This window comes from Micromonospora sp. NPDC049047, assembly GCF_040649135.1.
Classification (GTDB): Bacteria; Actinomycetota; Actinomycetes; order Mycobacteriales; family Micromonosporaceae; genus Micromonospora.
In genome coordinates this window covers 131,253-187,314 of record NZ_JBEZEY010000007.1, presented here as the reverse complement: position 1 = coordinate 187,314, position 56,062 = coordinate 131,253, and the positions used below count along the sequence as shown (strand labels likewise).

56 protein-coding genes (2 of these 56 only partly in view) are annotated in these 56,062 nt (G+C 72.0%); 16 read left to right on the top strand and 40 right to left on the bottom strand.

The window, feature by feature from the left end; all coding sequences use genetic code 11:
- From AB0B86_RS14185 to AB0B86_RS14135, 11 genes are all read right to left on the bottom strand, one after another.
- Positions 1 to 820, bottom strand: the 5' portion of a protein-coding gene (locus tag AB0B86_RS14185) for a DUF58 domain-containing protein (protein ID WP_357403527.1). It extends 620 nt beyond the left edge of the window; the window shows 820 of its 1,440 coding nt (coding positions 1-820); the start codon lies at positions 818 to 820; its stop codon lies beyond the left edge, outside the window.
- Positions 820 to 1,827, bottom strand: a complete 1,008-nt coding sequence (locus AB0B86_RS14180) for a MoxR family ATPase (RefSeq protein WP_357403529.1) — start codon at positions 1,825 to 1,827, stop codon at positions 820 to 822. The genes AB0B86_RS14185 and AB0B86_RS14180 overlap by 1 nt, the downstream gene beginning before the upstream one ends.
- Positions 1,827 to 2,408: a hypothetical protein gene (locus AB0B86_RS14175; protein ID WP_357403531.1), complete on the bottom strand. Its 582-nt coding sequence runs from the start codon at positions 2,406 to 2,408 to the stop codon at positions 1,827 to 1,829. The genes AB0B86_RS14180 and AB0B86_RS14175 overlap by 1 nt, the downstream gene beginning before the upstream one ends.
- Entirely contained in the window at positions 2,405 to 3,187 is a 783-nt protein-coding gene (locus AB0B86_RS14170) for a DUF4129 domain-containing protein (RefSeq protein ID WP_357403533.1), read from the bottom strand. Before AB0B86_RS14170 ends, AB0B86_RS14175 begins: the two co-directional genes overlap by 4 nt.
- A gap of 21 nt (positions 3,188 to 3,208) precedes the next feature.
- Positions 3,209 to 3,922 (bottom strand): uracil-DNA glycosylase, encoded by a 714-nt coding sequence (locus tag AB0B86_RS14165; protein WP_357403535.1) that lies wholly within the window; start codon positions 3,920 to 3,922, stop codon positions 3,209 to 3,211.
- 19 nt (positions 3,923 to 3,941) lie between these two features.
- Positions 3,942 to 4,628, bottom strand: coding sequence for a dienelactone hydrolase family protein (locus AB0B86_RS14160; protein ID WP_357403537.1), 687 nt, complete (start codon positions 4,626 to 4,628; stop codon positions 3,942 to 3,944).
- Positions 4,629 to 4,825: 197 nt separating this feature from the next.
- Complete coding sequence (locus AB0B86_RS14155) at positions 4,826 to 5,566, bottom strand: hypothetical protein (RefSeq protein ID WP_357418063.1); 741 nt, start codon at positions 5,564 to 5,566, stop codon at positions 4,826 to 4,828.
- Positions 5,567 to 5,697: 131 nt separating this feature from the next.
- Positions 5,698 to 6,747, bottom strand: coding sequence for a hypothetical protein (locus AB0B86_RS14150; RefSeq protein WP_357403541.1), 1,050 nt, complete (start codon positions 6,745 to 6,747; stop codon positions 5,698 to 5,700).
- A complete protein-coding gene (locus AB0B86_RS14145; protein WP_030328782.1) occupies positions 6,744 to 7,076 on the bottom strand; it encodes a PadR family transcriptional regulator in 333 nt (110 codons plus the stop codon). The genes AB0B86_RS14150 and AB0B86_RS14145 overlap by 4 nt, the downstream gene beginning before the upstream one ends.
- A 160-nt stretch (positions 7,077 to 7,236) precedes the next feature.
- Positions 7,237 to 8,178 carry a Ppx/GppA phosphatase family protein gene (locus tag AB0B86_RS14140; RefSeq protein ID WP_357403755.1) on the bottom strand — a complete coding sequence of 314 codons (942 nt, stop codon included), beginning with the start codon at positions 8,176 to 8,178 and terminating at the stop codon, positions 7,237 to 7,239.
- 22 nt (positions 8,179 to 8,200) lie between these two features.
- Positions 8,201 to 9,238 (bottom strand): helix-turn-helix domain-containing protein, encoded by a 1,038-nt coding sequence (locus AB0B86_RS14135; protein WP_357403543.1) that lies wholly within the window; start codon positions 9,236 to 9,238, stop codon positions 8,201 to 8,203.
- Positions 9,239 to 9,335: 97 nt separating this feature from the next.
- Between AB0B86_RS14135 and AB0B86_RS14130 the strand changes: the two genes are divergently transcribed.
- Positions 9,336 to 10,226 (top strand): PHB depolymerase family esterase, encoded by an 891-nt coding sequence (locus AB0B86_RS14130; RefSeq protein WP_357403545.1) that lies wholly within the window; start codon positions 9,336 to 9,338, stop codon positions 10,224 to 10,226.
- On the opposite strand, the gene AB0B86_RS14125 is transcribed toward AB0B86_RS14130, so the two are convergent.
- From AB0B86_RS14125 to eno, 4 genes are read right to left on the bottom strand one after another with little or no spacing between them, the layout of a single operon-like run.
- Complete coding sequence (locus AB0B86_RS14125) at positions 10,227 to 10,748, bottom strand: amino-acid N-acetyltransferase (protein ID WP_357403547.1); 522 nt, start codon at positions 10,746 to 10,748, stop codon at positions 10,227 to 10,229. It lies immediately after the preceding gene.
- Entirely contained in the window at positions 10,745 to 11,302 is a 558-nt protein-coding gene (locus AB0B86_RS14120) for a DUF501 domain-containing protein (protein ID WP_357403549.1), read from the bottom strand. Before AB0B86_RS14120 ends, AB0B86_RS14125 begins: the two co-directional genes overlap by 4 nt.
- Positions 11,303 to 11,336: 34 nt before the next feature.
- Positions 11,337 to 11,975 (bottom strand): septum formation initiator family protein, encoded by a 639-nt coding sequence (locus tag AB0B86_RS14115; protein WP_357418061.1) that lies wholly within the window; start codon positions 11,973 to 11,975, stop codon positions 11,337 to 11,339.
- Positions 11,976 to 12,006: 31 nt separating this feature from the next.
- The gene (gene eno / locus AB0B86_RS14110; protein WP_357403553.1) at positions 12,007 to 13,290 is read right to left on the bottom strand and encodes a phosphopyruvate hydratase; all 1,284 of its coding nucleotides are present in this window, start codon (positions 13,288 to 13,290) and stop codon (positions 12,007 to 12,009) included.
- 213 nt (positions 13,291 to 13,503) lie between these two features.
- On the opposite strand from eno, the gene AB0B86_RS14105 reads away from it, so the two are divergent.
- Together AB0B86_RS14105 and AB0B86_RS14100 are read left to right on the top strand one after the other, a co-directional pair.
- Positions 13,504 to 14,199: a hypothetical protein gene (locus AB0B86_RS14105; protein WP_357403555.1), complete on the top strand. Its 696-nt coding sequence runs from the start codon at positions 13,504 to 13,506 to the stop codon at positions 14,197 to 14,199.
- Positions 14,196 to 15,116 carry an NUDIX domain-containing protein gene (locus tag AB0B86_RS14100; RefSeq protein ID WP_357418058.1) on the top strand — a complete coding sequence of 307 codons (921 nt, stop codon included), beginning with the start codon at positions 14,196 to 14,198 and terminating at the stop codon, positions 15,114 to 15,116. Before AB0B86_RS14105 ends, AB0B86_RS14100 begins: the two co-directional genes overlap by 4 nt.
- A gap of 53 nt (positions 15,117 to 15,169) precedes the next feature.
- Here the strand turns inward: AB0B86_RS14100 and AB0B86_RS14095 are convergent, their stop codons facing one another.
- Positions 15,170 to 16,789 (bottom strand): DUF885 domain-containing protein, encoded by a 1,620-nt coding sequence (locus AB0B86_RS14095; RefSeq protein WP_357418055.1) that lies wholly within the window; start codon positions 16,787 to 16,789, stop codon positions 15,170 to 15,172.
- 216 nt (positions 16,790 to 17,005) lie between these two features.
- Between AB0B86_RS14095 and AB0B86_RS14090 the strand changes: the two genes are divergently transcribed.
- Entirely contained in the window at positions 17,006 to 17,449 is a 444-nt protein-coding gene (locus tag AB0B86_RS14090) for an SUKH-3 domain-containing protein (RefSeq protein ID WP_357418053.1), read from the top strand.
- Between the two features lie 16 nt (positions 17,450 to 17,465).
- Here AB0B86_RS14090 and AB0B86_RS14085 read toward each other — a convergent pair whose 3' ends face one another.
- From AB0B86_RS14085 to mfd, 3 genes are all read right to left on the bottom strand, one after another.
- Entirely contained in the window at positions 17,466 to 18,464 is a 999-nt protein-coding gene (locus tag AB0B86_RS14085; RefSeq protein WP_357403563.1) for a nucleoside triphosphate pyrophosphohydrolase, read from the bottom strand.
- 2 nt (positions 18,465 to 18,466) lie between these two features.
- Positions 18,467 to 19,273, bottom strand: a complete 807-nt coding sequence (locus AB0B86_RS14080; RefSeq protein ID WP_357403565.1) for a hypothetical protein — start codon at positions 19,271 to 19,273, stop codon at positions 18,467 to 18,469.
- An 80-nt stretch (positions 19,274 to 19,353) separates the two neighbouring features.
- On the bottom strand, positions 19,354 to 22,995 hold the full coding sequence (gene mfd, locus AB0B86_RS14075; RefSeq protein ID WP_357418051.1) for a transcription-repair coupling factor: 3,642 nt from the start codon (positions 22,993 to 22,995) through the stop codon (positions 19,354 to 19,356).
- 431 nt (positions 22,996 to 23,426) lie between these two features.
- Here mfd and AB0B86_RS14070 point away from each other — a divergent pair, with 431 nt between their 5' ends.
- Together AB0B86_RS14070 and AB0B86_RS14065 are read left to right on the top strand one after the other, a co-directional pair.
- A complete protein-coding gene (locus AB0B86_RS14070; protein ID WP_357418049.1) occupies positions 23,427 to 24,341 on the top strand; it encodes a cyclase family protein in 915 nt (304 codons plus the stop codon).
- 32 nt (positions 24,342 to 24,373) lie between these two features.
- Positions 24,374 to 25,309, top strand: a complete 936-nt coding sequence (locus tag AB0B86_RS14065; RefSeq protein ID WP_357403571.1) for an AraC family transcriptional regulator — start codon at positions 24,374 to 24,376, stop codon at positions 25,307 to 25,309.
- Between the two features lie 220 nt (positions 25,310 to 25,529).
- On the opposite strand, the gene AB0B86_RS14060 is transcribed toward AB0B86_RS14065, so the two are convergent.
- Positions 25,530 to 26,570, bottom strand: coding sequence for a S66 peptidase family protein (locus AB0B86_RS14060; RefSeq protein WP_357403573.1), 1,041 nt, complete (start codon positions 26,568 to 26,570; stop codon positions 25,530 to 25,532).
- A gap of 71 nt (positions 26,571 to 26,641) precedes the next feature.
- Here AB0B86_RS14060 and AB0B86_RS14055 point away from each other — a divergent pair, with 71 nt between their 5' ends.
- Positions 26,642 to 27,691, top strand: a complete 1,050-nt coding sequence (locus AB0B86_RS14055; protein ID WP_357403576.1) for a hypothetical protein — start codon at positions 26,642 to 26,644, stop codon at positions 27,689 to 27,691.
- Positions 27,692 to 27,820: 129 nt separating this feature from the next.
- Entirely contained in the window at positions 27,821 to 30,607 is a 2,787-nt protein-coding gene (gene ppc / locus AB0B86_RS14050) for a phosphoenolpyruvate carboxylase (RefSeq protein WP_357403578.1), read from the top strand.
- A gap of 112 nt (positions 30,608 to 30,719) precedes the next feature.
- Here the strand turns inward: ppc and AB0B86_RS14045 are convergent, their stop codons facing one another.
- A complete protein-coding gene (locus AB0B86_RS14045; protein ID WP_357403580.1) occupies positions 30,720 to 31,553 on the bottom strand; it encodes a hypothetical protein in 834 nt (277 codons plus the stop codon).
- 54 nt (positions 31,554 to 31,607) lie between these two features.
- On the opposite strand from AB0B86_RS14045, the gene AB0B86_RS14040 reads away from it, so the two are divergent.
- Positions 31,608 to 32,771, top strand: coding sequence for a DNA recombination protein RmuC (locus tag AB0B86_RS14040; RefSeq protein WP_357403582.1), 1,164 nt, complete (start codon positions 31,608 to 31,610; stop codon positions 32,769 to 32,771).
- A 10-nt stretch (positions 32,772 to 32,781) separates the two neighbouring features.
- Here AB0B86_RS14040 and AB0B86_RS14035 read toward each other — a convergent pair whose 3' ends face one another.
- Positions 32,782 to 33,276, bottom strand: coding sequence for a hypothetical protein (locus tag AB0B86_RS14035; protein WP_357403584.1), 495 nt, complete (start codon positions 33,274 to 33,276; stop codon positions 32,782 to 32,784).
- 40 nt (positions 33,277 to 33,316) lie between these two features.
- Positions 33,317 to 34,303: a 4-hydroxy-3-methylbut-2-enyl diphosphate reductase gene (locus tag AB0B86_RS14030; RefSeq protein WP_357403586.1), complete on the bottom strand. Its 987-nt coding sequence runs from the start codon at positions 34,301 to 34,303 to the stop codon at positions 33,317 to 33,319.
- A gap of 183 nt (positions 34,304 to 34,486) precedes the next feature.
- Here AB0B86_RS14030 and xseA point away from each other — a divergent pair, with 183 nt between their 5' ends.
- Entirely contained in the window at positions 34,487 to 35,713 is a 1,227-nt protein-coding gene (gene xseA / locus AB0B86_RS14025) for an exodeoxyribonuclease VII large subunit (protein ID WP_357418121.1), read from the top strand.
- Positions 35,714 to 35,734: 21 nt separating this feature from the next.
- Here xseA and AB0B86_RS14020 read toward each other — a convergent pair whose 3' ends face one another.
- The gene (locus AB0B86_RS14020; protein WP_357403590.1) at positions 35,735 to 36,010 is read right to left on the bottom strand and encodes a DUF3349 domain-containing protein; all 276 of its coding nucleotides are present in this window, start codon (positions 36,008 to 36,010) and stop codon (positions 35,735 to 35,737) included.
- A 196-nt stretch (positions 36,011 to 36,206) separates the two neighbouring features.
- On the opposite strand from AB0B86_RS14020, the gene AB0B86_RS14015 reads away from it, so the two are divergent.
- Positions 36,207 to 36,428 carry an exodeoxyribonuclease VII small subunit gene (locus AB0B86_RS14015; RefSeq protein WP_357403592.1) on the top strand — a complete coding sequence of 74 codons (222 nt, stop codon included), beginning with the start codon at positions 36,207 to 36,209 and terminating at the stop codon, positions 36,426 to 36,428.
- A 43-nt stretch (positions 36,429 to 36,471) separates the two neighbouring features.
- On the opposite strand, the gene AB0B86_RS14010 is transcribed toward AB0B86_RS14015, so the two are convergent.
- From AB0B86_RS14010 to AB0B86_RS14000, 3 genes are all read right to left on the bottom strand, one after another.
- Positions 36,472 to 37,323, bottom strand: coding sequence for a hypothetical protein (locus AB0B86_RS14010; RefSeq protein ID WP_357403594.1), 852 nt, complete (start codon positions 37,321 to 37,323; stop codon positions 36,472 to 36,474).
- Between the two features lie 234 nt (positions 37,324 to 37,557).
- Positions 37,558 to 38,370, bottom strand: a complete 813-nt coding sequence (locus AB0B86_RS14005) for a hypothetical protein (protein WP_357403596.1) — start codon at positions 38,368 to 38,370, stop codon at positions 37,558 to 37,560.
- 116 nt (positions 38,371 to 38,486) lie between these two features.
- Positions 38,487 to 39,350, bottom strand: coding sequence for a DUF4245 family protein (locus AB0B86_RS14000; protein WP_357403598.1), 864 nt, complete (start codon positions 39,348 to 39,350; stop codon positions 38,487 to 38,489).
- Between the two features lie 158 nt (positions 39,351 to 39,508).
- Between AB0B86_RS14000 and glpX the strand changes: the two genes are divergently transcribed.
- Positions 39,509 to 40,540, top strand: a complete 1,032-nt coding sequence (gene glpX / locus AB0B86_RS13995; RefSeq protein ID WP_355027794.1) for a class II fructose-bisphosphatase — start codon at positions 39,509 to 39,511, stop codon at positions 40,538 to 40,540.
- Between the two features lie 29 nt (positions 40,541 to 40,569).
- On the top strand, positions 40,570 to 41,508 hold the full coding sequence (locus tag AB0B86_RS13990; RefSeq protein WP_357403757.1) for a DMT family transporter: 939 nt from the start codon (positions 40,570 to 40,572) through the stop codon (positions 41,506 to 41,508).
- A gap of 19 nt (positions 41,509 to 41,527) precedes the next feature.
- On the opposite strand, the gene AB0B86_RS13985 is transcribed toward AB0B86_RS13990, so the two are convergent.
- The 7 genes from AB0B86_RS13985 to AB0B86_RS13955 form a co-directional block, all read right to left on the bottom strand.
- The gene (locus AB0B86_RS13985; protein WP_357403601.1) at positions 41,528 to 43,315 is read right to left on the bottom strand and encodes a hypothetical protein; all 1,788 of its coding nucleotides are present in this window, start codon (positions 43,313 to 43,315) and stop codon (positions 41,528 to 41,530) included.
- Between the two features lie 65 nt (positions 43,316 to 43,380).
- On the bottom strand, positions 43,381 to 44,349 hold the full coding sequence (locus AB0B86_RS13980) for an NAD(P)/FAD-dependent oxidoreductase (RefSeq protein WP_357403603.1): 969 nt from the start codon (positions 44,347 to 44,349) through the stop codon (positions 43,381 to 43,383).
- Positions 44,350 to 44,455: 106 nt separating this feature from the next.
- Positions 44,456 to 45,109 (bottom strand): rhomboid family intramembrane serine protease, encoded by a 654-nt coding sequence (locus AB0B86_RS13975; protein ID WP_357403605.1) that lies wholly within the window; start codon positions 45,107 to 45,109, stop codon positions 44,456 to 44,458.
- A 116-nt stretch (positions 45,110 to 45,225) separates the two neighbouring features.
- The gene (locus AB0B86_RS13970) at positions 45,226 to 45,903 is read right to left on the bottom strand and encodes a lytic transglycosylase domain-containing protein (protein WP_357418045.1); all 678 of its coding nucleotides are present in this window, start codon (positions 45,901 to 45,903) and stop codon (positions 45,226 to 45,228) included.
- 276 nt (positions 45,904 to 46,179) lie between these two features.
- On the bottom strand, positions 46,180 to 47,595 hold the full coding sequence (locus AB0B86_RS13965; RefSeq protein ID WP_357403609.1) for a PhoH family protein: 1,416 nt from the start codon (positions 47,593 to 47,595) through the stop codon (positions 46,180 to 46,182).
- A gap of 399 nt (positions 47,596 to 47,994) precedes the next feature.
- Positions 47,995 to 48,330 carry a hypothetical protein gene (locus AB0B86_RS13960; RefSeq protein ID WP_357076516.1) on the bottom strand — a complete coding sequence of 112 codons (336 nt, stop codon included), beginning with the start codon at positions 48,328 to 48,330 and terminating at the stop codon, positions 47,995 to 47,997.
- Between the two features lie 31 nt (positions 48,331 to 48,361).
- Positions 48,362 to 48,706: a hypothetical protein gene (locus AB0B86_RS13955; protein WP_354995764.1), complete on the bottom strand. Its 345-nt coding sequence runs from the start codon at positions 48,704 to 48,706 to the stop codon at positions 48,362 to 48,364.
- 264 nt (positions 48,707 to 48,970) lie between these two features.
- Here AB0B86_RS13955 and AB0B86_RS13950 point away from each other — a divergent pair, with 264 nt between their 5' ends.
- The 3 genes from AB0B86_RS13950 to otsB all read left to right on the top strand — a co-directional run bounded on the left by AB0B86_RS13950 (position 48,971) and on the right by otsB (position 50,822).
- Positions 48,971 to 49,414, top strand: coding sequence for an XRE family transcriptional regulator (locus AB0B86_RS13950; RefSeq protein ID WP_357403611.1), 444 nt, complete (start codon positions 48,971 to 48,973; stop codon positions 49,412 to 49,414).
- Between the two features lie 162 nt (positions 49,415 to 49,576).
- Complete coding sequence (locus AB0B86_RS13945) at positions 49,577 to 49,930, top strand: hypothetical protein (protein ID WP_357403613.1); 354 nt, start codon at positions 49,577 to 49,579, stop codon at positions 49,928 to 49,930.
- Positions 49,931 to 49,997: 67 nt separating this feature from the next.
- The gene (gene otsB, locus AB0B86_RS13940) at positions 49,998 to 50,822 is read left to right on the top strand and encodes a trehalose-phosphatase (RefSeq protein WP_357403615.1); all 825 of its coding nucleotides are present in this window, start codon (positions 49,998 to 50,000) and stop codon (positions 50,820 to 50,822) included.
- A gap of 40 nt (positions 50,823 to 50,862) precedes the next feature.
- Here the strand turns inward: otsB and AB0B86_RS13935 are convergent, their stop codons facing one another.
- The 6 genes from AB0B86_RS13935 to AB0B86_RS13910 all read right to left on the bottom strand — a co-directional run.
- Positions 50,863 to 51,633 carry an isoprenyl transferase gene (locus AB0B86_RS13935; protein ID WP_357403617.1) on the bottom strand — a complete coding sequence of 257 codons (771 nt, stop codon included), beginning with the start codon at positions 51,631 to 51,633 and terminating at the stop codon, positions 50,863 to 50,865.
- Between the two features lie 31 nt (positions 51,634 to 51,664).
- Complete coding sequence (locus AB0B86_RS13930) at positions 51,665 to 52,807, bottom strand: geranylgeranyl reductase family protein (RefSeq protein ID WP_357418043.1); 1,143 nt, start codon at positions 52,805 to 52,807, stop codon at positions 51,665 to 51,667.
- A gap of 280 nt (positions 52,808 to 53,087) precedes the next feature.
- Entirely contained in the window at positions 53,088 to 53,693 is a 606-nt protein-coding gene (locus tag AB0B86_RS13925; RefSeq protein ID WP_357403621.1) for a response regulator transcription factor, read from the bottom strand.
- Complete coding sequence (locus tag AB0B86_RS13920) at positions 53,690 to 54,862, bottom strand: sensor histidine kinase (RefSeq protein WP_357418040.1); 1,173 nt, start codon at positions 54,860 to 54,862, stop codon at positions 53,690 to 53,692. Before AB0B86_RS13920 ends, AB0B86_RS13925 begins: the two co-directional genes overlap by 4 nt.
- A 20-nt stretch (positions 54,863 to 54,882) precedes the next feature.
- The gene (locus AB0B86_RS13915; RefSeq protein ID WP_357418038.1) at positions 54,883 to 55,614 is read right to left on the bottom strand and encodes an ABC transporter permease; all 732 of its coding nucleotides are present in this window, start codon (positions 55,612 to 55,614) and stop codon (positions 54,883 to 54,885) included.
- 1 nt (position 55,615) lies between these two features.
- Positions 55,616 to 56,062 carry the 3' portion of an ABC transporter ATP-binding protein gene (locus AB0B86_RS13910; RefSeq protein WP_357418036.1) on the bottom strand. The gene runs 444 nt beyond the window's last position, so the window shows 447 of its 891 coding nt (coding positions 445-891); its start codon lies off the right edge, out of view — the gene reads right to left on this strand; its stop codon occupies positions 55,616 to 55,618.

Below are 56,062 nucleotides of genomic sequence, written 5' to 3'. Positions count from 1 at the left end.
TGGCTGCCACGTGCAACTGCCGGGCGCGCAACGACACCCGCCAGTCGATGCGGCGCAGCCGGTCCCCCGGCGCGAAGATCCGTACCCCGGCCAGCTCGCCACCCTCGCCGGGTCGGCGGGAGTGGTGCGCCCCGACCAGCCCGGCGGCGCGGGGCATGGCCTCGACGGCCTCGAACGGCTCGGTACGCGGGTACACCCGCACCCGGACCGGCTCGGTCAGCACCGCCCGGGAGACCAGCAGGCCGCCGGCCGTGGCGACCCGGGCACCGGCCGGTCCCACCGGATGCCGGCCCCAGCGCGTGGCCTGGCCGGCGAGTTCCAGATCCGCCACCGTCGCGGTGGGCACCGTCGTCACGAACGGTCGGTCGGCGAGGGAACGGCCCCTGCCGGCCGGGGCCCCACCGGCGGCCGCCGTGGTGGCGGCCGGTGGCACGTCGTCGGCGACGCCGTCCTGGGCGAAGCCGGCCCGGTCGATGCGCAGCCACGGCGACACCCGGGAACGCACCACCACCAGGTCGTAGTCGACAGTGTCCGGATTGCCGACGCTCACCAACGCCGTCACGTCGCCGCCCTCGACAAGCGGCCCGTCCGCACCCTGGGTGATCCACACCTGCGGCAGCGCCGTGGGCCGCCGACGCAGCGCGTACGCGGTGCCCAGCGCGAACGGGGCGGCCAGCACGATCAGGTCGACCCGCCCCAGCAGCACCCCCGCCACCAGCAGCAGACCGGCGAGCAGCACCGCCCGGCCGAGCGCACGGGTGGGCGCCCAGCCGGCAGCCGGTTCCGGCTCGGTGGCCGTCGGCACTGTCGGTACGGTCATCAGAGCCGAGGCCCGCCAGCGGCGTAGCTGGGCAGCGCGCCGCTCGCCGGAGCGGGGGTTGACTCCAGCACCTCGCCGACCACGAACGCCGGGTCTACCCGGCGCAACCACATCTCCGGGCGCAGGGTGATCCGGTGGGCCAGGGCGGGCGCCGCCACCTCCTTGACGTCCTCCGGCACCACGTAGTCCCGGCCGCCGAACACCGCGCGGACCCGGGCCAGCAGCAGCAGCGCCAACGATCCACGCGGGGAGGCGCCGACAAGCACCGACGGGTGCTCCCGGGTGGCCGCGGTGAGGGCGACGATGTAGCGGCCGATGGAGTCCTCCACCACCACGTCTTCCAGGGCGGCCTGCATGGCCCGCAGGGTGGCGGCGTCGACCACCGCCTTGATGTCGGCCTCCTCACGGCGGCGGCTCATCCGGCGGCGGAGCACCTCCCACTCCTCCTCGTGCTGCGGATAGCCGAAGGAGACCCGCAGCAGGAACCGGTCCAGCTGGGCTTCGGGCAGCGGGTACGTGCCCTCGTACTCGATCGGGTTGGCGGTGGCCAGCACGTGGAACGGCTCGTCCAGCTTGTAGGTCACCCCCTCCACCGAGACCTGCTTCTCCTGCATCGCCTCCAGCAGCGCGGACTGCGTCTTCGGTGGCGTCCGGTTGATCTCGTCGGCGAGCAGCAGGTTGGTGAAGACCGGCCCGGCCCGGAAGGTGAAGTCGCCGTTGCGCTGGTCGTAGAGGAACGAACCGGTGACGTCGGCGGGGAGCAGGTCGGGAGTGAACTGCAACCGGCGGAAGTCCAGGCCCAGCGCCTGGGCGAACGAACGTGCGGTGAGCGTCTTGCCCAGCCCCGGCAGATCTTCGAGCAGCACGTGACCGCCCGCCAGGATGCCGGCGAGGACCAACTCCAACGCGTCCCGCTTGCCGACCACGACGGTGCCGACCGCGTCCAGCACCGCCCGAGCCAGGTGGCCTACCTCGGCGGGGGCAATGCTCCGGTCCACGTCGTTCATCAGATCTTCTCCAGTTCGGCGACGATCACCGCGAGGTCGCGTGGCGACGGGGTGCGGCGAGGCGGGGTCTCCAGGAACGTCCACAGCAGGTCACCCAGCAGGACACGGGCGCGGGCCGGGTCCGACTCGCGGGTGACGCCGTGCTTCAGGCGCATCCGTTCGTCGGCCAGTTCAGCGATGCGGGGCAGGACCACCCCGGTGAAACGTTCGGGTCGGCTCGTGGACCAGTCCAGCGGCCATTCCCAGCGATTGATCGCGGCGCGCACCGCGTCCCGGGCACCCCAGTTGTAGCTGCCGTCCTCCTCACCCGTCCCGCTCCGGCCAGCCACCGGCAACGGCGGCGGCGCGAGCAGGGCGCTGACCCGGCGGACCGCCAGCACGGCGAGCACCCCGGCGATGAGGACGGGCAGCGAGACCTGGAGGCCAACCGCGCGGAGGCCGACGAGCAACACCGCGACGACAGCGGCGGCCCACGCGAGGGCGCGCACCACCGGGCCGATCCGGGAGCGGGGCGGCTCCGGCCCTCTCGGCGCCGGCTCCTCCTCGAACGTGAGCAGGTCGTCGATGCTTGTGCTGCTCATGCCGTCACCGCCGTGAGCTCTCCGCGCAGCCGACGAAGCGCGGCGCGGGCCTGGTCGCGGGTGCGTTCGTCGACCGGGCGGGTGGCGTAGCGGGCCTCCCGGTAGACGTGTGCGAACTCGGCGAGCACGTCGGCGCTGACGATGGCCGGGACGCCGGCCGCCGGGTCACCCTGCAGCAGCCGGCTGACCAGGTCGGTGGGGGTGTCCCCGGCGAGCCGTGGCACGCCGGCCGCGGCGGCGGCCTCCTCCAGGCGCACCCAGCACGCGATCACCGCCACCCGGGGATCGGTGTCCCGGTCGTCGAGCTCCACCAGGCCGGCGTCGAGGGCAGCCACCACCTCACGGGCGGTGCCCTCGGCGGTACGTCGGGCCCGCTGCGCCGGCAGGGCCCGGGTGCCGCGGCGCAGTGCGCCCCGGATCAGAATCCAGGACAGGTAACCGAGGGCGGCGAGGATGGCCAGCCCCAGCAGCACCAGTGCCACTGTGGCGACCCACTGCGGGATGTGCGCCTGAGTGGCCTCACCGGCGGTACGCGGCTCGACCGGAATGGACGGCGACGGCTCGGCGGTCGGGTACTCGGGCACCCACGGGACGTTCTCCGCGGCCGGCGGGATGCGGCTGGCCCCGATCGACGAGTGCGCGGACGCCAGCGCGGCACCGGCGAGCAGCGCGGCGACCGTGACGACCGGCCACCACCGGCGCAGCAGACCGAGCGCCGGGCGCACCACCCCAGGCTCGGCGGCCCGCACCGGGGTGGCGGGGCGTGTTCCGTCTGTCATCGCCACCACCCCACGCGCGTCTCAGTCCACCCCGGCCAGCTGCTTAGCCTGGTCGAAGACATCGTCCAGCATCTCTGGTGTCAGCCGCCCGGTGAAGGTGTTCTGCTGGCTGACGTGATAGCAGCCCAGCACGTCCGGAGCGGCTGTGCCGGACCAGTGTGCCCCATGACCGAACGCCGGTCGCGGGCTGGGCGGGCGCTGCCCGTACACCTGGCGAAGCACCGGCCACCACGCGGCCCAGGCGAACGCACCGAGCGCGACGACGACACGCAGCGTGGGCTGGATCAGCGTGACCTCGCGGTGCAGCCAGGGCGCGCAATTGTCCCGCTCCGACGGGGTCGGCTTGTTGTCCGGCGGCGCACACCGGACAGCCGAGAAGATCCGCAGGTCCCGCAGGGTGAGCCCGTCGTCGGCGGCGACGCTTGTCGGCTGGTTGGCCAGCCCGGCCCGGTGCAGCGCGGCGAACAGCACGTCACCGGACCGGTCACCGGTGAAGATCCGGCCGGTGCGGTTGCCGCCGTGCGCGGCGGGGGCCAACCCGAGGATGGCGATCCGCGCGTCGCCGGTGCCGAAGCCCGGCACCGGGCGGCCCCAGTATTCCTGGTCACGGAAGGCCGCCCGGCGGGTGCGAGCGACCTCTTCCCGCCACCGGACCAGCCGGGGGCAGGCGAAACAGTCGCTCACCGCTGCGTCCAGGTCGGCCAGGTCGGTCGCCCGCGCTGCGCGGGCGACCACCTGCTCGGGGGTACGCGACTCAGCCAAGCTTGGCCCGGAAGAGTTCGAGGGTGCGGGCCCAGGCACTGGCGGCGGCGCGCTGGTCGAACGCCTCCGGTCGGTCGTCGTTGAAGAAGGCGTGCGAGGTGCCCGGATAGTCGTAGAGGTGGCAGTCGCCGCCGGCTTCCTCGATGGCCCGGCGGGCCGTCTGGATGCCCTCGGCGGTCGAGGTGCCGTCCTCTTCGGAGCAGTGGATGACCGCGGCCTTGCCGGCGTAGTCGGCCCAGTCGGGGCGCATCGACTCCCACGGCAGCACCGGATAGAAACCGGCGGTAGCGACGATCCGCTCGGAGACGGTGGCCGACCACAGCGCGAGGCTGCCACCGGCGCAGAAGCCCACCGCACCGACCTTACCGGTGACCTCGGGCCGCCCGGCGAGATAGTCGGCAGCGCCGGCGATGTCCTTCGCCGCCTCGTCCATCCGCATCGCCATCAGCAGCCGCTGCGCCTCGTCCGGCTCGCTTGTCGTCTCCCCGTGGTAGAAGTCCGGGGCGAGAGCGACGAAGCCGGCCTCGGCGAACCGCTCCGCAACCGACCGGATGTGCGGAACCAGGCCCCACCATTCCTGGATGACGATGACGGCGGGGCTGGCCATGCCACTGGCGGGTATCGCGAGATACCCCTCGCTCGTACCCCCGTTGCTGCGGTAGGTCACCATTTCGCCCATGGGCCGTCCTCCTAGCGGTCAGTCATCGTTGGCTGGTCGCCCAGTGGTCCTAGTGCCGAAAGCCTGCCATGCCGCGCCGCCGCCGGGAAGACGCCGGAACAGTGGCATTCACCTCCCGTTTGCCCGCCGGTGACGTCGGGTACGCCGACGGCGGCGGGGTAGGCCCCCGCCGCCGTCGATGTCGAGTTGCCCCTTGGTCAGGCCTTCTTGGTCAGGCAGAGCACGTAGCCCGTCTTGCCGGGCAAGATGCTTGAGTAGATGTAGCCCTCTTCTTCCGGCTTGAAGTACTGCTCGCACGCGGTGTCGGCTCGGGCCTGGGCCTCGGTCTGGTCGTTGACCCGACCAACCACGTTGTACGCCGCCTCGGTGGAGCTGCACTCGACGATCCGGGCGTCGGTGACCTTCTCCTGCTTCGTGCCGGTGACCTCGGGCAGCTCGGCGATGCAGTCTCCGGCCTTGGCGGCAGCCGTCTCGTCCTTGTTGACGACGTTGGCGATCGCCGAGACGACACCGAACTTCAGGCCGGCGACGACGACGACCGCGAGGACCGCGCCGACGATGCCGAGGATCTTCGTCGCACCGGACTTCTTCACCTCCGGCTCAGCCGACTGCAGCTCAGCCGACTGCAGCTCAGCGGACTCCGGCTCGGCCGACTTCGCCTCAGCGGACTCCGGCTCAGCGGACTCCGCCTCAGCCGACTTCGGCTCAGCCGACTTCGACTCAGCCGACTCGGGCTCAACGGACTTCGACTCAGCGGACTTCGACTCAGCCGACTCCGACTCAGCCGACTTCGACTCAGCCGACTTCGGCTCGGCCGGGCGCGGCTCCGACTCGGCCGGACGTGACACCGCCGCCTGCGGCTCGGTCGGCTGCGTCTCGACGGCCGGCTCAGCCGGTGCGGCGTCGGACGCGGGTGGCGATGCGACCTGCTCTGGCACGGGGGGTTCCTTCCGAGGGGTTGATGAGCAGACGACACCGTAACGATCATTGATTTCCGGTGCCGTCCCGCTCGCCTCGTCCGTTCAGTTATTTTCCAGCCTCGCCCGCATGATCCAATTCACACCGTAAATCAACTCGTCGGGGTGGGGCTCGGCGTGCCGGCCGGCGTCGCGGTCGGCTCCCCCGAGGGTCGGTCGGTCGCCGTTCCGCTCGGCGTCGGCGTGCTGGTGGGCTCGGCCGTCGGCGTGCTTGTCGGCTCCGCCGTTGGCGTGCTGGTCGGCTCCGCCGTCGGCGTGCTGGGCAGCGTCGCGGCGGGGTCGGACCCGGCCGGCCCGCGGGGGCCGAAGGGCGCCCGGTCCACGCAGTACGGGTACGGCCGCAGCAGCGGATTGCCGTCCTCGCTGACCGGACCACAGTCCGGGTAGCCCAGGCGGATCGGGTTGCCGTCCTGGTCGAAGAGCCGGGCATTCTCCACCAGCCGGCCCTCACTGTCGTAGACGAAGACGTCCCGGACCCGGACGTACTGGCTGTCGGTTGAGGTCTGGTCGTAGTAGTAGTCGTTGGCGTGCTGACCCTCGGCGTTGACGAGCCCGACGAGCGCGAAGATCACAAGCACCGCGCTGGCCACCTGCACCGCCGAGCGCGGCCAGCGGGTCAGCTGGGCGGACCGGCGACCGAGCCAGATCGAGGCGAGGACGAAGCCGACCAGCATGATCAGGCCCGCCAGCAGCTCGCCACCGAAGCGGGGCAGCAGACCGAAACTGTCGCCGGTGCTCATCACGGTGACCAGCATCGCCGCCAGGTAGCCGCGCAGCACCCACCAGCCCGGGCGCAACAGACGGAGGAAGTCGCTGGCCGTCGCGTACCCCAGGGGTGGGCCGAACTGGGTGTCGATCGCGTTCAGGCGGCGGCGGAGTCGGACCATCGCGGTAGCGACCCGCTGGTCGAGATTGCGCCCGCCACTGCCCGGCGCGGCACCGGCCGCGGCGCGCAGCTCGGCCGCGTACGTCTCGGGCTCGCCCAGCCGCTCGACGAGGGTGCCCTCGGCCTCGGCGGCGACCTCGCTGAGGTGGTCGGCGAGGTCCTCGGTCAGCTCGTCGCGTTGGGTGGCCGGCAGGTCGGCCAGGGCGGCCCGGACCCGCGCCACATAGTCGGTGATTTCCTGCTGCACGACGGTCATGCCGCCATCCCCCGATCGTCGAGCAGACTGTCCATTGTGGTGGCGAACGAGCGCCAGAGCTTGCCGGAGCGGGTCAACTGGTCCCGCCCCGCGGCGTTCAGTGAGTAGTACTTGCGGTGCGGCCCGGATTCGCTCGGCACGACGTAGGTGGTGAGCAGACCGGCGGCGAAGAGGCGGCGCAGCGTCCCGTAGACCGAGGCGTCGCCGACCTCCTCCAGGCCGGCCTCACGCAACCGGCGCAGGATGTCGTAACCGTAGCCGTCCTCCTCCCGGAGGACGGCCAGGACGGCCATGTCGAGCACGCCCTTCAGCAACTGTGTGGTGTCCACGCATTGCACACTACTGTGCAATGCGAAGTAGCGTCAACGATGTCGCCCCGACACGCGCCGGCACGGGCGCTGGCGTGATCCACTCGGGTTCCTGGAAGTCGGGGCGTCAACCCGACCCGGACACCCCGACGTTACGAAACCGAGTCGATCACGCGCTCGGCTAGCGCCCGGAGGGCTGGAGACTCCAGGCGATGCCGTCGAGGATGTCGTGCTCCGAGGCCACCACCGACGGCATCCCGGCCCGCTCCATGATCACGCGGAGCACCAGCGCGCCCGCGCCGATCACATCGGCCCGGCCGGGGTGCATCACCGGGTTCGCCAACCGTTGCGCACGGGTCTGACCCAGCAGGTCCGCTGTCACCTGGGCAACCGCCTCGTACGACACCCGGGCGTGGTGGATGCGCTCCGGTTCGTACCCCCGCAGGCCCTGCGCGATGGCCACCACAGTGGTGACCGACCCGGCGAGGCCGACCAGGGTGGCCGCCGCGCGGCCGGGCACCACGGCGAGCGCCCGGTCCACCGCAGCCGCGATGTCGGCCTCTGCCGCCTTGACCTGGTCGGACGTCGGCGGGTCGGCGGGCAGGTGCCGCTCGGTCATCCGGACACAGCCGATGTCCACCGAGATCGCCGCCTGCACCCCCGCGCCCCGGTCACCGACCACGAACTCGGTGGAGCCACCGCCGATGTCGACGACCAGGAACGGCTCCTTCGCGTCGGCTGGCAGGCCGCGCACCGCGCCGGTGAACGACAGTCGGGCCTCCTCGTCGCCGGTGACGACCTCGGGTGTGACGCCGAGCGTGCCCCGCACCATCTCGGTGAAGTCGTCGGCGTTCGTGGCATCCCGGGAGGCCGAGGTGGCGCACATGCGCACCCGCTGCGCACCCAGCTTCTCGATGTCCGCCGCGTACGACGCCAGCGCCACCCGGGTCCGTTCGATCGCCTCCGGGGCCAACCGGCCGGTGCTGTCGACGCCCTGCCCCAGCCGGACGATCTCCATCCGCCGGGTCAGGTCGACAAGCGGCGCCTGCGGCCCGGCCGACGCGTCGGGCAGGTCGGCCACCAGCAGCCGGATCGAGTTGGTCCCGCAGTCGATGGCCGCCACACGCGTTGTCACGGCAGCAACCTTACGGCAGGACGGGCGCGCACTCCGCTGCCTGGCCGGGTGGCTGCCGGTCGGGTGATTCGGCGGACGAGCAGTTCGCCAACGCCGCGCCGAGCGCGGTCAGGTGATGCCGAACCGCCCCGCCCTCGCGCTCGCTGGCCACCAGACCGGCGGACCGCAGCGCGGAGGCGTGCTCCGAGGCCGAGGAGAGACTGATCCCGACGGCCCGGGACAGCACGGTGGTGGTCAACGCGCCGTCGACCGCCAGCCGACGAAGCACGAGCGCCCGGGTGGCGCCGAGCAGCCGACCGAGGGAATCACCCTCGGTGGTTGCCCCGAGCGTGGGCAGCACCGTCGGATAGACAAGCAGGATCGGGTGACCGGGCTGCACCAGCACCCGTGGGCGGGGTCCGGCCAACGGGGAGGGCAGCAGGGTCAGCCCGTGGCCGGTGCCGGGCAGATTTCCGCTCCACCACGTCCGCACCTCGAGCACCGGCTCCCGCCACCGGATCATCGGGTGCAACCCCGCGAAGAGCCCGTCCAGGCCATGCTGCGCCAGCCGCTGGCCGGCACAGGTCACCTGCTGGCGGTACGCGCCGGTCAGCTCGGGCCAGAGCGGGGCCAGGACCGCGTCGAACCAGGTCCGGACGGCTCCGCCGAACAGGTCAAGCACCTCCTGGTCGGCAGCCGCGAACCGTCGCCGTAGCGGGGTGACCGCCGTGTGCGCGTACGCGGCGGTGGCCTCGGCACGGATCCGCCGTGCCGGTGTGGCCCGGATCGCCGCCAGGCCCGCCTCGACCGACTCCCGGCCGGACAACGGGGTGACGAAATCCGGCAGGCGCCCCCGGGCCGGCAGCAGGTGCCGCAGCGTCGCGGTGGCGGCCCGCGCGGCGCCGGTGCCCTCGACCGCCGCCGCCCGGTCGGCAAGTGCCGGTGCCAACGCCGCAACCGTCGGGTCCCGTAACCACTGACCGGCCAGCAGCGCGGTGCCGACCGGGTGCAGCCGGTCGGCGAACCGCACCCGGCAGAGGTCGGCAGACCCGAGCTGGAGACGAAGCATGAGTCACAGCCTGCCTCCCTTCGCCCAGGGCCGAAAGGGTTGATCCGCCAGCGGGCCGCCCCCAGTGTGGATTCGGGTCGAACGGGGGGTGGTCGACGTGCGGCGGACGGCGGCGGTGTTGACGGCGGTCTGCGTGACTGTCATGGCTACGGCCTGTGGTGAGCGGGGGCGGCCCGCGCCGGCCCCGCCAACCGCATCCCCGCCGCCGAGTGAACGGCCCGCCCCGGGCGACCACGACCTCACCCTCAGCCACAACGGCCTGGACCGCACCTACCTGCTGCACGCGCCACCCGGGTACGAGCCGAGCCGGTCGCCCGCGCTGGTCATCGCGTTGCACTTCTATCCCGGAAGCGCCTCCTCGATGCGGGAGCTGGCCGGTCTGGACGCCAAGGCCGACAAGGACGACGTGCTGGTGGCCTACCCCGACGGGGTGGACGGCGGCTTCAACGCGCTGGTCTGCTGCGGCAAGGCCGACGACGTCGGCTTTCTCACCGCCCTCACCGAGCACCTGGTGCAGACCTGGCACGCCGACCCCAACCGGGTCTTCCTCACCGGCATCTCGAACGGCGGCGACATGAGCTTCCGGGCGGCGGTGGAGAGCACCGGCACGTTCGCCGCGATCGGGGTGGTGAGCGGTGGTTACAGCGGACAGCTGACCACGGCCGCGGACTACGTGCCGAAGCGCCCGGTCTCCGTGATCACCTTCATCGGCGGCCAGGACCGGTACGCCTCGACGTTCCAGACCGGCATGCAGACCTGGCAGCAGCGGCTCACCTGCCGGCCGAGCCCGAAGGCGTCCGGGGTGGCGGGCGTGACGCACACGGTGGCGGGCTGCGCGGACGGCAGCGAGGTGAGCGTCTACACCCTGCCCGAGATGGGCCACAGCTGGCCGGGGGCGAAGACCGGTTCGCTCGCCGCATCGTCCGCGGGCTTGTCGGCCACCGACCTGATGTGGCAGTTCTTCGCGGCGCACCCGCGCAGGGCCTGACTACAGCCGCAGCAGCATCCGGGTGTTGCCGAGGGTGTTCGGCTTCACCCGCTCCAGATCCAGGAACTCCGCGACACCCTCGTCGTACGAGCGCAGCAGCTGCTCGTACACCGGTTGCGGCACCGGTGCGCCGTCGATCTCCCGAAAACCGAACGCGCCGAAGAACTGCGTCTCGAAGGTGAGCACGAAGATCCGCGCCACGCCCAACTCCCGGGCCGCGTCGATCAGCTCGCCGACCAGCCGGTGCCCGATGCGCCGGCCCCGACAGGACGGGTCCACGGCCACCGTGCGGATCTCGGCCAGGTCCTCCCACATGACGTGCACCGCGCCGCAGCCCACCACGACGTCGTCCTCGGCCCGGACCGCGACCCGGAACTCCTGCACCTGCTCGTAGAGGGTGACTGTCGCCTTGCTCAACAGTCGCCGGTCGTTCGTGTAGGTGTCGACGAGCCGCCGAATGCCGCGCACGTCGCCGGTGCGAGCCCGCCGTACCGTGATTTGATCCGCCGTCTGCGCGTTCACTCGCCCGCCGGGACGTCCACGCACGGGCCCGCCGTCCACCAGGGCTCGACCAGTTCCAACGTCTCGTCCCCGAACGGGTTGACCCCGGGGCCGGCGCCCAGCGCGTGCCCCAGGTGCACGTGCAGGCACTTGACCCGGCCCGGCATGCCGCCCGCCGAGATGCCGGCGATCTCCGCCACCTCGCCGATCGCCTCGCGGCGGGCGAGGTAGTCCTCGTGCGCGGCCCGGTAGTGGGCGGCCAACTCGGGGTCCGTCGTCAGCCGGTCCGCCATCTCCTTCATCAGCCCCGCCGACTCCAGCCGGCTGCACGCAGCTGTGGCCCGGGGGCAGGTCAGGTAGTAGAGCGTGGGAAACGGCGTGCCGTCGGCGAGGCGGGGGGTCGTCTCCACCACGTCCGGGAGTCCACACGGGCAGCGGTGCGCCACCGCCCGGGTGCCCCGGGGCGTGCGGCCGAGCTGCGCGGCCACGGCGGCCAGGTCGGCCTCGGTGGCCGGCTCACGCTGCGGCAGGGGTACGGAATCCGCCGCCGGCTCCGACGGTGGTACGACAGTCACGGTGCCCATCTCTCCTGGTGTGCTGATCGGTGGATCACTTGCCCGGCTGTTGGCTGTCCGCCGCCTGCACGCTCGACCAGAGCGTGTCGTACCAGGTCGATGGCCCGGCCGGGGCGGCCGAACCGGCCAATTTCCCGGCGTCCCGGGCGGCGCCCTCCGGGTCGTGCAGCACCACCATCATCTTCTCGCCCGGCGGGCCCAGGAAGAACCGCTCCCGGGCCTGCGTCTTGATGTACGCCGGGTCCTTCCAGTTGGCGGCCTCGGCGGCCAGCTTGGCGATCTCCGCCTCCTGCACCGCCTGGGCCGCCTCCATCCGCTCGATGTCGGCCTGCTGGTCGAGGTAGACCCGGACCGGATAGGTGTAGGCCAGCGCGAGCGCGATCAGGACCGCGAACAGCACTGTGGCCCGACCGGTGAAGCGACGGGGGTGGGGTGCGGTGAGCCGTTTGACGGCACCACCGGCGGCAGTACGCCGAGCGGCGCCCGGACGATTCGCGGAGCGCACGCCCTCGGCGCCCCGGGCAGCACCCGGTGCGCGACCGCCCGCGCGCGGCTCGGCGCGGACGCCGGTCTCGCGGACCGATCCACGGGTGGCCCGGCCACCGCCCGGCCGGCCGGACTGACCCGGCCGGCGGGCGGGACGTTGACCACCCGGTGTGCGGCGCTGCTGCATCGTCACACCCCTCCCCCGAGGCTTCGCGCGCTCAGGCCGAACGGTAGCGCGGGAACGCGCCGGCGCCGGCGTAGCGCGCCGCGTCGGCCAGCTCCTCCTCGATCCGGAGCAGCTGGTTGTACTTCGCGACGCGGTCCGAGCGGGCCGGTGCGCCGGTCTTGATCTGGCCGCAGCCGGTGGCCACCGCCAGGTCGGCGATCGTGGTGTCCTCGGTCTCGCCGGAACGGTGGCTCATCATGCACTTGAAGCCGGCCCGGTGGGCCAGGTCCACCGCGTCCAGGGTCTCGGTGAGCGAACCGATCTGGTTGACCTTGACCAGGACCGCGTTCGCGGACTTCTCCGCGATGCCGCGGGCGATGCGCTGCGGGTTGGTCACGAACAGGTCGTCGCCGACGATCTGCACCCGGTCACCGATCGAGGCGGTGAGCGTCTGCCAGCCACTCCAGTCGTCCTCCGCCAGCGGGTCCTCGATCGACACGATCGGGTAGTCGCCGGCCAGCTTCGTGTAGTAGTTGCTCATGTCCTCGGCGGACTTCGCGGCACCCTCGAAGGTGTACGTGCCGTTGTCGAAGAACTCGGTCGCCGCCACGTCGAGCGCGAACACGATGTCGGTGCCGAGCCGGTAACCGGCCTTCTCGACCGCCTCGGCGATCAGGTCCAGGGCTGCCGCGTTGGTCGGCAGGTTCGGCGCGAAACCACCCTCGTCGCCGAGCCCGGTCGACAGGCCCTTCTTCTTCAGGACCGACTTCAGCGCGTGGTAGACCTCCGCGCCCGAGCGCAGCGCCTCCCGGAAGGTCGGAGCGCCGATCGGCGCGATCATGAACTCCTGGATGTCGACGTTCGAGTCGGCGTGCGCGCCACCGTTGAGGATGTTCATCATCGGCACCGGCAGGAGGTGGGCGTTCGGGCCGCCCAGGTAACGGAAGAGGCTCAGCTCGGCGCTGCCGGCAGCGGCCTTCGCCACCGCCAGGGAGACCCCGAGGATGGCGTTCGCGCCCAGCTCCGACTTGCTGTCCGTGCCGTCGATGTCGAGCATCTTCTGGTCGATCAGCCGCTGCTCGCTGGCCTCGTACCCGATGATCTGGTCGACGATCTTGTCTTCGACGTTGGAGACCGCCTTCTCCACGCCCTTGCCCTGGTAGCGGTCGGCGTCACCGTCGCGCAGCTCGATCGCCTCGAAGGCGCCGGTGGAGGCGCCGGAGGGCACGGCGGCGCGGGCGACCGTGCCGTCGTCCAGGCCGACCTCGACCTCGACCGTCGGGTTGCCCCGCGAGTCGAGGATCTCCCGGGCGACGATTCCCTCGATGGTTGCCACTAAGTCGCTCCTCGTTGTTGTGATCCGGTCCGTGGGTGGGCCGCGACGGTGCGGCTGAGGCAGGTGTTGAACGCAGCGTATCGGGCCGCGCGAACGGGCACGGCGTCGCCCGCGCACCCGACTCGCCCCACGCTGCCGGACATTCCCGGATTTCCGGGCGTCAACCGGCAACGGGTTTGCGCTGCGCGGACCAGATCCACCAGGCTGGTCGGCATGCCCGCCGCCTCGACCACCCTCCGCATGCTCGCCGTGTCGGTCATCGCGTCGCTCACGGTCACCGGCTGTCAGACATTCGAGGACGCCGGAGTCGCCATGGGCCGCTCGGAACTCGTCAACGACCTCGCCGCCCGGCTGGACCGGGCGCTGGAGCTGACCTACTCGGCCGACTACCAACTCCCGGGCGGCCAGAGCGCCGCGATCGTGCAGGCGCAGGATCCGGCCCGGTCCGCGTACACCTATCCGGGCGGGCGACTCACCGTCACCCCGGAGGCGATCACCCGGTGTACGACGACCGGCGCCCGCCCCGAGTGCACGCTCGTCGCCCCGCCGACCCCGGGAAGCAAGCCCACCGTGACGCTCTTCGGTGAGGCCAACCAGCAGGGCCTCGCCACCCCACCGGTGGTGGTCGGGCTGCTGACCGCCGCCGCCCTCGACCCGCAGGCGGTCATCAAGCAGAGCGACAGCACTGTCGCCGGGCACCACGCCGCCTGCGTCGAGGTGCAGGGCTCGTCGTCCGGCGACTTCACCGCCTGCGTGACCACCGAGGGCGTGCTCGGCAGCTTCACCGGCCCGATCGACGGCAAGCCCATGGAGCTCGCGCTGAGCCGCTACACCGAAAGTGTGGACAACAGCGCGTTCGACGTGCCGGCCGGGGCCGGTGTGGTCGACCGCCGGCCGGGCGGCGCGTGACCGGGCCGGCCCTCGGGTCCGCGTCCGCCGCAGCACACGGCGGGCCCGCGTCCGCCACGCCACCCGGCGGGTTCCTGCCCGCCACGCCACCCGGCGGGTTCCTGCCGGGGGCAGACCGGAGCCGGCCGCCGGCCGCCGGTGATCTGGCCCTGCCGGTGACCGGCGCGAAGGTGCTGACCAGCTCCGCCGGCGGGCTGCTGCGGGTCGCTGACCTGCCCGCCGACACCGACTGGGTGCCGCTGGGCACCCTCGAAGGAACACCCGCGTGGGCCACCGACGTGTCCACCGCCGACGAGCTGCCCGGCCGGGCGCGGGGCTGGGCCGCGCTCGCCGGCGAGGTGCCGGAGCCACACGCCACGCTCGCCGGCCGGGCGTTGGCCGTGGTCACCTGGCGGCGTACCCACAGGTGGTGCGGGGCCTGCCGGGCCGAGCTGGCCGACGTCCCCGGCGAGTCGTCCCGGCGCTGCCCCGACTGCGGCCTGTACGTGCCGATGCAGCTCTCCGCAGCGGTGCTTGTCGCGATCACCCGGCCCGGTCCGGCCGGCCAACCCGACGAGCTGCTGCTGGTGCGGCACGCCACCGGACCGACCGGGCTGTGGGCGCTGGTCGCCGGTTTCGTCGAGGCCGGCGAGGCGCTGGAGGCCGCCGCGCACCGCGAGGTCCGCGAGGAAGTCGGGCTGAGCCTCGACCCACCGACCTACTTCGGCAGCCAGCCGTGGGCCCTCTCCGGCCCCGGCGTGCTGCTCGCCGGTTTCACCGCCACCGCCGCCGACCCGCACGCCGAGCCGGTGGTAGACGGGCGGGAGCTGACCGAGGCCCGCTGGTTCGGCCTGGATGCGCTGCCGGCGGAACTGCCGCCCGCGTACTCCATCTCGCGCTGGCTGATCGACGCGACGGTGACCGCCCGGCGGCATTGACCCCGCCGGGCGCGGCGATGTCCGCGCCCGGCGGGCCGATCGGGGCGGGGCGCTCAGAGACCGAGCAGCGTGCGCAGGTGGCGCGGGGGCGGGCAGTCGTGGGCCAGCATCGCGTCGTGCCAGTCGCGGACCGACACCCCGTCCGGGCGGGCCGCGGCGATCTCGGCCATCTCGCTGTACCCGACGAAGTAGGTGGAGAGCTGGGTGGAGGTGAGCAGCGCCCGACGCCACTTGCCGGCCGCCTCGCCCTCCTCCTGGAAACCGCGTTGGGTCATCAGCGCCATCGCCTCGGCCTCGGGCAGGTCCTCGGCGTGCACCAACTGGTCGAGCAACGCGTTGATGGTCATCCGGAGCTGCATCTTGAGTTGCTGCAACCGGACCGGGAGGCCGCCGAAGCCGAGCCCGGCCATCACCTCCTCCGCGTACACCGCCCAGCCCTCGATGAACGGCCCGGACTCGGCCAGGGCCCGGACCCGGGTGGCACCGACGTAGCGGCGGGCGTGGGCGAGCTGGAGGAAGTGCCCCGGCATCGCCTCGTGCACGGTCAGGTTGCGGATCATGTGGTCGTTGTACTCCCGGTAGAACGACTCGACCCGCTGCGCCGACCAGTCCGAGGGGGTCGGCGCGATGCAGTAGAAGGTGGGCACGGGGGCGGTCTCCAGCGGACCTGGCGAGTCGCAGTAGGCCACCGCGACGCCCCTGGCGAACTCCGGCATCTCCTGGATCACGCACCGGTCGTCGACGAGGGTGACCAGGTCGTGCGCGCGGACGAAGTCGGTGGCCTCGTCGAGCGTGCTGCTGGCCAGGTCGACGATGGTCCCGTCGTCCGGGTGCTCGGCGGCGAGCAGGTCGAGTGCCCGGCGGACGGCCGCGTCGTCGGCGGGGCCGCCGACCAGCTCGACGGCCGCCTCCCGGATCTCGGTGGTGACCCGGTCCAGGTTGGCCCAGGCGCGGCGCTGGATCTCGGCGGCGCCCAACTCGGTGTCGAGGGTGTGCCAGAGGCGGGCCTCCCAGCGGCGGCGGCCCAGACGCGGATCACGGCCCGGGGCGGCGTCGGCGGCCAGGCCGGCCCGCAGCCAGGCGACGAACTCCTCAAGCGCGGCGATCGCCGCGGTCGCCGCCGGCTCGACCCGGTCGAGGGTGTGCGGCGCCTGGGCGAGCAGCGCCGGCACCTCGTCGCGGATCAGCGCCGCCGTGCCGGTGAACTGCCCGACCGCCGTCTCGGCGTGGATCCGCGGCATGTCCCGCAGCGTCGCGCGGGCGGTGGCGAGAGCGTCCGGTACGGCGGCGAGTCGACCGGCGAGGCTGGTCAGCCGGACCTCCACCGGCGCGAACGGGCGGGCGAGGAGGGCGTGCAGGAGCGGGCCAGGATTGTGCGCCAGCGGGTCCCACTCGTGGGCCCGCATCTCGGTCGACTCGAACAACCCCCTGTCGACGAGGGAGCTGAGCAGCGCGTGGTCGACCTGCTCGGCGAGGTCCAGAGCAGCGGGATCGATGTCGGAGAGCGCGTCGGCGGCCTCCTTGAGCATCGCCCGGTCGGCGGCGACCCCGTCGGCGGAGAGGTCCGGCAGTCGGTCGTCGTAACTGTGGTCCCCCACGGAGGTGGCGAGGCCGGGCCGGCTCTCCAACACCGCGTCGACGATCCGCTCAGCCAAAGGCACGAAGGACTCCATGCCCCGACCCTAGACGGCACCTCTGACCCGATCCGCCGCAGCAACCCCCGGTACGTCCGGTCGAGCGGTCGGCCACCGGCACGGGGCTGACTGGTCCGCCGGTTGTGGATAGCCTCATCCACCGGCGACGTCAGGTCGGCTGCGGAGCGGGTGGACGCGCTGATCCAGCAGGTGAGCGTCGCTCTCCGAGGTACCGGATCGCAGAAGGGGCGGGCGATGGCCGAGGCACACGACTGGGCGTCGGAGGTCGTCGCGCACCTGACCGCCGCCGGCTGGCGGCCCGACCGGCAGATCGACCTGCGCGACTGGGCTCGGCAACTGGCCGATGGCAGTGGCTTCCACCTGCATGCCGCGGCAGCGCGCTTCCTCGGCGAGTTCGGCGGGCTCAACGTGCCCCAACGCCGTGACCGCGGGCAGGACGTCGCCTCGGTCACCTTCGAGCTGGATCCCCGCAACGGCGCGGGCCGCCGGGACTGGTTCCGTGCTCTCGGCTGCCCGGCTCACGGGGTGCTCTACCCGATCGGTGACGCCGGTGGCGGGCACGCCATCCTCGCCATCGACGAGGACTCCACGGTGTTCATGCTCTTCGGCACCGAGTGCCGGCGGATCGGCACCGGCCCGGAGGCGGTCGCCAACCTGGTGACCGGACGACGCCCCTGAGCCGCCCGCCGCCAGGTCAGGGGGCGGGGAGATCCGGCGGCGGTGAGTCGGATTCGGCGGCGCGCACGGCCTCGGCGTAGGCGAGGGTGGCGCGGCGAAGGGCCGCCTCCGGGTCGATTCCCGCCTCACGGGCTGCCGCGACAGTCGCCAGCAGGCTGGCGCCCAGCCGCGCTTCCGGGTCCACCTGGCTGTCGGCAAGTGGCGGCGGGACCGCTCGACCGGCGCGGGCGGCGCGGGCCAGGATCTGCGCGGCAAGGGCCAGCGCGGGCTGGCTCAGGGCCACCCCGTCCAGCACCGAACTCCGTGCCTTCTCCGCCCGCTTGATCCGCTCCCAGTTCTCGGTGATCTCCTCGAGCGTGCCCGCCTGCGCCCCGGCGAAGACGTGCGGGTTGCGCCTGATCATCTTGTCGACCAGGCCACCCGCCACGTCGTCGATGGTCCACCGCTCGTCCTCGGGCAACTCCTCGGCGAGCCGCGCGTGCAGGACCACCTGCAACAGCACGTCGCCCAACTCCTCGCGCAGCGCGTCGGTGTCGTCGGCGCTTATCGCGTCGTACGCCTCGTAACTCTCCTCAAGCAGGTAACCGGCGAGGCTGCGGTGCGTCTGCGCCCGCTTCCACGGGTCGCCACCCGGTGAGGCGAGTCGGTCCAGCACGGCCACCGCGTCGAGCAGCCGGGCGCCCGGCGGGTCCCACGAGCCGTACATCAACTCCATCTCGGCCAACCCGGGCTGCCGGGCCAGCCGCAGACCCAACTCGCGGGCCAGCGCCTCGTCACCCGCGGGGCCGGCCAACCACACAGCAGTGCCGTGGGTGGCCACCGCGTCCAGCAGCGGCTGCGTCGCCGGACCGTCCACCACTGTGACCTCGGCGCCCGCCTGGCGCACGGCCGTGGCCAACTCGCTCTCCGCGCCGGTCAACACCGGGTGCTGGCGTACGACGTCCCAGGCCGCGGAGGTCAACAGGCCGGCCGGCAACCGGGGTGAGGTGACAAGCAGGACGATCCGTGCCGTCATGCTCAGCTGGCCGTGCCCTGGTCCGGCGCCGGGCCATCGGCACTCGGGGAGCCGGTCGACGGCACCGCTTCGGGGGTGGAGATGTCGGTGACCGGACCGTCCTCGTTGATGTAGGGCAGTGAGTAGAAGACCGGCGTCTGGCCCTTGTTCACAGTCGACGGCACCCCGACCGCCCGGAAGCGCGGGTTGATCGAGACCTTGGCCCGGGTCGCCTCTTCTTCGAGCACGGCGCTCAACGCGGTGGCGCTGCGGACGAAACCACCGTCGCCGAACGCCTGGCGGACGTCGCTCACCGGCATTCCGGCCGGGATCGCGTCGACCTTCACCAGGGCGTCGTAGACGGCCATCAGCGATTCGTCGCTCAGCTCGGCCGGTGGCAGCTGCTGGCTGAGCACCGCGGACAGGTCTGCCCACTCGGCCCAGAGCTTCGCGTACTCGGTGGTCGCCGGCACCCGCAGGCTCTGCTCGATCTGCTCTGCGGTGATCTGGTCGGTCACCTGCACGTTCTTCGCCGCCACCACCCGCTTGCCCAGGTCCAGGCTGATGAGCAGGTCGACCACGTCCTGCCGGGTGACGGTGGAGCGCAACTGCTCCGGCGACGGCGTCGCCCCCGCCTGAGCACCCTGCTGCCGGACCGCGTCGCCGTACTTCGCCTGCACATCGGCGTAGATCGCGTCGACCCGCTTCAACGAGTAGGTGGTGTCACCGACGTACGCGGCGACGTCCGGCGCGGACCTGCCGCAGGCGGCGAGGGAGAGGACACCCAGCGCCGCGACGCTGGCGGCGACGATCACACGACGAGCACGCATGCCCGTCACTCTCTCATGCCCTCGTCCGTGCTGTGACGGCCCCCACCGCAACCCGGCCCCACCTCATCCCGGCCCCCACCTCATCCCGCCGCGACGGCGAGCGGGGCGGGGGCACCCAGCACATCGGAGAGCAACTGCGCGCACCACTGGAGCAGCGCCTGGTCACGCAGCGGCTCGCCACCGACCCGACGGGTGCTCGGGCGGGGCACGCTCACCTGGTCGGTGGCCAGCTTGTAGACGGCGTCCGGGTGGTAGCGCTTGAGCCGCAGCTGCTTCGAATCCGGCAACGGCAGCGGGCCGAACCGGACGTGCTTGCCCTGCATTGACACGTCGGTGAGGCCGTACCGGCGGGCCAGCAGGCGGAACCGGGCCACCTCCACCAGGTTCTGCACCGGGGCCGGCGGCTCGCCGTACCTGTCGGTCATCTCGGCGACCACCTCGCCCAGCCGCTCCTCGTCGCGGGCCTCGGCCAGCTTGCGGTACATCTCCAGGCGCAGCCGTTCCACGCTCACGTAGTCGTGCGGCAGGTGCGCGTCGATCGGCAGGTCGATCTTGACGTCCGGCTCGTCCTCCGACCGCTCACCCTTGAACGCGGAGACCGCCTCGCCGACCATCCGCACGTACAGGTCGAAGCCGACGCCCTCGATGTGCCCGGACTGCTCGCCGCCGAGCAGGTTGCCGGCGCCCCGGATCTCCAGGTCCTTCATCGCCACGTACATGCCGGCGCCCAACTCGGTGTGCTGGGCGATGGTCGCCAGCCGCTCGTGGGCGTGTTCGGTGAGCGGCTTCTCCGGCGGGTAGAGGAAGTACGCGTACGCCCGCTCCCGACCCCGGCCGACCCGGCCCCGGATCTGGTGCAGTTGGGCCAGGCCGAGCAGGTCGGCCCGCTCCACGATCAGGGTGTTGGCGTTCGGGATGTCGATGCCCGACTCCACGATCGTCGTGCAGACCAGGACGTCGAACTCCTTCTCCCAGAAGCCGACCATCACCTTCTCCAGGGCCTCTTCGCTCATCTGGCCGTGCGCCACGGCGACTCGCGCCTCGGGCACCAGCTCCCGCAGCCGCCGCGCCGCCCGGTCGATCGACTCGACCCGGTTGTGCAGGTAGAAGACCTGCCCGTCACGGAGCAACTCACGGTGGATGGACGCCGCCACCTGCCGGTCGTCCTGCGCGCCCACGAAGGTCAGCACCGGGTGCCGCTCCTCCGGCGGGGTGGCGATAGTGGACATCTCCCGGATGCCGGTGATGGCCATCTCCAGGGTGCGCGGGATCGGGGTGGCCGACATGCTCAGCACGTCGACGGACGCGCGCAGCGTCTTCAGGTGCTCCTTGTGCTCGACACCGAAGCGCTGCTCCTCGTCGACGATCACCAGCCCGAGCTGCTTGAACCGGGTGGCCGTCTGCAACAGCCGGTGGGTGCCGATGACGATGTCGACGGTGCCGTCGGCGACCATCTCCAGCGTCCGCTCGGTCTCCTTCGGGGTCTGGAACCGCGACAGTTGCCGGATCTGCACCGGGAACTGGCTCATCCGCTCGGCGAACGTGTTGTAGTGCTGCTGCACCAGCAGCGTGGTCGGCACCAGCACCGCCACCTGCTTGCCGTCCTGCACCGCCTTGAACGCCGCCCGGACCGCGATCTCGGTCTTGCCGTAGCCGACGTCGCCGCAGATCAGCCGGTCCATCGGGACGGTCTGCTCCATGTCCCGCTTGACCTCGTCGATCGCGGCGAGCTGGTCCGGCGTCTCCTGCCACGGGAACGCGTCCTCCAGCTCCCGCTGCCACGGCGTGTCCGGGCCGAACGAGTGGCCCTTGGACGCCTTGCGGGCGGCGTACAGCTGGATGAGCTGGGCGGCGATCTCCCGGACCGCCTTGCGGGCGCGGGCCTTGGACTTCTGCCAGTCCGAGCCGCCCATCTTGTGCAGGGTCGGCTGCTCGCCGCCGACGTAGCGGGAGAGCTGGTCGAGCTGGTCGGTCGGCACGAACAGCCGGTCGCCCGGCTGACCCCGCTTGCTCGCCGCGTACTCGATGACCAGGTATTCGCGGCTGGCGCCGTTGACGGTGCGCTGCACCAACTCGACGTACCGGCCGATGCCGTGCTGCTCGTGCACCACGTGGTCGCCGGCCTTCAACTCCAGCGGGTCGATGGTGTTGCGCCGCCGGCTCGGCATCTTGCGCATGTCCCGCGTCGAGGTGCCCCGACCGCCTGTCACGTCGTTGCCGGTGAGCAGCACGAAGCGGGATGCCTCGTCGACGAACCCGCTGCTCAGCGCGCCGCAGGTGACCACCAGCTCGCCGGGGGCGGGTGCGGTCGGCACCTCCTCGGTCAACCGGGCACCCAGCCCGGCGTCGCGCAGCACCTCCACCGCCCGTTGGGCGGGGCCGTGCCCCTCGAACACCAGCGCGATCGACCAGCCCTCGCCGGCCCAGCGCTTGAGGTCGTCGACCACCCGCGAGGTCTCACCGTGATAGAGCGGCGCCGGCTGGGCGGACAGGGTCACCGCGATGGCGTCGTCCGGGGTTACGGCGGCCTGCTCCGGCGCGTCCTCCCAGGGCTGCCGCGTCTCGGCGGTCTCCCCCTCCACCAGACCGAACGGGGACAGCGTCCACCATGGCTGGCCGAGCTTGCCCGCGGCGGCGCGTACCTCGCCGAGGGTGCGGAAGGCGGCGGCGCCGACGTCCACCGGGGCTTGACCGCCGACCGCGGCGGCGGCCCAGCTGGCCTGCAGGAACTCCTCCGAGGTACGCACCAGGTCGTGCGCCCTGGTGCGGATCCGCTCCGGGTCGCACAGCAGCACGTGGGTGCCGGCCGGCATGGCGTCCAGCAGCAGCTCAAGTGAGTCGGGGCCGACAAGCACCGGAGCGAGGGACTCCATCCCCTCCACCGGGATGCCCTCGGCCAGCTTGTCCAGGATCTCGGCCAGCTCGGGGTGCTGCTCGGCGAGCGCGGCGGCCCGCTCCCGCACCGCCGGGGTCAGCAGCAGCTCCCGGCAGGGCGGCGCCCACAGCAGCGGCACCTGCTCGATGGTGCGCTGGTCGGCGACGGCGAAGGTGCGGATCTCCTCCACCTCGTCGCCCCAGAACTCGACCCGGGACGGGTGCTCGTCGGTCGGCGGGAAGACGTCCAGGATGCCGCCGCGCACCGCGAACTCACCGCGCTTGGTGACCAGGTCGACCCGGGCGTACGCCATGTCGACAAGGCGGTGGGCGACCTCTTCGAGGTCGGCCTCCTCGCCTGCGGCGAGCTGCACCGGCTCCAGGTCGCCGAGCCCCTTGAGCTGCGGTTGGAGCAGCGAACGAATCGGGGCCACGACCACCCGCAGCGGCCCGGTGCCGCCGTGCGCGTCTGTCGACTCCGGGTGCGCCAGGCGGCGCAGCACGGCCAGCCGTCGACCCACCGTGTCGGAGCGGGGCGAGAGCCGCTCGTGCGGCAGCGTCTCCCAGGAGGGGAAGACCACCACCTGGTCGGCCGGCAGCAGCCCACCCAGGGCGGCGGCCAGGTCGTCGGCCTCGCGGGTGGTGGCGGTAACGGCCAGCACCGGTCGCCCGGCCCCACCCGCGGTGCCGTCAGGGTCGGCCGCGACGGCGGCGACCGCGAACGGGCGCAACGCCGCCGGAGCGGTGATGTCGAGGCCGTCGACCTGGGCGGCACCGGAGCGCGCCAGGTCACGCGCCCGGGTCAGCCCGGGGTCGGCCAGGGCGGCGGAGAACAGACCGGTGAGCAAGGGAATCCTTCCAGGGAGCCGACGCACACGACGGCGGCCCCTCGTCCAGCCGGACGGGGGGTGCACGACTACAAGCCTATCCCCGTCCACCGACACCCACCCCCTTCCGCCCAGGTCCGCCACGCGCCGAACGCAACGCCCCGCCCCGCGCGTCCCGTCGCCCCGTCGCCCCGCCGCCCCGCCGTGCCCCGTGCCCCACGCCCCACGCCCCACGCCCCACGCCCCACGCCCCACGCCATGATCGTGCTCAATCCTGGATGTAGTGGCCTCGCCGACGCGTCGTCACCACTACTTCCTGGTTCTTGCGCGATCTTGGGGGCGGGACGACCTTCGGCCGAGCATCCCGGCGCACGAAGCCCGCCGACCGTGGCCCCAGCCATCATCGACGCGCGGATCTTGACCGCCGCCGGTCAGCGTGTTCGGGTTGGGGGATGAGTGAGCAGTGGCGGGCACAGTTCGACGCGGAGGTGAGCTTCGCCAACGGCGGAGGGCTGCGTACCGAGGGATTCCGGCTGGACATCCCGGGGCGGGAGATCACCGACGAAGACCTGGCGGCGTTGTTCGTCAGGCATCTCGGGTTGCTGATGGTCGCCGAGGTCCGGATCAGCGAAAAGTCGATCATTCAGGAGCCGCACAAGGGTGGCCGGGGCGTGACGGTCGATCAGCCCACTCCCGGCCGCAGACTGGTCGAGCTGAGCCACGTGATCAGCGAAGGGATGACGACCCTGCCCGGTTGGCCCGGCCCCCGGATCACCGACTGGCTGACCTTCGCGGCGTCCCGGGACCGGTACGCGCCGGGCACCGAGTTCCACGTCGCGCGGATCGACCTGCTCGCCAACACCGGCACGTACGTGGACACTCCCGCCCACCGCTGGTCCGGTGCCGACGACCTGACCGGGATGTCGCTGGACCGCCTCGCCGACCTACCTGGGGTGGTGGTCCGGGTGCCGGCCGGCACCCGAGCGGTGGATCGGCTGATGCTCGCCCCGTACGAGGTGACCGGGCGCGCGGTGCTGCTGCACACCGGGTGGGATGCGCACTTCGGCACCGAGCGGTACGGCGCGCCGGAGGCGCCGTACCTGACCGGGGACGCCGCCCGGGCGCTGGCCGACGCGGGTGCGGCACTGGTCGGCATCGACTCGATCAACATCGACGACATGACCCCGGCGGCCGGCGGCGAACGCCCCGCGCACAGCACGCTGCTCGCCGCCGGCATCCCGATCGTGGAGCACCTGACCGGCCTGGACGCGCTGCCGCCGACCGGCTTCCGGTTCACCGCGGCCCCGCCGATGGTGGCCGGTATGGGCACCTTCCCGGTCCGCGCCTTCGCCGTCCTCAACCCCTGACGCCGCCCAACCCCCAACCGTCAGGAGGAACGATGCCCGCCGAGGGAGTCGGCAGTGATCCGCGTCGCCGTACCACCCCCGCCCGGTGGCGGGTCCTGGGTCATCCCCCCGGGATGCTGATCTACCAGGTGCGGTGCATCGTCGAGAACCACGGCTGGACGGAGCCGGCCGCGGTGGGCCGTCACCAGGTCCTGCTGGGGCGCTCCGGGGTGTACCGGCGCCGGCTCAACGGTCACGTCGAGTTGTCCGATGCCACGTCGGTGCTGCTGACCCGCCCCGGTGACGAGCTGTCCGTCGCGCACCCCTTCGGGTGCGGTGACTCGTACACCTGCCTGGAGATCGATCCGACGGTGCTGGCGGAACGGTCGGACGCGGCGGGTTGGCTGCGCAAGGACGGCTGGTCCGGTGCCTCGGACGCCGCGCTGGACCTCGCGCACCGGCTGTTGGTCGCCGAGTTCCGGCGTGGGGTGGACGGCTTCGAGATGGCCGAGCGGCTGCATCGGTTCCTGGCGCACCTGCTGCGGCACAGTGCCCTCGGCACCGACACGGCGGGCGACGAGGTCGATCGTTCGGTACGTCGGCGGCCGGCGACGCTCGCCGCGCACCGGCGGCTTGCCGATCGGGCCCGGGAGGTGCTGGCGGGCTCGGACTACACGCTCGGCCTGAACGAGGTGGCCCGGGAGGTCGGCAGCTCACCGCACCACCTCAGCCGGGTGTTCCAGCGGATGACCGGCAGCAGTCTGACCGCCTACCGCAACCGGCTTCGGGTGCGGGAGGTGCTGGACACTCTCGCCGAGCCGGACGGACGTCCGCTCGGTGCGCTCGCCAACGAGTACGGGTTCGCCGACCAGGCGCACCTGACCCGGGTGGTCAGGGAGCAGGTGGGCCACCCGCCGGCCCGGCTGCGCCGCCTGCTCACGCCGTCCGCGGAGGGAGCCCGAGCGGGACGAGCGACCACGAAGGCGTGACCGCGTCCGCGGGAGGTCTCGCGGCTCGACACCGCGCGACCTCCGCCCGAACGGTCGCACCGGAGGGCCGGCCGGGAGTCGGGCCTCCCCGAAAAGGTCCGCGTACCCGGCTTCGACACCCACCCACGTGGACGCCCTCCGAACCGACGTGAACCATCTTCGAATCGCGGGGGCGTCCCGGTCTTGAAGAAAATTGCGCGAACGCCGGGCGCGGCCGGTGTCAGTAGCGCACCGAGATCCGGCGCTCGACGGCGTCCACCCGGATCTCCCCTCCGTACGGGACGATGACCTGCGGGTCGGTGTGGCCGAGGTCGACGTCGAAGACCACCACCGCGTCGGCGTTGTACGGCGTGAGCGCCCGCGTGATCGCCTCCCGTTGCGCCTCGCCCCACGCCTGTCGTTCCGGCACCGTCAGCGGCTTGCCGAAGTCCCACGCCTTGGGGCGGCCGACCAGGACGGCGGGGAAGGCGGCGAGCAGGCCCCGCTCCCCCATGTTCCGCACGATCCGGAACACCTCCTGGGCGCTCGGCATCTCCTGGGAGGTCTCGATGACCAGCACAGACCCGGTCAGTTCGGCGGCGGTCGGCACCCGGTCGGCGGCCGACAGCCAGTGCAGGATCTCCAGGTTGCCGCCCCAGGTGCGTCCCCGCACCACCCGTTGCGGCCCCTGCCAGCGCCAACCCTCGCCGGGCAGCATCTCCGGCTCGTACGCCAGCGTCTCCGGCTCGGTCCACGGGTTCGGCCGGTCACCCCATTCCCGGGCGGGCGTCAGCTCGTACCAGTCGCTGCTGAACAGGGCCGCGCGCAGCGACGCGAAGGTCAACGGGTGCGGTGCGCCCGGCCGACCGAGGTGCACCAGCACCGATCCGCCGTGGTAGGCGACGATGCCCAGCCGGTACAGGTGGTTGAGCACGTTGGTGTTGTCGGAGTAGCCGAAGTAGGGCTTGGGGTTGGCCCGCAGCACGTCGTCGTCGAGGTGCGGGGTGACCGTGATCAGGTCGTCGCCGCCGACCGTGGCGAGCACGGCGGTGATGCTCGGGTCGGCGAACGCGGCGGTCAGGTCGCGGGCCCGGTCGCGCGGGTCCGCACCGATGGCCCGGGTCGTCGGGTACTCCACCGGCTCCAGGCCGAACTCGTCGCGCAGGCGGCGCACTCCCAACTCGTACACGTGCGGGAAGAGTCCCGGCAGGCCGGCGGAGGGTGAGACGACCGCGACCCGGTCGCCCGGCCGTGGTTTCGGTGGATAGATCGGTGTCCCCATGATCGAAGGCTAACCACCCGGCCAACCGGTTTCGGTCCTGCCGTTCACCGAACGGACATTAGGCTCCTCATGTGGATGAAGCACCGCAAAGGCCCGACCGTGACTGGGCGCCGCGCAGCATCGGGCTGCTCATCGGCACGCTCGCGCTGGCCACCGCGTTCATCGCGGCCTACGTCGGGGCACTGCACAAACCCACACCCCACGACCTGCCGATCGGCGTCGTCGCCGGCGACCAACGCGCGCGGGCGACGCTCGACGCCGTGCGCGAGCAGACCGACATCCTCGAACCCATCGAGTACGACGACCCGCCCGCCGCCGAGCACGGCCTGCTCAGCCGGGCGGTGTACGCCGTGCTCAGCAGCGGCCCCGACAACGGCCTGCGCCTCACCGTCGCGAGCGCCTCCGGCCCCTCGGCCACCAGCGCGATCAGGGAGGTCCTCAGCACCGCGGCCACCCGCGCCGGCACCCCGTTGCAGGTCGTCGACCAGGTGCCGGTCACCCCGGACGACCCGCGCGGGGTGGTGCCCTTCTACCTGAACGTCGGGTACGTACTCGGCGGCTACCTGGCCTCGACGGTGCTCGGGATCTCCGCAGGCACCACCCCACGGACGGCGCGTCGGGCGGGCCTCCGCATCGCCGCCCTGGCGGTCTACAGCGTGCTGCTCGGCATCGCCGGCGCGATAGTGGTCGGGCCGGTGTTGGACATCTGGCAGCACGACGTACCGACGATCGCCGCTGTCGGCGCGCTGGCCGTCTTCGCCGCCGCGATGTTCGCCAGCGCCATCCAGGGTTGGCTCGGCGTCGCGGGCACCGCGCTGGTCATCCTGTTGCTGGTGGTGCTCGGCAACCCCGGCTCCGGTGGCATCTACGCGCCGGAGTTCCTGCCCGGGGTGCTGCGCGGCATGCACCGCTGGAACATCCCCGGGCTCGCCAACGACCTGACCAAGGCGGCTGTGTACTTCGACTGGCGGTCCGCCGGCTGGCCCGCGACCGCCCTCGCGCTCTGGACGGCGCTCGGCATCGTCGGGTTGGTCAGCGCCAGCGTCGTCCGCGGTCGCCGGGCCGCCGCCCACCACGGATCGCCCCGTCCGGACGCCGCTGCCAACCGGCACGGTGGTTGAGATCACGCCCGAAAACGCCGCCTCGGCGACAGTGGATCACCAGGGGGCCCTCCAGACACCCGGTGCGCGCGGATACCATCCAGTAAGTCGGACAGCGCTGTCCTTCGTAACCACGTGAGGGAGCGCACCGTGACTGACCAGCACGACCACGACGGCCCCGACGCCGCGCTGCGTGCCGACATCCGCCGGCTCGGCACCCTGCTCGGGCAGACGCTGGCCCGCCAGGAGGGCCGACCACTCCTCGACCTCGTCGAGGAGATCCGCGCCCAGGTCCGCAGCGACGTTCCGGCAGCCGCCCACCGCCTCGGCGGGCTCGACGTCACCACCGGCACCAAGCTGGCCCGCGCCTTCTCCACCTACTTCCACCTGGCGAACATCACCGAGCAGGTGCACCGGGCGCGGGATCTGCGCCGCCGCCGCGCGATGCAGGGCGGCTGGCTGGACCAGGCCGCCAAGATGATCGCCGAGCGCGGGGTGCCGGCCGAGGAGATCGCCAACGCGGCCCGTCGGCTGGCGGTGCGCCCGGTCTTCACCGCCCACCCGACCGAGGCGGCCCGCCGCTCGATCCTGTCCAAGCTGCGGGCGATCGCCGACGAGTTGGACACCGAGACCGCAAACGCGATCCTCTACGGCGCCAGCGACGAGGGCCCGGCCAACCGCCGGCTGGCCGAGCTGCTCGATCTGATGTGGCAGACCGACGAGCTGCGCCTCGACCGGCCGGACCCGACCGACGAGGCCCGCAACGCCATCTACTACCTGCGCGACCTCTACGCCGAGGCCGCCCCGCAGGTGCTCGACGACCTGGCCGACACGCTGCGCACCCTCGGCGTGGAGACGTCACCGACGGCCCGGCCGCTGAGCTTCGGCACCTGGATCGGCGGCGACCGCGACGGCAACCCGTTCGTCACCCCGGCGGTCACCCGCGAGGTGCTGACCATCCAACACGAGCACGGCATCGCGGCCACCGAGAAGGCGATGGACCACCTCATCAACGAGGTCTCCGTCTCCCGCCGGCTGCGCGGGGTGTCCCTGGACCTCTCCGCCAGCCTCGCCGCCGACCTGGACGCGCTGCCCGAGGTGGCGACGCGGTTCCGGCGGGTCAACGCGGAGGAGCCGTACCGGCTCAAGGCACGCTGTGTGAAGGCGAAGCTCGCCAACACCCGGCAGCGGCTGCGGCAGGGCACCGCGCACGTACCGGGCCGGGACTACCGGGGCTCCGCCGAGCTGATCGCCGACCTGGACCTGCTGCGCGCCTCGCTGGCCCGCAACTCCGGGCAGCTCACCGCCGTCGGCCGGCTGGCCTCCACCATCCGCACGGTCTCCGCGTTCGGCCTGCACCTGGCCACCATGGACGTCCGGGAGCACGCCGAGGCACACCACGCGGTGCTCGCCCAGCTCTACGAGGCCGTCGGCGAGGTCTCCGACTATCCGGCGCTGACCCGGCTGGAACGCACCAAGCTGCTGGCCGACGAGCTGACCGGCCGCCGACCGCTCTCCACCCTCGACACGCCCCTCACCGAGCCCACCCGCAAGACGTTCGACGTGTTCAGCACGATCCGGGAGGCCCAGGACCGGTTCGGCACCGAGGTCATCGAGTCGTACATCATCTCGATGACAATGGGTATCGACGACGTGCTGGCCGCTGTGGTGCTGGCCCGCGAGGCCGGCCTCGTGGACGTGCACAGCGGGCGGGCCCGGATCGGGTTCGTGCCGCTGCTGGAGACCCCGGCCGAGCTGAACGCCGGCGGCGAACTCCTCGACGACCTGCTGTCGCTGCCCGCGTACCGGGCCCTGGTGAGCGCCCGCGGCGACGTGCAGGAGGTCATGCTCGGCTACTCCGACTCGAACAAGGAAGCCGGGATCACCACCAGCCAGTGGTCGATCCACCGGGCGCAGCGCGCGTTGCGCGACGTGGCCGCCCGACACGGGGTGCACCTGCGGCTGTTCCACGGCCGGGGTGGCACGGTCGGGCGCGGCGGCGGCCCGACGCACGAGGCGATCCTGGCTCAGCCGTACGGCACGTTGGACGGCGCGATCAAGGTGACCGAGCAGGGCGAGGTGATCTCCGACAAGTACACCCTGCCGTCACTGGCCCGGGAGAACCTGGAACTCACCCTCGCCGCTGTGCTCCAGGCGACCCTGCTGCACACCGCACCACGGCAGCCGGCCGAGATGTTGGAGCGCTGGGACGCCACAATGGACGTGGTCTCCGAGTCGGCGTACCGGTCCTACCGCTCGCTCGTCGAGGACCCGGACCTGCCGGCGTACTTCTGGGCCTCCACCCCCACCGAGCTGCTCGGCGCGCTGAACATCGGCTCCCGGCCGGCGAAGCGCCCGAACACCGGCGCGGGGCTCTCCGGCCTGCGGGCCATTCCATGGGTGTTCGGGTGGACGCAGACCCGGCAGATCGTGCCTGGTTGGTTCGGCGTGGGTTCCGGGCTGGCCGCCGCCCGCGAGGCAGGCCTGGCGGACGTGCTCGCCGAGATGCACCGCAACTGGCACTTCTTCCGTACGTTCCTGTCGAACGTCGAGATGATGGTGACAAAGACCGACCTGAGCATCGCCCGCCGGTACGTCGAGACCCTGGTGCCGAAGAAGTTGCACCCGATCTTCGAACAGATCGAGCAGGAGTACGAGCTGACCAAGCGGGAGGTGCTGGCGGTGACCGCCTCGCCCGCCCTGCTGGAAAACTCGCCGGTGCTCCAGCGCACCCTGGCCGTACGCGACACCTACCTGGAGCCGCTGCACCATCTCCAGGTGGCGCTGCTGCGGCAGTACCGGGAGTCCGGTGCCGCCGGCCGGGCGGTGGCCACCGCACCTGGCGGCCGACGCGCGCCGAGCGACGGCACCGCCCTGGAGCGGGCACTGCTCACCACTGTGAACGGCATCGCCGCCGGGATGCGCAACACCGGCTGACCAGGCAGAACCGACCGTCGACCTAGTCGATCATGGAGTTGTGGTGGCCGCTTCGCCCTCGTAAGAGGCTTTTGCGGGGCACCACAACTCCATGATCGACCGACTGGGCAGGTTAGAAGTCGCCACCACCGAAATCGCCACCACCGAAATCGCCGCCACCGAAGTCCCCAAAACCGCCGAAGTCGCCAGCGGCGTAGTCCCCGCCGCCGTAATCCCCGCCGGAGTCCCCACCCTGGTCGCTGCCGCCGAAGTCCCCACCCTGGTCGCCGCCGTCGCCGCCCTGGTCGAAACCGTCCCCGAAGCCCTCCTGGTAGCCGGCGTCATAGCCGTACCCGGGGTCGGCGAAGGCCGGCGAGAACAGCGCGTCGGCGATCAGGATGCCGCCGAGCACACCGGCGCCGGCGCCCAGTGCCGTCTTCCACCACGGCGTCGAGTACCAACCGGCCGGCACCGGCCGACCCTGATAACGCCCACCGGGGTAGTAGTAGGGCGTGTCCCGGCCGGGCTGCGGGCCGGCGCGGAAGGTCTGCCCCTGCACGTCGACCTCGCGCTCCTTGGTGAGCTGCCCCACGCCGCGGGCGGCGGCCAGCGTCGGCACCTCCGGGCCCGGGTCGATACCCAGCGCGGTACGCGCCGCCCGGATGTACGCCAGCCCTTCCAGCGCGGTTTCCCGGGCCAACCCGAACTGGTGCGGCGTACGGGCCTGCTCCAACTGCGAGCCGGCCGCGTTGTACCGCTCACCGGCGTCGGCAAGCGCCTGGCGGACCGCTGGTTCGTCACCGTGCAGGTTCATCAACTGGCCGCCGAGACGCTCGTACCACCGCTGCGCCTCCGCACGGGCGTCGCCGAGCGCGGTGCGTTGGCGGGCACTGGCCTGGGCGCGGACGAGCGCCGCGGCACCCAACGCGCCAACCAGCACGACGGCGAGGCAGAGCACAAGTTCCATGACAACGAACGTACCCCCGGCCCGCACGTCGTACCGGTCTGGCAAGCTCCGGTGATGGACGTCTCGACGCTGCTCGTCGTGATCGTGTGCCTCGGTGCCGGCGGCGCGGTGGGTTGGCTCGCGGCCCGGTCCCGTTCGGCAGCGGACATCGCCCGCCTCGATGCCACCCTGGCCGCCACCAGGGAGGGCGAGGGCCGGCTGGAGCAGTCGATGCGGGCGTTGGGTTACGAGGCCACCGCGCAGTCTCAGGAGGCGGTGGCCCGGGCGGTCGCGCCGCTGCACGACACCCTGCGTCGCTACGAGCAGCGGGTGGCCGAGCTGGAACACGACCGGGTCGACGCGTACGCCGAGCTGCGTGAGCAGGTCCGGTCGATGACCGCCGTCTCCGGTGAGCTGCGCACCGAGACCAAGCAACTGGTGGCGGCGCTGCGCGCGCCGCAGGTGCGCGGGCGGTGGGGTGAGCACCAGCTGCGCCGGATCGTCGAGGCGGCCGGGATGCTGGAGCACTGCGACTTCGCCGAGCAGGTCACCGCCGCCACCGACCAGCAGGTGGTCCGACCGGATCTGGTGGTCCGGCTGCACGGCGGCCGATCGGTGGTGGTGGACGCCAAGGCGCCGTTCGACGCGTACCTGACGGCCATGGAGGCCCGGGACGAGCGTGGTCGCGACACCCACCTCGACGCGCACGCCCGGCACCTGCGGGGGCACGTCGACGCGCTGGCGGCCAAGTCGTACTGGTCGGCGTTCGACAACTCGCCGGAGTTCGTGGTGCTGTTCGTCCCCGCCGATCCGTTCCTCGACGTCGCACTCCAGCGTGACCCGACGCTGCTGGAGCACGCCTTCACCCGCAACGTGGTGCTTGCCACGCCGGCGACGCTCGTCGCCCTGCTCCGCACTGTCGCCTACTCGTGGCGGCAGGAGGCGCTGGCCCGCAACGCGCTCGCTGTGCACACCCTCGCCCGCGAGCTCTACGGTCGGCTCTCCACCCTGGGCGACCACGTGGGCAAGCTCGGGTCGTCGCTGGCCGGGGCGGTGACCGCGTACAACCGGGCGGTCGGCTCGTTGGAGGCCCGGGTGCTGGTCAGCGCCCGTAAGCTCGCCGAGTTGGGCGTGTCGGACGAGGAGTTGGCCACGCCCGCGCAGGTCGAGTTGACGCCCCGACAGCCGCAGGCACCCGAGCTTGCCGATCCGGCAGACGACGAGGTCACGGCCCGCTAATCGGCGCCGGTCAGGAGCGGTTGGCGTTCGACACGACGAACGGGGTGCCCTGCTGACAGGTGGTCATCATGCCGGGCTCGGCCCGGCCGGTGACCTCCACCCGCGTGCCCGGGGTGAGCACGTCCCGCGGCCCGCCGAGCAGCAGGTAGCCGTCGAGCAGGACGCACTTTGGCTCCACCCCGGCCCGCACGACGCCGCTCAGGGTGGTGGCCCGAACCCCCGGGGGCGTGCTCGGACCGCCCGGCTTCGGCCGCGACGGCGTGCTGCTCGGGGCGGGGTCGACGATCGACGGCGTGCTGCTCGGGGCGGGGTCGACGATCGACGGCGTGCTGCTCGGGGCGGTGGTGGTCGGGTCGGTGGTGGTCGGGCTGGTCACCGGCTGCGTCTCCGTGGGCGTTGCCGGCGGGGTCGCAGTGGGGGTGCCGCCTCCGGCGTTCCCGCTGCCGCAGGCGCTCAGCGCCACGCAGATGGTCAGCGCGGAGACGGCGAGCCGAAAGGTCCTCATGCCGGATCTGACGTACGCCGGGTCGACTTCGTTCCCGCGATCAGCCGCGCGCCGCCGCTGCCTTCATGTCCCGCTTCAGCTCCTGCGGGAGGGAGAACGTGAGCCGCTCGTTCGCGGTGGTGATTTCCTCGACGTCGGCGAAGCCCCGGGCGGCGAGGTAGGCGAGCACCTCCTGGACCAGGTCGTCCGGGACGCTCGCGCCGGAGGTCAGGCCGACAGTGTTGGCCCCCTCCAGCCAGGCGTCGTCGATCTCGTGGGCGAAGTCGACAAGGTGACCGGCGCGGGCGCCCGCGTCCAGGGCGACCTCGACCAGTCGGACCGAGTTGGAGGAGTTCGTCGAGCCGACCACGATCACCACGTCGCACTCGGGGGCGATCTCCTTGACCACGTGCTGCCGGTTGGAGGTGGCGTAGCAGATGTCGTCGCTGGGTGGGGACTGCAGCAGCGGCAGCCGCTGCTTGAGCCGGGCCACCGTCTCCAGCGTCTCGTCGACCGAGAGCGTGGTCTGGGAGAGCCAGACCACCTTCTCCGGGTCGCGGACGGTGACCTTGTCAGCGCCGTCCGGCCCGTCGACAAGTTGGATGTGCGCGGGGGCCTCACCGGCGGTGCCGACGACCTCCTCGTGCCCCTCGTGGCCGATGAGCAGGATGTCGTAGTCCTCGGCGGCGAACCGCTTCGCCTCGTGGTGCACCTTGGTGACCAGCGGGCAGGTCGCGTCGATCGCCTTCAGCGAGCGCTGCCTGGCCTGCTCGTAGACCTCGGGGGCGACGCCGTGCGCGGAGAAGATGACGGTGGACCCCTCCGGCACCTCCTCGTTCTCCTCCACGAAGATCGCGCCCTGGGCCTCCAGGGTCTGCACCACGTGCTTGTTGTGCACGATCTGCTTGCGCACGTAGATCGGGGCGCCGTAGAGCTTCAGTGCTTCCTCGACGGTCTGCACCGCGCGGTCCACGCCGGCGCAGTAGCCGCGCGGCTTCGCCAGGAGCACGCGCTTGCCGGTCCGGAGAGTCGCCTCAGCCTCAGTCACCCACCCATCGTACGTGCCAACCCCCCAACGGCCACCACACCACAACCCCACCCCGAACCCACCCCCACCTTCGTCGATCATGAAGTTAGCGCTGCGACACGCCGACACAGAGGGCAATAACTTCATGATCGACGGGTCAGGCGGGCCGGGTCGTAGGGTGGGCGGGTGAGCTTGGGGGCTGGGGTGGGGACTGGGGCTGGGGGCGGGGCCCGGAGCAGCGCTGAGGAGCCCTGGCCCGTTCGGGTCGTGTCGCAGAAGGTGGGGGCATGGATCGCCAAGCTGGGCTGGGTGTGGGTGGATGGGCAGGTGGCGCAGATCAGCCGCCGCCCCGGGGCCGGCACCGTCTTCCTCACCCTGCGTGACCCGTCGGCCGACCTGAGCCTGACCGTCACCACCAACCGGGACGTACTGGACGCCGGCGCCCCGGAGCTGCGCGAGGGTGCCCGCGTGGTGCTGCACGCCAAGCCGGAGTTCTACGCCGCCCGGGGCACCCTGAGCCTGCGCGCCGACGAGATCCGCCAGGTGGGGCTCGGTGAGCTGCTGGCCCGGTTGGAGAAGCTCAAGAAGCTGCTCGCCGCCGAAGGGCTCTTCGACCGGACGCGTAAGCGTCGGCTGCCGTTCCTCCCCAACCGGATCGGGCTGATCACGGGCCGTGCGTCGGCCGCCGAGCGGGACGTGCTGACCAATGCCCGGCGGCGCTGGCCGGCGGTGGAGTTCCGCACCGTCAACGTGGCCGTACAGGGGGCCGCCGCGGTGCCCGACATCGTCGCGGCGCTGAAGGTGCTCGACGCCGACGAGAGCATCGACGTGATCGTCATCGCCCGGGGCGGTGGCGGCATCGAGGACCTGCTCCCCTTCTCCGACGAGGCGCTCTGCCGGGCCGTCTTCGCCTGCCGTACCCCGGTGGTCAGCGCCATCGGCCACGAGACCGACGCGCCACTCATCGACTACGTCGCCGACCTGCGGGCCTCCACCCCCACCGACGCGGCCAAGCGGATCGTCCCCGACCTCACCGAGGAGGTACGCCTCATCGGCCAGGCCCGGCACCGCCTCGAACGGGCGGTCCGCAACCTGGTGGACCGGGAGACGCACCGGCTCGACGGGCTGCGGTCGCGGCCGGTGCTGGCCCGCCCGCAGGTGATGGTGGAGCATCGGGCCACCGAGCTGGCCGCGCTGCGCCAGCGGGCCGGCCGCTGCCTGGATCACCGGCTCACCGCCGCCGACGATGATCTGCGGCACACCCTCGCCCGGCTGCGCGCGCTCTCCCCCGCCGCCACCCTCGACCGGGGGTACGCGATCGTGCAGCGCACGGACGGCCACGTGGTGCGCGCGGCGGCCGAGGTGGGCAAGGGCGACCCCCTGCGGGTACGCCTCGCCGAGGGCGAGCTGAGCGCGACCGTCGACGGCTGAGCCTGGGCATCCCCGCCCGTGTCACACGTCCGGCTCGTAACCCGATGCGGCCAGGTGAGCCCGAACGCGCTCCACCTCCGCCGGCAGTGGCCGTCGGGTGCTCAGCGCCGCAGCGGCATCGTTCTCCACGACCACTACCTCACCGTCGACGAACTCCGCGACCAGGCGGGCAAGCCCTCGTTCGGAGAAATCCTCGGACATCACGACGAGAAGTGGCAGGTAGTCCTTCTCCGGCAGGCCGTCCGGATAGGCCCGACGGAGGACGTGCAGGGACGGCAGGAGCCAGTCCGGCAGCACGACGACCTCCTGAACGAGTTCGACTGATGGACTGCGACGTCGAGATCAACCTCGGGGCGACTGCGCCCCGCGAGGTCGCAGTCAGCGGTGCGGATCGGATCGCGCTCGGACGGGACGTCTCGCGTGCCACGACGCGCCGGCCGGCAGGCGGACCCGCGGCCGGGCAGCCCGCCGCCGGTGTGGTGGGATGGGTGCGATGAGCGACGAGAAGGATGCCGGGCCGGACGAGCGGCTCAGTTACGAGCAGGCCCGCGCCGAGCTGGCGTCGGTGGTCGAACGGCTGGAGGCCGGCGGCACGTCCCTGGAGGAGTCGCTGGCGCTCTGGGAGCGTGGTGAGGCGCTGACGGTGATCTGTCAACGCTGGCTGGACGGCGCGCGGGCACGCATCGACGCCGCCCGGCCGGAGCCCGGGTCCTGACCGACCGCCGGTGGGGCGGCCGGAGCCGCCCCACGCGGTCAGGTCAGTTGTTGAACAGGCTGTACAGCTCGGCCGGCGCCTCGACGACCTGGTCCGCTGGCGGCTTCTGCGCGGCGGTGGCGGCGTCGTAGTCGGAGTACGTCATCTTGATCTCCTGGGCGGCGGTCTGCCCGGCGGCTGGCAACTGCAGCACCAGTTCGCTGAGCCGGCCCTGCGGGTCCACCTTCGCGGTGAACGGGACCGTCTTCGCCTGGGTGCCCAGCGCGGCGATCGTGGCCGCGTTCAGCGAGCCCGCCTCGGCGGCCTTGGTGATGTCGATGGTGCCCGCGTACGCGCCGGTGCCGGTGCTGCGGACCTCGGTGATGCCCTGGGTCAGCACCGCGCTGCCGGCCGGGTCGACCTTGTCGAAGTCGAAGCCGAGGTTGCGGTTGCCCTTGATCCGGGCCTGGTCCAGGTGCTGGTACTTGCCGAGGTTGAGCTGTTTGATGGCGGGCAGGCTGTCGGCGGTCGGTCCGGTCAGCTCCAGTTTCACCCAGCTGTCCGGCTTGAAGTGGATCACGTCGAGCTTCATCGCGAGGTCGGATGAGGGGCCGCCGATGGCGAACTTCATCGCCGCGCTCTGGCTCGGCTGGTGCACCTGCCCCTCGGCCGTGGAGCCGGCACCGGCGAGGGTGAACCGGAAGTTTCCGTTGCTGATCGCCTTGGTGGAGTCGAGCAGCGCCTGCTTGGCGTCACCAGCCGCCGGGGCACCGGAGGGGGCCGCCGTGCCGGACGCGGTCACCGTCGGGGCGGCGGTCGAGCCGGTGGTGCCGTTTCCGCCGCTGGCGCAGGCGGCCAGCGCGGGCGTGATCAGGGCGGCGGCCAGCAGGCCGGCGCTGAGTCGTCGAACAGTCATATGTGTCTCCCAAGAGGGTCACCCGACCACCTTGACGGCGCCGGACACCGGGCGACGCGGCAGCACCGTCGGCCGCGCCGCGCGATCCGGGCCGAGCAACGCGCCCGGGTCACTCCCTCCTTGTTCCCAGTCGACGCGTCGAACAATCACCCTTATCGTCCGGTTGCTCGCGCCAACCTGCCCCGAAAAGCGGGATCGGGGTGGCCCAGGGCCACCCCGATCCGTCGTGCCGATCTACTTGAACATCTCGTACGTCGCGGCCGAGGCCTCGACGACCTTGTCCGCCGGCGGCTTCTTCGCGCCGGTGCCGGCGCCGTAGCCGGCGTACCCGATCTTGATGTCGTGCGCGGCGGTCTCGCCGGCGGCCGGCACCGAGATGACCAACTCGGTGAGGCGACCCTGCGGGTCCAGTTTGGCGGTGAACGGCAGCGCCTTGGCCTGCGCGCCCAGCGCGGTGACGACATCCTCGTCGAGAGCGACCGACTCGGCGGAGGCGCTGATGTCGATCTTGCCGGCGTAGGTGCCCTCGCCGGTCTTCTGCACGTCCGTCACGGCCTTGACCAGCGTCTCGCTGTCGGTCGGGTCGAGCGCCTCCGGGTCGAGCTGGAGGTCCTTGATGCCCTTGACCTTGGTCTTGTCGAGGTGCTGGTACTTGCCCTTGTTCTTCGCCATTTCGGGGACCATGGCGGCCATGGCACCGCCGACGTCCAACTTCACCCAACTCTCCGAGTCGATGTAGATGAGGTCCATCTCCATCGACACGTCCTGGGAGGCGTCGCCCAGCTTCATGGTCAACTGCGCGCTGTTGCTCGGCTTGTGCACCAGGCCGCTGCCGGCCAGGTTGGCGCCCGCCAGCGTGAAGGTGAAGTCGCCCTTGGCGGCCTCCTTCGTGGAGGCGAGCAGCGCCTCCTTCGGGTCGGCCGGCACGGCCGGCGCGGCCGGGCTGGATGCGGCGGCCGGCTCGGCAGCGTCGGACTTGCACGCGGCCAGGCCGGGGACGAGCAGGGTGGCGGCGAGGAAGCCGAAGCTCCACCGTCGAATGTTCACTGAGATCTCACTTCACCAGGATGGACATGGCCCGGCCGCATCGTGCGGACCGGACCGAGCCGAGGGAGCGTAACGGATCCCGCCCGGCGATGCGGGGGCGTATCGATCTCAGGCTGTCAGCGCAGCGCGCCAGCGAGTTCGCGCAGCTCGTTGTCCCGGGCGTCACCGACGACGAGCACTGTGCGGGTCGGTTCCAGCAGAACCAGCGCCTGCTGGTTCCCCCGGGCCGTGTAGCGCTGCCAGGTGCGCCCGGCCAGCTCCGTCGGACCCTGTGGCTGACTCTGGTCGGTCAGCTCGACGGGGAGCAGTCGCTCTGCGGGGACGTTGCTCTGCAGCAGCTGGACACCCCGCCCCTCCGGCGTCAGGTAGCCGATCCGCAGGTTCGCGCCGCCCTCGACGGTCTGGTAGCGGGCGCTGACCGTACGCCAGCCGGAGCCAAGCCCCTGCGGCTCACTCACCGGGAAGGTGTTCGCCGAGCGCGCCTGCTCGATCGCCGGGGCCGCATCGACAGTGGTGGGCTGGTCGCCGCCGAGGAAACCCCTGTAGAACGCCAGCAGCAGCGCGATCGGGATCAGCAGCACCAACAGCGAGATCGCCATGTCCTTGGGCGAGCGCTCGGCCTTGGTCGACGCCGCAGCCACCCGTGGCGGTGGGGCGGGCCGCTCACCGGTCCCCGTGGCATCGGCGGCATCACCCGGTCGGGCGACCGAAGGCCGCGCCGACGGGTCCGGCGCCGGCTCACCAGCAGCCGGCGCTCGCTCACCAGCGACGAGGGCCGGCTCGCCGGCAGCCGGAGACGAGCCACCGACGACATGGGCCGGCTCGTCGGCAGACGGAGACGACTCACCGGCGACAAGGGCCGGCTCGCCGGTGGCCGGCGCCGTCGGACCGGTCGCGGCGGGCTCGGCGTCGACCGGCGGCTGACCGTCGGGTGGCGTGCGGTCGGCGGGTACGCGGTCGGCAGGCTGTGCGGGTTCCACCCCACCATCTTCGCAGCCGCCCGACCGGCGGTATCCAGGCCATCACCGCCCCGCGCCGACGCCCGGTCGGCCATCGTGTGAGGATCAGCGACAAAGCCGGCAGCGGGTCCGCTCCGCCGCCGGCCGTCCCCGCACCGTCGCGAGGAGGAGCAGCCGTCATGACGAACACCAGGACGCGGATCCCACAGGATCTCGACCGTAACCTCGCCCTCGACCTGGTCCGGGTCACCGAGGCCGCCGCGATGGCGGCCGGTCGGTGGGTGGGTCGGGGAGACAAGGAGGGCGGCGATGGCGCGGCCGTCGACGCCATGCGCAAGCTGATCAACTCGATCCAGATGCGCGGCGTGGTGGTGATCGGTGAGGGCGAAAAAGACAACGCCCCGATGCTCTTCAACGGCGAACACGTCGGCGACGGCACCGGCCCCGAGGTGGACGTCGCCGTCGACCCGGTCGACGGCACCACGCTGATGAGCAAGGGCATGCCGAACGCCGTCGCGGTGCTGGCCGTCTCCGAACGGGGCGCCATGTTCGACCCCAGCGCCGTCTTCTACATGGAGAAGCTCGCCGTCGGGCCGGCGTACGCCGACGTGGTGGACATCAACGCCGGGGTGGCCGAAAATCTGCGCCGGATCGCCAAGGTCAAGGGCACCGACGTCTCCGAGGTCACGGTCTGCGTGCTGGACCGCAGCCGCCACGACGACCTGGTCACCCAGATCCGCCGGACCGGGGCGGGCATCCGGTTCATCTCCGACGGTGACATCGCGGGCTCCATCGCGGCCGCCCGGGGCGAGTCGGAGGTCGACGTGCTGATGGGCATCGGCGGCACGCCGGAGGGCATCATCTCCGCCTGCGCCCTGAAGTGCATGGGCGGTGCGATGCAGGCCAAACTCTGGCCGCGCGACGAGCAGGAGCGGGAGAAGGCGCTCGCCGCCGGGCACGACCTGGACCGGGTGCTGGGCACCGACGACCTGGTCACCGGGGACAACTGCTTCTTCGTGGCGACCGGGGTGACCTCCGGGGACCTGCTGCGCGGGGTGCGGTACCGGGCCGGCGGCGCGTACACCCAGTCGATCGTGATGCGGTCGAAGAGCGGCACCATCCGGGTGATCGACTCGTACCACCGGCTGGAGAAGTTGGCGCTCTACTCCGCTGTCGACTTCGACGGTCGTCCGTTGGCCGAGCAGGAGTGACAGCCGTCCACACGGAAACACCGCAGAGCCTGTCGGCCGCCCGCCGGATCACCGGCGTCGCGCTGGCGTCCGTCTCCGGGGTCGCGGTGGCGTTGCAGTCCCGGATCAACGGCGAGTTGGGAGTACGCCTCGGCGACGGCTTCGCCGCCGCGATCATCTCGTTCGGCATCGGCCTGTTGGTGCTCCTGGTGCTGGTGCCCGCCACCGCGGCCGGACGGCGGGGCCTGATCCGGGTGCGGCGTGCGCTCACCACTGGCACGCTGCGGCCGTGGCAGTGCCTCGGTGGCATGTGCGGCGCATTCCTGGTGGCCTCCCAGGGCCTCACCATCGGCACGCTGGGCGTCGCGGTCTTCACCGTGGCCGTGGTCGCCGGTCAGTCCGGTAGCAGCCTCGCCGTGGACCGGGCCGGCATCGGTCCGACCGGTCGACAGCCGGTGACCCGGCAACGGCTGGCCGGCGCGGCGCTCACCGTGCTCGCTGTCGGCCTGGCGGTCGGCGACCGGCTCGGCACCCCGGGCACGCTGGCGCTGGCCCTGCTGCCGCTGGTCGCCGGGATGGGCACCGCCTGGCAGCAGGCGGTGAACGGGCGGGTCCGGGCGGCGGCCGACAGCGCGTTGACCGCGACACTCGTCAACTTCGCCGTCGGCACCGTCACCCTGCTCGTGGCGTTCGCCATCGACCTCGCGGTACGCGGTTGGCCGACCGGTCACCTGCCGAGCGAGCCGTGGCTCTACCTGGGCGGCCCGATCGGCATCGTGTTCATCGCGATCGCCGCCGCGATCGTGCGGTTCACCGGGGTACTGCTGCTCGGCCTGGCCACGATCGCCGGCCAGATCGTGGGGGCGGTCCTGCTGGACCTGGTGCTGCCCACGGCGGCCTCCCACCCGGGCCTGAACACCCTGCTCGGTGCCGCGCTGACAATGGTGGCGGTGCTGATCGCGGCGTTGGCACCACCGGCCCGCCGCTGACCGGGGCGTCGCCGAACGGTCAGTCCGGCGGGAGCTGCGCCGGGTAGGGCGGCCGGAGCTGCGGCGGAGGCGGGTCAGGTGCCGCCGGTAGGCGCGGAGGGTGGGGTGCGTTCGGGTAGGGCGGATCGGACGCCGCCGGCGGACGCGGAGGGTGGGGCGCGCTCGGGTACGGCAGATCAGACGCCGCCGGCGGACGCGGAGGGTAGGGCGCGCTCGGGTAGGGCGGATAGGGCGGGCGCGGCGGGTACCTGTTCTCGAACGCGCGGACCGGGTCGACCAACCCGGCGATCCGGAGGGCCAGCAGCATGCCCGGCACCGTGCCCAACAGGGCGAGCAACACCGCGAACCGGGTCTGCGACGGGGTGCCGTGCAGCCAACCGATGAGCGGCAGCCCGGCCATGACGACGGTGAGCAGGAGCCCGGCCAGGGCCCATCCGATCCAGCGGGGCAGCGCCCCCTGGTAGGAGGCTCGGACCATCAGGGTCACCGCCGTCAGGAGGCACGCCGGCAGAACGACGACCATCAGGGAATCGAATGTCGAGTAGTCGTCGTTGCGCTCCCAGGCCAGGGCCAGCACGATCCCCGCGGCCAGCATCACCCCGCTGCCGGCGACTCCCCACCAGCGTGGCCCTCCAGCACGTCGGATCGCCAGGTGGGCGGCGAGCACTGTGACAGTGACACCGAGGCTCAGCGCGAGCGCGAAGGCGAGCAACACATCGGTCTGGCGGTCGCCGGGCTCGCCCCGTTCCAGCACTGTCGGATCGTTCCAGCGGGTGTCCGGGGTGTCCCGCTGGCCGGGGAAGCCGTCCCGTCGCCACCCGCCGTCCGACCCCCGGCGCAGGAAGCCGTCCCGACCGTTTGCGACAAGCACCTCGTGGCCACCGGCGCCGGCGGGATAGACGATCAGATCACGGGAGGCGAAGTGCTGGCTGATGTCGCCCGGACTGTCGAACCGGCGGGCGAACGCCTCCCGACGCGTGTCCGACACCTCCCAGGCCACCTGCCACGTCGTACCGGCGTCGTCGCTCTGCTCCACCCGCAGGTGATTGGGGACCACCCGGTAACACCGCTGCGGCTGGGCCGGCACGCACGCCTGCCGCTGCCCGACCTCCGGCCCTGACAACAGCTGTTCCTCGGCGACCTCGGCGGGTCGCCAGGTGTTCCCCCCGTCCGCACTCACCGACCACTTGCCGTCGGCTGGCTCAACCGGCCAACTCTCATTGTCGTAGCCCGAGCCGATCGACACCGCCGGCTGACCGTCGAGCAGAGCGGTGCCCACCGCGTACGGGAAGTGCAGCACGCTCGTCGCGGCCACCGCCAGCACCGCCGGCGGCAGCAGCACGAACAGTCGGACCAGCCGGGCGGTGCGTCGGCGCACCGGTCGGCGACGTGACCGGGTCCAACTCCACAGGGCCAGACCGAGCGCCGGCAGGGTCAGCAGGTCGGTCCGGTCGGCCCGGACCAGCGACGGCCCGGCCAGCACGGTCCAGGCCGACGAGGCCACCTCGGCGGCGTACCCGCTGGATTTGACGAGCGCGAACCCGGCGCCCACCGCGACCAGCCCGCTCAGCGCGGCCACCCGAGCCGGCAACCGCGGCACCAGGAGGGTCAGCAGCACCGCGACCAGCGGCGGGGCGAGCACCAGGCCGGCGACGTCGCTCAGCTTGCCGGTCAGCGGGCCGGGGAAGGCCGGCTTCAGCACATGGTCGTTGACAGGCAGCAGGACCAGGGCGAGCAGGGTGGTGGGGTGGCCGAGCCAGGAAAGGGTCGTCGGTGCGCCGTCGTGCCGTGCCTCGGGGCCGGTCATCCTCTCAGGGTCCGACCGAGGTGTCTCGATCCGGACACGGGTCGGTCCGAGTCCGATACCGACGGTCAGCCGGCGTCGGAGGAGTGCCCCGGAAAAAGGTGTGCGCTCGGGTCGATGGCCACCGCCGCGTTGTTGACCGCCGTCGCCGCCTCACCGAAGCCGGTGGCGATCAGCCGCACCTTGCCCGGGTATTCGGTGATGTCGCCCGCGGCGAACACCCGGGGCAGGTTGGTGGCCATCGCGCTGTCCACCAGGATGTGCCGGCGGTCCAGCCGTAGCCCCCACTCGGCCAGCGGGCCCAGGTCGGCGGTGAAGCCCAGCGCGGCGACCACGGTGTCCACCGGCAGCGTTTCGGTGGCACCACCGCGGACGGTCACCTCGGCGGCGGTCACCGCGCCCTCCCCGATCAGGCGGCTGACCTCGGCGTTCACCACCACCCGTACCGGTAGGGAGAGCACTCGGGCGACCGTCGAGGCGTGCGCCCGGAACTTTTCCCGGCGGTGCACCAGGGTCACCGATCGGGCGAGTGGTTGCAGCGCCAACGCCCAGTCGAAGGCGGAGTCGCCACCACCGACGATCAGCACGTCCCGGTCGGCGAGCTCGGCCGGCTGGGTGACGAAGTAGACGATCCCGGTGCCGGGAGCGCCGTCGGCGCACGGCAGTGGGCGCGGGCTGAAGCTGCCGAGGCCGCCGGTGATCACGACCGCGCCGCAGCTGAGCTGCTCGCCCCCGGCCAGACCGAGCACCGGGCGGCCGTCGGCGTACGAGAGTTTCTCGGCACGGGTGTTGAGCAGGTACCGGGGTGCGAACGGGGCGGCCTGGGCGACCAGGTTGGCCACCAGGTCCCGGCCCTTGATGGCGGGGAAGCCGGCCACGTCGAGGATCAGCTTTTCCGGGTACATGGCGGTGACCTGACCGCCGGGCTCGGGCAGCGCGTCGATCACCGCCACCGACAGCCCCCGGAACCCGGCGTAGTACGCGGCGAAGAGACCGGCCGGACCGGCCCCGATCACGGCGATATCGACCTCGCGCATGGCGTACCGTCGCTTTCCGCTTACGGATCAACGCTTGCTGATCTCGACCGTAGGCGGGCGGGGGCGGTCCGGCAAGCACGTCTCAGGGGCCACGCCGGGGAATTGGTCAGGGCATGCTGAGCGTGGAACCGGAGTAGTCCGGTCCGTCCACCGTCGGGCGTCGACGACGGAACAGGATCGCCGCCACCACCCCGCCGAGCAGGCCGAACAGGTGGCCCTGCCAGGAGATCCGCTCGTCGGTGGGGAGGATGCCGACAAGTTGCCAGCCGTAGAGCAGGCCGACAAGCAGGAAGACCGCGAAGTTCCACCAGCTGCGTTCGACGATGCCCCGGGTGAGCAGGATGCCCAGGTAGCCGAAGATGACGCCGCTGGCGCCGACAACCACCGAGTTGGGCGAGCCGGTGAACCAGACGCCGAGGCCGCTGACCAGGATGATGATCAGGGTCGACCAGAGGAAGCGGCGGGCGCCAGCCGCCAGCACGAAGGTGCCCAGCAGGATCAGCGGGATGCTGTTGCTGTAGAGGTGGTCGAAGCCGTGGTGCAGGAACGGGGAGAAGAAGACCCCGTCCAACCCTTCGATGCGCTGCGGGATGATGCCGGCGTTGGCGTCCAGGCCGAACGCGAGCCCCTGGTCGACGGCCTCGATGAGGAAGAGGAACGGGACCACCGCGCACATGGCGACGAACGCCCGGCCGAGCGCGGCGTAGAACGCCTCGGTGCCGAACCGGTTGGGGTCGCCGCTTGGCGGGTGCAGGGTCACGTGACAACTGCTATCAGCAAATGCGGCCGACCGCCACTCGCGTCCCGGCTGAGCCGACCGGCGTACCCACTACGGCGGGGCGGGTGGTCGTCCACCCGCCCCGCCGTCGACGTCCGTCAGTAGTGGCCGTGACTCTGGAAGTAACCCCAGGCACCGCAGGGCGAATCGTACCTGCCCTTGATGTAGCCCAGCCCCCACGTGATCTGGGTGGCCGGGTTGGTCCGCCAGTCCGCGGCGACCGTCCCCATCTTGCTGCCCGGCAGGGCCTGCGGGATGCCGTACGCACCGGACGAGGTGTTGGCGGCCTTGTGGTTCCAGCCGCTCTCCTTGGTCCAGAGCTTCTCGAGGCAGGGGAACTCGGAGATGCCGAAGCCCTTGTCGATCATCAGGGCGCAGCCGATCTTGCGGTTGCCGCTGAACTCCTCGCAGGACGCCGGGATCGGCCCCTCGTACGGCTTGGCGGGCGCGTTGGCGGCGGCCCGCTCGCGCTTGCGGGAGGCGGCGGCGGCCTCGGCCTTGCGGGCTCGCTCGGCGGCCTCCTTGGCGGCCTGGGCCGCCCGCAGCTTGGCCTGGTATTCGGCGGCCCGCTGCTTGGAGAACTGCACCTGGTGGGCGGCCTGCCGCTCGCGCTGGTACGCGAGGTCGGCCTGGTCGACCTCGCGGCTGACCTGCTCGGTCAGCCCCTGTTGCTGGGTTTCCCGGTTTTCGCCCAGGTAGAAGCCGCCGGCAACGCCCACGGAGAGCAGCGCCACAGCAGCCGTACGGGCGCCCAACCGGCTCCACAGCCGACTCACGAAGTGGTCCCTTCGTCGGGGGCACGGACGCGGCGCGGAGCGGCCACAGGTGGACCGTCAGCCGTGCCACGAGCGCCCCGACCGTCTGCCGGTCGCGGCGACGCACCGACCGCCGCCGATGTCGTCCGCCTCGCGACGTTCGATCACCAACGATCCTCGTGGTGCGTGGACGCTCGTGGGACACGATTGCGCACAGTGAGGCTGATGGGAAACCAACAGCACTGTTTGTGATCTGCGCCACACTAAAAATGCGGACAAAAGCCCACATAAACGCCGTCAGATCGGGATGTCCTCCAGGAGATCCGTGACCATCGCGGCGATCGGCGACCGCTCCGACCGGCTGAGCGTGACGTGGGCGAAGAGCGGGTGACCCTTGAGCGCCTCGATGACCGCTGTCACCCCGTCGTGCCGGCCGACCCGCAGATTGTCCCGCTGCGCCACATCGTGGGTGAGCACCACCCGGGAGCCCTGCCCGATCCGGGACAGCACTGTCAACAACACCCCGCGCTCGAGTGACTGGGCCTCGTCCACGATCACGTAGGCGTCGTGCAGGCTGCGCCCCCGGATGTGGGTGAGCGGCAGCACCTCCAGGATGCCCCGCGAGGTGACCTCCTCAAGCACGTTCTCGTGCACCACAGCACCGAGCGTGTCGAAGACCGCCTGGGCCCACGGCGACATCTTCTCCGACTCCGAGCCCGGCAGGTAGCCCAACTCCTGGCCGCCGACGGCGTACAGCGGGCGGAACACGATCACCTTCTTGTGCCGGCGGCGCTCCATCACCGCCTCCAGCCCGGCGCAGAGCGCCAACGCCGACTTGCCGGTGCCGGCCCGGCCGCCCAGCGAGACGATCCCGATGGACTCGTCGAGCAGCAGATCGAGGGCGATGCGCTGCTCGGCGGAGCGGCCGTGCAGACCGAACGCCTCACGGTCGCCGCGGACCAGCCGGACCGACTTGTCCGGCAGCACCCGACCGAGCGCGGAGCCCCGCCCCGAGTGCAGCACCAGGCCGGTGTGACAGGGCAGACCGGCCGCCTCGTCGAGGTCGAGCGTCTCGCCGGCGTACAACCGACCGATCTGCTCGTCGCCCAGGTTCAGCTCGGACATGCCGGTCCAGGTCGGATCACTGGCCTGGCCGTGGCGGTACTCGTCGGCGCGCAGGCCCACCGATGCCGCCTTGACCCGCAGCGGCATGTCCTTGCTGACCAGGGTCACCTCCCGCCCCTCGGCGGCGAGGTTGAGCGCGACGGAGAGGATCCGGGCGTCGTTGCTCTCGGTCCGGAAACCGGGCGGCAACACGCCGTCGTCGGTGTGGTTGAGCTCCACCCGCAGGGTGCCGCCCACGTCGTTGGCGGGCACCGGCGTGTCCAGCCGGCCGTGGCGGACGCGCAGGTCGTCGAGCATCCGCAGCGACTGACGGGCGAACCAACCCAGCTCGGGATGGTGCCGCTTGCCCTCCAGTTCGGTGATGACCACCAGGGGCAGCACCACCTCGTGCTCCGCGAACCGGTGGAACGCCGCCGGGTCGGAGAGCAGCACTGAAGTGTCCAGGACGAAGGCCTGGCCGGCTGGTCGCGGCTCCTTCGGGTCGGCCGGCGCGGCGGCCGCCGAACGGCGGCTCCGGGTGGCACGGCGGGTCGTGGCAGTCGCGGCCGGGCTCTGGTCGGCACCGGCGGTGGTACGGCGAGTCGTCACAGGCCTGCTCCGACGGATGGGCACCCGCCACCCGTGTTCCGCCTCCTCCGGTGCCCGGGGACACGGGGTCGGATGCGGAACCCCGTGCGCGAGGTCGCAGATCCGGGCGGACCGGCTGGCTCGGGAGAACCCCGTGCCATGCCTAGACGCTAGCCCCGACTGACCCTTCCGGCTAGGGGTCGGACGTGGATCTACCTAGACGGGCGGATGAACGCGGCTTCCCCGGGCCGCTGACCACCACGAAGGCCAGTGGCGGGCAGGGCGGAACCGGCCGGGATGCATGCCCCCTGCGCGCACCCCGGCCGGTTGGGGTCACTGTCACCGGTCTGACGTGACCCCGACGGTGCGTGTCCGCCGCGGACGACGCACCGCGTCGATGGTGCCGGTCGCCGACCGACCTCAACCGGTACGTCGAACGAGCGTGCCGGTCGGGTGCCGCCCGGTGATCGGGGCGGCCGGCGCGCTGAACGACGAGCCGGTGTACGTGGTGCCGGGTCGGGCGACGGTGCTGGCCGAGCGGACGACGCCCGCCGGGGAGACCGACAGGGCGGAGGCGATCGCGGCCTGGGCGTCGCGGCGCCGCCGGTTCCAGGCGCCCCGGTCACCGTCGAAGTAACCCTGTCGGTAGCCGAAGCGGTAGCCGATGCGGTAACTGAGCTGCCCGTGCAACCGGCCGGCCGCGTAGCTTGTCGCGCCGAGCACGAGGACGAGGAATACCGCGAGGAACGGGCTCATCGGGCGACCCCGGCCCGGCCCGGAAGCCCGGTCATCGCTCCTCCGGCTCGATCGTTGTGGGATCCGCGACGAGTAGCCGGTCCAGGTCGTCGGTGCTGACCTCCTCGACCAACTCGACGCTGATCCGGCAGCCGTCCAGCACGATCTCGGCCACCGAGGAACGGCGGATCTCACCGCCGGCGTCGTAGACCCGGACGCTCAACTCCGGGCAGCCGAGGTGGGTACGCCAGGCGTTCCACTCGGCGCGGTCGCCGACGCTCAGCGACAGGTAGCGGCAGCCTCGGGCGAGGTAGAGGCGCCAGGGGGCGGTCAGCCCCGCGGCCACCCCCTCGGCGATCAGCCCGAAGGCCTGGGCGCGGGTGGCGAGCTCGGTCACCACACCCCCTCGGAACCGGGGGCGTGACGCATGTGAGCACCAATCGTCTCATGCACGTGACACACCGTAGATTGTCCCATGGGCGTGACAGTATCAGCTTTTCGTCCGCTTACGCTCACCACTACGGGCATCTATTCTGCCCGCGTGACACCCCTCAACAGTGGCACTGAATCGTTTACCGGAAATCCGAAGATCCCGTCACGTATGCGTGACAGTGGCGAGCCGGGGCGCACGCCCACCACCGGCTGGCCGTACGGTCACGGGGTGACCGAGACGGCCAATGCGCGGAAGATCGCCTTCGCCACCTTCGTCCGCCGCGCCCTGGACGAGGCACGCGCGACCCGAGCCTGGAGTGGCACCGAGGTTTCCCGGCGCACCGGGGTCTCCCGACAGACCATCAACCGGTGGGTCCGGGGCGACTGGGCCAGCGACCCGGAGGCCGAACGGGTGGTCGCCTTCTGCGAGGGCCTGGGGCTGAACCCGGCCGCCGCCTTCGCCGCGCTCGGCTGGGACCGCACCGCGACCGGCCCGCGCGGTGGCCAGCCCACCCCTCCAATGGACCCGGACGTGGAAGCCCTGCTCCGCCGACTTGTCGATCCGAACGTCTCGGACGCGGAGAAGTTCCACATCCGGGAAACCATCAGATATCTCGCATACCGCCCAACGCTGCCGGTCGATGTCCGAAATAGAGGCAATCAAGCAGGCTAGTTCCTCAGATGGCGAAAGAACGCCTGGTCAGGTTCATTCGTTTGCCTCCGGGGCCGGAACGGGCACGCTAGCGTCCGTACTCGTACTGCTTGGGCTCGTCATCGGCGGGGGGACGGGACAAGGCCGAACCCAGCCCTGCGGGACAAAAGGAGGGGTCTGTCCATGACCCTGAAGTGGTTGGCAGTCGTGGTCGCGACCGTGTCGATGACACTGTGGGCGACCGGCAACGCGGTGACCCTCGCGGTCAACGGCGGGCAGCTTCCGCTGCTCGTCAACCTTTTCGTACTCATCACCGCCGGCACCGCGGTCATCCTGGCCGTCGTCGCCGAGCTGCACGAGCGGATGAACGACCGGATCAGCGCGCTCACCGAGTTCCTGGTGGCCCGGCTCAACGAGATCGAGAACCACACCGGCGATCGCAACACCGGGTTCGTGGAGGGCTACCTGTTGAGCCACGGCCAGGACGCGGCCGTGGTGCCGTTCGGCCGGCGTGGACGAGGAGCCGCCGAACGCTGATCGCCCACCGCGCAACGGGTCCGCTCGGCCAGGAATGAGCCTGGATCGCCGGGGTACGCTGACGCGCGTGCCGCCGTTGAATCTGGGCAATCACCAGCCGAGAACCCCGTTGAACGCCGACCAGGCCTGGCGGACCACCGCCCGCCGGGCGGCCGGTACCGTGCTCTTCTTCGACTTCGACGGCACGCTCGCGCCCGTCGACGACGATCCGAGCGCGGTACGACCGGCGCCCAAGGCGTTGGCCGCGATCGAGGCACTGGCCCTGGTCGTGCAGCGGGTCGCGATCGTCTCCGCCCGGCCCGTCGAGTTCCTCCGGGATCAGCTCGGCGGGCTCGAAGGCGTGGACCTCTACGGCCTCTACGGGCTGGAGCACAGCCACTCCGGCGGGGAGACCGTCACCGAGCCGGCCGCGTTGCCCTGGGTGCCGACAATGGTGGAGCTGGCCGACCTCGCCCGGGCGGAGCTGCCGCCCGGCACGCTCGTGGAATACAAGCGGCTCTCCGTCGCCCTGCACTGGCGTACCGCCCCGCAGCTCGGCTCGACGGTGCAGCAGTGGGGGCAGGCCCAGGCCGACCGACTGGGGCTGCGCGTGCAGGCCGGGCGGATGGTGCTGGAGCTCAAACCACCTGTCGACCGGGACAAGGGCATGGTGATCGGCGAGGCGATCAAGGGCGCCACCGGCGCCTGGTACTTCGGCGACGACGTCTCGGACATCAAGGCCTTCGCCGCGCTGCGCGCCCGCGCCACCGCCGACCCGGACTTCCTCGGCGTCTGCGTGGCGGTGGCCAACCCGGAGACCGGCCACGAGGTGGCGAACGCCGCCGACCTGACGATCGAGTCCCCGGCCGCCCTTGGCGACTTCCTCACCCAGGCACTGACCCACCTGCCCTGACCCGGCCGGCGCGACGACAGGCGCGTCGCCCGCCGCCGGCTCAGACGCCGTAGCGGCGTTGCCTGGTCGCGTACGAGCGCAGTGCGCGCAGGAAGTCGATGTGCCGGAAATCCGGCCAGTTGAGCTCGCAGAAGTAGAACTCCGAGTGCGCGGACTGCCAGAGCATGAAGCCGGACAGCCGCTGCTCTCCGCTGGTGCGGATGACCAGGTCGGGATCGGGCTGGCCACGGGTGTAGAGGTGCTCGGAGATGTGCTCGACGTCAAGCACCTCGGCCAACTCCTCGAGCGTGCCGCCGGCGGCGGCGTGCTCCAACAGCAGTGAGCGGACCGCGTCGGTGATCTCCCGGCGACCGCCGTAGCCCACCGCGATGTTGACCTCCGCGCCGCCGGTGCGCTCGCGGGTGCGTTCCTCGGCGCCCTTGAGCGCCGCCGCGGTCTGCGCCGGGAGCAGATCGAGCGCCCCGACGATGCGCAGCCGCCAGGGATTGCCCTCCTCCGACAGCTCCACCACCAGGTCCTCGATGATCTTGAGGAGTGGGTCCAGCTCGCTGGCCGGCCGGCGCAGGTTGTCGGTGGCCAGCAGGTAGAGCGTCACGTGCCCGACGCCGGCCTGGTCACACCAGCCGAGAACATGCTTGATCTTTGCCGCGCCGACCCGGTGCCCGTCGTTCGGGTCGACGAAGCCCATCTCCTTCGCCCAGCGGCGGTTGCCGTCGCACATCACCCCGACGTGCCGGGGCACCGGCTTACCCGCGAGCTTCGCCGTGAGCCGGCGCTCGTACACGGAGTAGATAAGGTTCCGCAGCGTCATCACCTAGCAGCGTAGCGACCCTTCGACCAGATCACCGCCTCGGAGCCCCATCACCGCCCGGCAGACCGATCCCGATCATCGCCAGCGTACGGGCGGTGAGGCGTCCGTCACCCAGTCCCAGCTCGACCACGTCATAGAACACCCGGTCGTCGCGCCGGGCCGCCCGGACCGCCGCGTCCACCACTCGACGACGCCGGGCCAACCAGGCCGCGACCGAGCTGTGCCGCAGGTGGGTGCCGAGGCGGCGACGCAACCCGTGGGCGTAGCGCTGCGCGGCCACCTCGGGTGCCTGGGCCGCTGCCGCACCGGCGAGCGCACCGGAGAGCAACGCGTAGAAGATGCCCTCCCCGGTGAACGGATTGATAAGTGACAGCGCGTCTCCGGCGAGCAACGCGCGACCCCGCCCCGGTGTCGGTCGGTGGGTGGACAGCGGCAGGTGATGGGCGCGCAGCGCGGTCACCGTCCCCGGATCGGTGTCGGGCAGTAGCGCGGCCAGCCGGTCCAGCAGGTAGGCCCGGCTCAACGGCTCACCGCGCAGCACCTCCCCGTACCCGACGTTGGCCCGTCCGTCGCCGATCGGAAACGACCAGGCGTACGCCGGCCAGCGCGCCCGCGACGTGACGATGAGCTGCTCGGACGGGCCGGGCAGGGCCGGCGCGTACCCCCGGATGGCAAGCGCCAGGTGCCGGTCGGGATTCTGCGGGTGGCCGAGCGCCCGGCGTACCACCGAACCGGCGCCGTCGGCACCCACCACCACGCGCCCCGACAACTCGCCGTCGAGCACCACCCGGTCGGCGCGCGGCTCGACCCGGCGCACTGTGTGCCTGCGCAACTGCGCGCCGGCCGCCACGGCCGCCGCCACCAGCCGCGCGTCGAAAACCTCCCGGGGCACCGTGTACGCGGGTCGGGGCAGCGCCCGCGCCACGGCGCCGCCACCCGGCGCGATCATGCGTAACGCGGGCAGCGGCGCGTAGCCCGCCACCGCCTCGCTCACCCCCAACTCGGCAAGTACGTCCACCGAGTGCGCGGCGATCCCGTCGCCACACGCCTTGTCCCGGGGGAAGTCGGCCCGGTCCAGCAGCAGCACGCTGGCGCCCGCCCGGCGTGCCGTCAACGCGGCGGCCGCCCCGGCCGGCCCCGCGCCCACCACCACCACGTCGAACTCGTCGCTCACCGCGCCTCCCTCTGTTCGGTGGGCGGCCGGTTCCTACCCCGTCCGGCGATCCGCCCGCGTCGCGGACGCCAGCCGCTGTGGCCGACGCCACCCGCCATCCTGCCCCCCGCCCGCTCACCAGTACCGATGCCGCACGGCGCGGTTCCCGGACTCGCGACGTCGATCATGGAGTTGTGGTGGTAGACGTAATACGCGCACAGTGGCAAGCCGGGCACCACGACTCCATGATCGACGCGGTCGGGGTCGGGGCGGGGGCGTGGCGCACCAGGGCGGGTTGACGTCAGATCCAGCCGTTGGCGCGGGCGTGGTGGGCCGCCTCGATCCGGTTGCGGGTTCCGGTCTTGCCGATGGCGGCCGACAGATAGTTGCGGACGGTGCTCTCGGACAGGTGCAGGCGGGCGGCGATGTCGGCGATGGTGGCACCGTCCACGGCAGCGGTCAGCACGTCCCGCTCCCGCTCGGTGAGCGGGTTCGGGCCGGCCGACAGCGCCGCCGCCGCGAGCGCCGGATCGATCACCCGCTCGCCGGCCAGCACCCGGCGGACGGCGACCGCGAGCTGCTCGACCGGCCCGTCCTTGACCAGGAAGCCCGCCGCGCCGGCCTCCATCGCCTGTCGCAGGTAACCGGGACGACCGAACGTGGTGAGGATCAGCACCCGGCACTCGGGCAACTGCTCCCGCAGGATCGCCGCGGTGTCCAGACCGCTGCCGTCGGGCATCTCGATGTCGAGCAGTGCCACGTCCGGACGGCTCGTGCGGGCCGCCTCCAACGACTCGGCCACGGTGCGGGCCTCGGCGACCACCTGCATGTCGGCCTCAAGGTTCAACAACAGGGCCAGCGCGCCGCGCATCATGCCCTGGTCCTCCGCGAGCAGCAGCCGGATCATCCGGTCACCGTCGCGATCCGGCTCGTGGGAACCCGGACGGTGAGCAGCAGACCTCCGCCGCGCGCCGGACCGACCTCCAGGGTGCCGCCCGCCTGCTCCAGCCGCTCGGTGAGACCACGCAGACCGTTGCCGAAGGTCGGCCGGCCACCCACCCCGTTGTCCCGAACGGTGAGCACCGATCCGTCGGCGTCGGTGTCGATCCTGATGTCGCACCGTGACGCCCGACTGTGTCGCAGCACGTTCGTCACCCCCTCCCGGAGCACCCACGCGAACACGTCGTCGGTCTCGACGTCGAGCTGCCCTCCCATCCGCACGCTGACCGCGATGCCGACATCCGCCAGGACGGTACGGGCGTTGTCCAACTCCCGGCCGAAGCTGTGCTCGCGGTAGCCGGTGACCGCCTCCCGTACCTCGGCGAGGGCGGTGCGACCGATCCGCTCGATGTCCGCTGCCTCCACGGTGGCCCGTTGGGGGTCTGTCGGAGCCAGCCTGCGTACCACCTCGGCCTTGACCACGACCAGCGACAACGTGTGGCCGAGCAGGTCGTGCAGGTCCTTGGCGAACCGGAGTCGTTCCCGCTCCACCACCGTGCGGGCCAGCTCTCGCTGGGTGCGGCGCAACTCGTCGACCAGACGGGCCACCCGGGCGAACGCCAGCGTCATGGCACCCGCGAGCAGCGTGATCAGCGCGATCTGGGCCATGTTGTCGGCCGGCAGACGTCGGGCCACCCCGATCACCAGCACCGCCACGACGCTGCCACCGACCCAGCCGAAGCCCCACCCGACCTGGACCAGTCCCACCGCGCCGGCGGAGCACACGTACATCAGCAGGGCCAGCCAGCCCTCCGAGGCACCGGCGTACGCGGCAGCGAGCGTCACCCCGAGCAGCGCGAGCAGGGCCAGCCCGGCGTGGTGCAGGGCCGGTCGGATGGTCAGTCCGACCACGGGGACCGCCACCAGGGCGAGATAGAGCAGGGCGAAGAGGGCCAGCCCGGCCGCTGCCATCGCCACCGGGTGGACCTCTCCCCGCACGATCGTGGCGGCCGGCGGCAGCAGCAACCACAGCCACAACGTGTGAGCCAACACGAGCACGACGCCGCGGTGCCGCCGACTGCGGTCGACGGACACCGTCGTGTCGGCGGTACCAGGCAGGTCGGCCGCATCAGGCATGGCGAAAACCGTATCGGTGGTCAACGGCCCACGGCCGCGCGCCGGTAGGCCCACGCCGCGACCGCTGCGAAGAGCAGGGTCCAGGCCAGGAGCAGGCCCAACCCGGACGGGGTGGGCGGCAGCCCGGCGACCGACCGCCAGCCGAGTTCGGCGTACCGGTAGGTCGGCAGCAGGTGCGCCAGGTGCCGCAACGCGGCGGGGAAGTACGTCACCGGCAGCAGCAGGCCACCAAGGACCGACAGGCCGAGGAAGGCCAGGAAATTGACCACCTGGGCCACCTGCGGGGCGAGCCCGTAGCCGATGGCGAGCCCGAGCAGGGCGAACGGTATCGAGCCGGCCCACAACAGCAGCAGGAGCGCGGTCCAGCGGGCCGCGTCCAGGTGGACGTCCTGTTGCAGCCGCCCGGCGACACCGACCGCGACCACCGACGGCACCCCGGTCAGGGTGCTGACCAGTGCCTTCGTCACGACTGCCCGCCAGGGCGGCAACGGGGTGACGCGGAGCTGGTGCAGCCAGCCGACCGCCCGCTCCTGGGCGACCGCCGACCCCACCGAGAGCACGCCCGCGACGGCGCCGTATCCGGCCAGGCCGACCATGAGCGCGGCGGGCGCGGCCACGCCCTCCAGTTGGTCACCGCTACCGGCGAACCCGGAGAAGATCAGGTACGTGAGCACCGGCCCCAGGACGGAGAACAGCATGAGACGCGGGTCCCGGATCAGCCGACGCACCTCGAATCGTAGATAGGCGCGCATGTCAGTTGTCCCCTCCGGCGTCGGTGAGAGTGAGGAAGGCGGGCTCCAGCGCGACGGAGACCTCCAGTCCGCGGAAACCGCGGGTGCCCGCCAACGCGATGACTGTGGCGTCGGCATCGTCGGTGGTGAGCACCACCCGGTCGCCCCGCACCTCCACCGAGCGGACACCGGGCAGCGACTCCAGCCCGGTGATCGCTGCGCCGGCAACGTCGAAGGCGACGGCACGGCTACCCGCGAGGGCACGGATCTGGGCGGGCGGCGCGTCGGCAACCACCCGGCCGGCGGCCAGCACCACGATCCGATCGGCGTACTCGTCGGCCTCGTGCAACTGGTGCGTGCTGAACAGGACGGTGTTGCCCTCGGCGGCGTACCGGCGCAGGGCAGCCCAGAATTCCCTCCGGGCGGCGACGTCCATGCTCGCGGTGGGTTCGTCGAGGACCAACAGCTC

Excerpts from the sequence above, each read along its gene's own strand:
- AB0B86_RS14180 (WP_357403529.1), bottom strand. The coding sequence starts at position 1,827 with ATGAACGACGTGGACCGGAGCATTGCCCCCGCCGAGGTAGGCCACCTG.
- AB0B86_RS14175 (WP_357403531.1), bottom strand. The coding sequence starts at position 2,408 with ATGAGCAGCACAAGCATCGACGACCTGCTCACGTTCGAGGAGGAGCCG.
- AB0B86_RS14170 (WP_357403533.1), bottom strand. The coding sequence starts at position 3,187 with ATGACAGACGGAACACGCCCCGCCACCCCGGTGCGGGCCGCCGAGCCT.
- AB0B86_RS14160 (WP_357403537.1), bottom strand. The coding sequence starts at position 4,628 with ATGGGCGAAATGGTGACCTACCGCAGCAACGGGGGTACGAGCGAGGGG.
- AB0B86_RS14150 (WP_357403541.1), bottom strand. The coding sequence starts at position 6,747 with ATGACCGTCGTGCAGCAGGAAATCACCGACTATGTGGCGCGGGTCCGG.
- AB0B86_RS14135 (WP_357403543.1), bottom strand. The coding sequence starts at position 9,238 with ATGCTTCGTCTCCAGCTCGGGTCTGCCGACCTCTGCCGGGTGCGGTTC.
- AB0B86_RS14115 (WP_357418061.1), bottom strand. The coding sequence starts at position 11,975 with ATGCAGCAGCGCCGCACACCGGGTGGTCAACGTCCCGCCCGCCGGCCG.
- AB0B86_RS14105 (WP_357403555.1), top strand. The coding sequence starts at position 13,504 with ATGCCCGCCGCCTCGACCACCCTCCGCATGCTCGCCGTGTCGGTCATC.
- AB0B86_RS14095 (WP_357418055.1), bottom strand. The coding sequence starts at position 16,789 with ATGGAGTCCTTCGTGCCTTTGGCTGAGCGGATCGTCGACGCGGTGTTG.
- AB0B86_RS14090 (WP_357418053.1), top strand. The coding sequence starts at position 17,006 with ATGGCCGAGGCACACGACTGGGCGTCGGAGGTCGTCGCGCACCTGACC.
- AB0B86_RS14085 (WP_357403563.1), bottom strand. The coding sequence starts at position 18,464 with ATGACGGCACGGATCGTCCTGCTTGTCACCTCACCCCGGTTGCCGGCC.
- AB0B86_RS14080 (WP_357403565.1), bottom strand. The coding sequence starts at position 19,273 with ATGCGTGCTCGTCGTGTGATCGTCGCCGCCAGCGTCGCGGCGCTGGGT.
- AB0B86_RS14070 (WP_357418049.1), top strand. The coding sequence starts at position 23,427 with ATGAGTGAGCAGTGGCGGGCACAGTTCGACGCGGAGGTGAGCTTCGCC.
- AB0B86_RS14065 (WP_357403571.1), top strand. The coding sequence starts at position 24,374 with ATGCCCGCCGAGGGAGTCGGCAGTGATCCGCGTCGCCGTACCACCCCC.
- AB0B86_RS14060 (WP_357403573.1), bottom strand. The coding sequence starts at position 26,570 with ATGGGGACACCGATCTATCCACCGAAACCACGGCCGGGCGACCGGGTC.
- AB0B86_RS14045 (WP_357403580.1), bottom strand. The coding sequence starts at position 31,553 with ATGGAACTTGTGCTCTGCCTCGCCGTCGTGCTGGTTGGCGCGTTGGGT.
- AB0B86_RS14040 (WP_357403582.1), top strand. The coding sequence starts at position 31,608 with ATGGACGTCTCGACGCTGCTCGTCGTGATCGTGTGCCTCGGTGCCGGC.
- AB0B86_RS14035 (WP_357403584.1), bottom strand. The coding sequence starts at position 33,276 with ATGAGGACCTTTCGGCTCGCCGTCTCCGCGCTGACCATCTGCGTGGCG.
- AB0B86_RS14015 (WP_357403592.1), top strand. The coding sequence starts at position 36,207 with ATGAGCGACGAGAAGGATGCCGGGCCGGACGAGCGGCTCAGTTACGAG.
- AB0B86_RS14010 (WP_357403594.1), bottom strand. The coding sequence starts at position 37,323 with ATGACTGTTCGACGACTCAGCGCCGGCCTGCTGGCCGCCGCCCTGATC.
- glpX (WP_355027794.1), top strand. The coding sequence starts at position 39,509 with ATGACGAACACCAGGACGCGGATCCCACAGGATCTCGACCGTAACCTC.
- AB0B86_RS13985 (WP_357403601.1), bottom strand. The coding sequence starts at position 43,315 with ATGACCGGCCCCGAGGCACGGCACGACGGCGCACCGACGACCCTTTCC.
- AB0B86_RS13980 (WP_357403603.1), bottom strand. The coding sequence starts at position 44,349 with ATGCGCGAGGTCGATATCGCCGTGATCGGGGCCGGTCCGGCCGGTCTC.
- AB0B86_RS13960 (WP_357076516.1), bottom strand. The coding sequence starts at position 48,330 with ATGAGCCCGTTCCTCGCGGTATTCCTCGTCCTCGTGCTCGGCGCGACA.
- AB0B86_RS13945 (WP_357403613.1), top strand. The coding sequence starts at position 49,577 with ATGACCCTGAAGTGGTTGGCAGTCGTGGTCGCGACCGTGTCGATGACA.
- AB0B86_RS13935 (WP_357403617.1), bottom strand. The coding sequence starts at position 51,633 with ATGACGCTGCGGAACCTTATCTACTCCGTGTACGAGCGCCGGCTCACG.
- AB0B86_RS13925 (WP_357403621.1), bottom strand. The coding sequence starts at position 53,693 with ATGATCCGGCTGCTGCTCGCGGAGGACCAGGGCATGATGCGCGGCGCG.
- AB0B86_RS13920 (WP_357418040.1), bottom strand. The coding sequence starts at position 54,862 with ATGCCTGATGCGGCCGACCTGCCTGGTACCGCCGACACGACGGTGTCC.
- AB0B86_RS13915 (WP_357418038.1), bottom strand. The coding sequence starts at position 55,614 with ATGCGCGCCTATCTACGATTCGAGGTGCGTCGGCTGATCCGGGACCCG.